This window comes from Thalassotalea nanhaiensis (genome assembly GCF_031583575.1).
GTDB lineage: Bacteria > Pseudomonadota > Gammaproteobacteria > Enterobacterales > Alteromonadaceae > Thalassotalea_A > Thalassotalea_A nanhaiensis.
Window position 1 is genome coordinate 1,672,472 of record NZ_CP134146.1, and the last position, 57,671, is coordinate 1,730,142.

General features: G+C 37.8%; 57 protein-coding genes (2 of these 57 running past the window's edge). 40 read left to right on the forward strand and 17 right to left on the reverse strand.

The window, feature by feature from the left end:
• The 3 genes from RI845_RS07365 to RI845_RS07375 all read left to right on the forward strand — a co-directional run.
• A protein-coding gene (locus RI845_RS07365) for a YfjI family protein (protein ID WP_348389088.1) crosses the window boundary here: on the forward strand, window positions 1-1,119 show its 3' portion. It extends 381 nt beyond the left edge of the window; only the last 1,119 of its 1,500 coding nucleotides appear in the window; its start codon lies off the left edge, out of view; its stop codon occupies window positions 1,117-1,119.
• Between the two features lie 2 nt (window positions 1,120-1,121).
• Window positions 1,122-1,571 (forward strand): hypothetical protein, encoded by a 450-nt coding sequence (locus RI845_RS07370; RefSeq protein ID WP_348389089.1) that lies wholly within the window; start codon window positions 1,122-1,124, stop codon window positions 1,569-1,571.
• Window positions 1,572-1,648: 77 nt separating this feature from the next.
• A complete protein-coding gene (locus RI845_RS07375) occupies window positions 1,649-2,080 on the forward strand; it encodes a terminase small subunit (RefSeq protein WP_348389090.1) in 432 nt (143 codons plus the stop codon).
• A 329-nt stretch (window positions 2,081-2,409) separates the two neighbouring features.
• Here the strand turns inward: RI845_RS07375 and RI845_RS07380 are convergent, their stop codons facing one another.
• The 3 genes from RI845_RS07380 to RI845_RS07390 all read right to left on the reverse strand — a co-directional run bounded on the left by RI845_RS07380 (window position 2,410) and on the right by RI845_RS07390 (window position 5,226).
• Window positions 2,410-3,252 (reverse strand): helix-hairpin-helix domain-containing protein, encoded by an 843-nt coding sequence (locus RI845_RS07380; RefSeq protein WP_348389091.1) that lies wholly within the window; start codon window positions 3,250-3,252, stop codon window positions 2,410-2,412.
• A gap of 116 nt (window positions 3,253-3,368) precedes the next feature.
• Window positions 3,369-3,713, reverse strand: a complete 345-nt coding sequence (locus RI845_RS07385) for a hypothetical protein (RefSeq protein ID WP_348389092.1) — start codon at window positions 3,711-3,713, stop codon at window positions 3,369-3,371.
• Window positions 3,714-4,212: 499 nt separating this feature from the next.
• Window positions 4,213-5,226: a hypothetical protein gene (locus RI845_RS07390; RefSeq protein ID WP_348389093.1), complete on the reverse strand. Its 1,014-nt coding sequence runs from the start codon at window positions 5,224-5,226 to the stop codon at window positions 4,213-4,215.
• A 272-nt stretch (window positions 5,227-5,498) separates the two neighbouring features.
• On the opposite strand from RI845_RS07390, the gene RI845_RS07395 reads away from it, so the two are divergent.
• Window positions 5,499-6,131, forward strand: a complete 633-nt coding sequence (locus RI845_RS07395) for a tyrosine-type recombinase/integrase (RefSeq protein WP_348389094.1) — start codon at window positions 5,499-5,501, stop codon at window positions 6,129-6,131.
• A 43-nt stretch (window positions 6,132-6,174) separates the two neighbouring features.
• Here the strand turns inward: RI845_RS07395 and RI845_RS07400 are convergent, their stop codons facing one another.
• Both RI845_RS07400 and RI845_RS07405 read right to left on the reverse strand, forming a co-directional pair.
• Entirely contained in the window at window positions 6,175-6,429 is a 255-nt protein-coding gene (locus RI845_RS07400) for a hypothetical protein (protein WP_348389095.1), read from the reverse strand.
• Window positions 6,430-6,530: 101 nt separating this feature from the next.
• Window positions 6,531-6,944, reverse strand: coding sequence for a hypothetical protein (locus tag RI845_RS07405; protein WP_348389096.1), 414 nt, complete (start codon window positions 6,942-6,944; stop codon window positions 6,531-6,533).
• A gap of 212 nt (window positions 6,945-7,156) precedes the next feature.
• On the opposite strand from RI845_RS07405, the gene RI845_RS07410 reads away from it, so the two are divergent.
• From RI845_RS07410 to RI845_RS07425, 4 genes are all read left to right on the forward strand, one after another.
• Window positions 7,157-7,528, forward strand: a complete 372-nt coding sequence (locus RI845_RS07410) for a hypothetical protein (protein WP_348389097.1) — start codon at window positions 7,157-7,159, stop codon at window positions 7,526-7,528.
• Window positions 7,529-7,586: 58 nt separating this feature from the next.
• Entirely contained in the window at window positions 7,587-7,967 is a 381-nt protein-coding gene (locus tag RI845_RS07415; protein WP_348389098.1) for a hypothetical protein, read from the forward strand.
• 579 nt (window positions 7,968-8,546) lie between these two features.
• The gene (locus RI845_RS07420; protein WP_348389099.1) at window positions 8,547-8,951 is read left to right on the forward strand and encodes a hypothetical protein; all 405 of its coding nucleotides are present in this window, start codon (window positions 8,547-8,549) and stop codon (window positions 8,949-8,951) included.
• A 284-nt stretch (window positions 8,952-9,235) separates the two neighbouring features.
• Window positions 9,236-9,784, forward strand: a complete 549-nt coding sequence (locus tag RI845_RS07425; RefSeq protein WP_348389100.1) for a hypothetical protein — start codon at window positions 9,236-9,238, stop codon at window positions 9,782-9,784.
• A gap of 138 nt (window positions 9,785-9,922) precedes the next feature.
• On the opposite strand, the gene RI845_RS07430 is transcribed toward RI845_RS07425, so the two are convergent.
• Window positions 9,923-10,705 (reverse strand): NYN domain-containing protein, encoded by a 783-nt coding sequence (locus tag RI845_RS07430; RefSeq protein ID WP_348389101.1) that lies wholly within the window; start codon window positions 10,703-10,705, stop codon window positions 9,923-9,925.
• A 707-nt stretch (window positions 10,706-11,412) separates the two neighbouring features.
• On the opposite strand from RI845_RS07430, the gene RI845_RS07435 reads away from it, so the two are divergent.
• Complete coding sequence (locus RI845_RS07435; RefSeq protein ID WP_348389102.1) at window positions 11,413-12,708, forward strand: PIN-like domain-containing protein; 1,296 nt, start codon at window positions 11,413-11,415, stop codon at window positions 12,706-12,708.
• A gap of 91 nt (window positions 12,709-12,799) precedes the next feature.
• Window positions 12,800-13,573, forward strand: coding sequence for an endonuclease (locus tag RI845_RS07440; protein WP_348389103.1), 774 nt, complete (start codon window positions 12,800-12,802; stop codon window positions 13,571-13,573).
• Window positions 13,574-13,771: 198 nt separating this feature from the next.
• On the opposite strand, the gene RI845_RS07445 is transcribed toward RI845_RS07440, so the two are convergent.
• Window positions 13,772-14,716, reverse strand: coding sequence for a DUF4238 domain-containing protein (locus RI845_RS07445; protein ID WP_348389104.1), 945 nt, complete (start codon window positions 14,714-14,716; stop codon window positions 13,772-13,774).
• A gap of 994 nt (window positions 14,717-15,710) precedes the next feature.
• Between RI845_RS07445 and RI845_RS07450 the strand changes: the two genes are divergently transcribed.
• The 5 genes from RI845_RS07450 (at window position 15,711) to RI845_RS07470 (ending at window position 18,820) form a co-directional block, all read left to right on the forward strand.
• The gene (locus RI845_RS07450; RefSeq protein WP_348389105.1) at window positions 15,711-16,232 is read left to right on the forward strand and encodes a DUF2589 domain-containing protein; all 522 of its coding nucleotides are present in this window, start codon (window positions 15,711-15,713) and stop codon (window positions 16,230-16,232) included.
• A 15-nt stretch (window positions 16,233-16,247) separates the two neighbouring features.
• The gene (locus RI845_RS07455) at window positions 16,248-16,814 is read left to right on the forward strand and encodes a DUF2589 domain-containing protein (RefSeq protein WP_348389106.1); all 567 of its coding nucleotides are present in this window, start codon (window positions 16,248-16,250) and stop codon (window positions 16,812-16,814) included.
• Window positions 16,815-17,231: 417 nt separating this feature from the next.
• Window positions 17,232-17,882 (forward strand): tetratricopeptide repeat protein, encoded by a 651-nt coding sequence (locus RI845_RS07460; RefSeq protein ID WP_348389107.1) that lies wholly within the window; start codon window positions 17,232-17,234, stop codon window positions 17,880-17,882.
• Window positions 17,883-18,070: 188 nt separating this feature from the next.
• Window positions 18,071-18,292, forward strand: coding sequence for a hypothetical protein (locus tag RI845_RS07465; protein ID WP_348389108.1), 222 nt, complete (start codon window positions 18,071-18,073; stop codon window positions 18,290-18,292).
• A 60-nt stretch (window positions 18,293-18,352) separates the two neighbouring features.
• Window positions 18,353-18,820: a hypothetical protein gene (locus RI845_RS07470; RefSeq protein ID WP_348389109.1), complete on the forward strand. Its 468-nt coding sequence runs from the start codon at window positions 18,353-18,355 to the stop codon at window positions 18,818-18,820.
• An 81-nt stretch (window positions 18,821-18,901) separates the two neighbouring features.
• Here the strand turns inward: RI845_RS07470 and RI845_RS07475 are convergent, their stop codons facing one another.
• On the reverse strand, window positions 18,902-19,126 hold the full coding sequence (locus tag RI845_RS07475) for a YbbN family protein (protein WP_348389110.1): 225 nt from the start codon (window positions 19,124-19,126) through the stop codon (window positions 18,902-18,904).
• Window positions 19,127-19,376: 250 nt separating this feature from the next.
• Between RI845_RS07475 and RI845_RS07480 the strand changes: the two genes are divergently transcribed.
• The 16 genes from RI845_RS07480 to RI845_RS07555 all read left to right on the forward strand — a co-directional run bounded on the left by RI845_RS07480 (window position 19,377) and on the right by RI845_RS07555 (window position 40,040).
• Window positions 19,377-19,865, forward strand: coding sequence for a DUF3015 domain-containing protein (locus RI845_RS07480; protein ID WP_348389111.1), 489 nt, complete (start codon window positions 19,377-19,379; stop codon window positions 19,863-19,865).
• Between the two features lie 120 nt (window positions 19,866-19,985).
• The gene (locus RI845_RS07485; RefSeq protein WP_348389112.1) at window positions 19,986-21,839 is read left to right on the forward strand and encodes an Lnb N-terminal periplasmic domain-containing protein; all 1,854 of its coding nucleotides are present in this window, start codon (window positions 19,986-19,988) and stop codon (window positions 21,837-21,839) included.
• Window positions 21,826-22,689: an alpha/beta hydrolase gene (locus RI845_RS07490; protein WP_348389113.1), complete on the forward strand. Its 864-nt coding sequence runs from the start codon at window positions 21,826-21,828 to the stop codon at window positions 22,687-22,689. Before RI845_RS07485 ends, RI845_RS07490 begins: the two co-directional genes overlap by 14 nt.
• A 373-nt stretch (window positions 22,690-23,062) precedes the next feature.
• Window positions 23,063-23,518 (forward strand): ribosome maturation factor RimP, encoded by a 456-nt coding sequence (gene rimP, locus RI845_RS07495; RefSeq protein ID WP_348389114.1) that lies wholly within the window; start codon window positions 23,063-23,065, stop codon window positions 23,516-23,518.
• Between the two features lie 39 nt (window positions 23,519-23,557).
• A complete protein-coding gene (gene nusA / locus RI845_RS07500; RefSeq protein ID WP_348389115.1) occupies window positions 23,558-25,051 on the forward strand; it encodes a transcription termination factor NusA in 1,494 nt (497 codons plus the stop codon).
• A gap of 23 nt (window positions 25,052-25,074) precedes the next feature.
• Complete coding sequence (infB, locus tag RI845_RS07505; protein WP_348389116.1) at window positions 25,075-27,726, forward strand: translation initiation factor IF-2; 2,652 nt, start codon at window positions 25,075-25,077, stop codon at window positions 27,724-27,726.
• Between the two features lie 95 nt (window positions 27,727-27,821).
• Window positions 27,822-28,238, forward strand: a complete 417-nt coding sequence (gene rbfA / locus RI845_RS07510; RefSeq protein WP_348389117.1) for a 30S ribosome-binding factor RbfA — start codon at window positions 27,822-27,824, stop codon at window positions 28,236-28,238.
• 3 nt (window positions 28,239-28,241) lie between these two features.
• Window positions 28,242-29,183: a tRNA pseudouridine(55) synthase TruB gene (gene truB, locus RI845_RS07515; protein WP_348389118.1), complete on the forward strand. Its 942-nt coding sequence runs from the start codon at window positions 28,242-28,244 to the stop codon at window positions 29,181-29,183.
• 219 nt (window positions 29,184-29,402) lie between these two features.
• The gene (locus RI845_RS07520; RefSeq protein ID WP_348389119.1) at window positions 29,403-30,683 is read left to right on the forward strand and encodes a diguanylate cyclase; all 1,281 of its coding nucleotides are present in this window, start codon (window positions 29,403-29,405) and stop codon (window positions 30,681-30,683) included.
• 138 nt (window positions 30,684-30,821) lie between these two features.
• Window positions 30,822-31,091, forward strand: a complete 270-nt coding sequence (gene rpsO, locus RI845_RS07525) for a 30S ribosomal protein S15 (RefSeq protein ID WP_348389120.1) — start codon at window positions 30,822-30,824, stop codon at window positions 31,089-31,091.
• Between the two features lie 305 nt (window positions 31,092-31,396).
• A complete protein-coding gene (locus RI845_RS07530) occupies window positions 31,397-33,310 on the forward strand; it encodes a DUF3604 domain-containing protein (protein ID WP_348389121.1) in 1,914 nt (637 codons plus the stop codon).
• A 59-nt stretch (window positions 33,311-33,369) separates the two neighbouring features.
• Window positions 33,370-34,206: a peptidylprolyl isomerase gene (locus tag RI845_RS07535; protein ID WP_348389122.1), complete on the forward strand. Its 837-nt coding sequence runs from the start codon at window positions 33,370-33,372 to the stop codon at window positions 34,204-34,206.
• Window positions 34,206-35,192, forward strand: coding sequence for a HupE/UreJ family protein (locus tag RI845_RS07540; protein ID WP_348389123.1), 987 nt, complete (start codon window positions 34,206-34,208; stop codon window positions 35,190-35,192). Before RI845_RS07535 ends, RI845_RS07540 begins: the two co-directional genes overlap by 1 nt.
• Window positions 35,193-35,428: 236 nt before the next feature.
• The gene (pnp, locus tag RI845_RS07545; RefSeq protein ID WP_348389124.1) at window positions 35,429-37,549 is read left to right on the forward strand and encodes a polyribonucleotide nucleotidyltransferase; all 2,121 of its coding nucleotides are present in this window, start codon (window positions 35,429-35,431) and stop codon (window positions 37,547-37,549) included.
• Window positions 37,550-37,658: 109 nt separating this feature from the next.
• Complete coding sequence (nlpI, locus tag RI845_RS07550) at window positions 37,659-38,546, forward strand: lipoprotein NlpI (RefSeq protein WP_348389125.1); 888 nt, start codon at window positions 37,659-37,661, stop codon at window positions 38,544-38,546.
• 12 nt (window positions 38,547-38,558) lie between these two features.
• Entirely contained in the window at window positions 38,559-40,040 is a 1,482-nt protein-coding gene (locus tag RI845_RS07555) for a hypothetical protein (protein WP_348389126.1), read from the forward strand.
• 7 nt (window positions 40,041-40,047) lie between these two features.
• On the opposite strand, the gene RI845_RS07560 is transcribed toward RI845_RS07555, so the two are convergent.
• On the reverse strand, window positions 40,048-40,260 hold the full coding sequence (locus RI845_RS07560) for a hypothetical protein (protein ID WP_348389127.1): 213 nt from the start codon (window positions 40,258-40,260) through the stop codon (window positions 40,048-40,050).
• A gap of 183 nt (window positions 40,261-40,443) precedes the next feature.
• Here RI845_RS07560 and RI845_RS07565 point away from each other — a divergent pair, with 183 nt between their 5' ends.
• The 4 genes from RI845_RS07565 to RI845_RS07580 are packed head-to-tail and all read left to right on the forward strand — an operon-like array spanning window position 40,444 to window position 44,978.
• Window positions 40,444-42,126: a SufS family cysteine desulfurase gene (locus RI845_RS07565; protein WP_348389128.1), complete on the forward strand. Its 1,683-nt coding sequence runs from the start codon at window positions 40,444-40,446 to the stop codon at window positions 42,124-42,126.
• A 23-nt stretch (window positions 42,127-42,149) separates the two neighbouring features.
• Entirely contained in the window at window positions 42,150-42,536 is a 387-nt protein-coding gene (locus RI845_RS07570; protein WP_348389129.1) for a VOC family protein, read from the forward strand.
• Window positions 42,537-42,566: 30 nt separating this feature from the next.
• On the forward strand, window positions 42,567-44,453 hold the full coding sequence (locus RI845_RS07575) for a CocE/NonD family hydrolase (protein WP_348389130.1): 1,887 nt from the start codon (window positions 42,567-42,569) through the stop codon (window positions 44,451-44,453).
• A gap of 42 nt (window positions 44,454-44,495) precedes the next feature.
• Window positions 44,496-44,978 carry a nuclear transport factor 2 family protein gene (locus tag RI845_RS07580; protein ID WP_348389131.1) on the forward strand — a complete coding sequence of 161 codons (483 nt, stop codon included), beginning with the start codon at window positions 44,496-44,498 and terminating at the stop codon, window positions 44,976-44,978.
• 52 nt (window positions 44,979-45,030) lie between these two features.
• On the opposite strand, the gene RI845_RS07585 is transcribed toward RI845_RS07580, so the two are convergent.
• Entirely contained in the window at window positions 45,031-45,507 is a 477-nt protein-coding gene (locus RI845_RS07585; RefSeq protein ID WP_348389132.1) for an acyl-CoA thioesterase, read from the reverse strand.
• Window positions 45,508-45,581: 74 nt separating this feature from the next.
• Entirely contained in the window at window positions 45,582-46,172 is a 591-nt protein-coding gene (locus RI845_RS07590) for a HutD/Ves family protein (protein ID WP_348389133.1), read from the reverse strand.
• A gap of 116 nt (window positions 46,173-46,288) precedes the next feature.
• Between RI845_RS07590 and RI845_RS07595 the strand changes: the two genes are divergently transcribed.
• From RI845_RS07595 to dbpA, 4 genes are all read left to right on the forward strand, one after another.
• Window positions 46,289-46,777, forward strand: a complete 489-nt coding sequence (locus RI845_RS07595) for a GNAT family N-acetyltransferase (RefSeq protein WP_348389517.1) — start codon at window positions 46,289-46,291, stop codon at window positions 46,775-46,777.
• A gap of 60 nt (window positions 46,778-46,837) precedes the next feature.
• The gene (locus RI845_RS07600) at window positions 46,838-48,802 is read left to right on the forward strand and encodes a RecQ family ATP-dependent DNA helicase (protein ID WP_348389134.1); all 1,965 of its coding nucleotides are present in this window, start codon (window positions 46,838-46,840) and stop codon (window positions 48,800-48,802) included.
• 63 nt (window positions 48,803-48,865) lie between these two features.
• On the forward strand, window positions 48,866-49,228 hold the full coding sequence (locus tag RI845_RS07605; RefSeq protein WP_348389135.1) for a hypothetical protein: 363 nt from the start codon (window positions 48,866-48,868) through the stop codon (window positions 49,226-49,228).
• A gap of 209 nt (window positions 49,229-49,437) precedes the next feature.
• Window positions 49,438-50,823 carry an ATP-dependent RNA helicase DbpA gene (gene dbpA, locus RI845_RS07610; protein ID WP_348389136.1) on the forward strand — a complete coding sequence of 462 codons (1,386 nt, stop codon included), beginning with the start codon at window positions 49,438-49,440 and terminating at the stop codon, window positions 50,821-50,823.
• A 75-nt stretch (window positions 50,824-50,898) separates the two neighbouring features.
• Here dbpA and RI845_RS07615 read toward each other — a convergent pair whose 3' ends face one another.
• From RI845_RS07615 to RI845_RS07625, 3 genes are all read right to left on the reverse strand, one after another.
• Window positions 50,899-51,435, reverse strand: a complete 537-nt coding sequence (locus RI845_RS07615; protein ID WP_348389137.1) for an Mpo1 family 2-hydroxy fatty acid dioxygenase — start codon at window positions 51,433-51,435, stop codon at window positions 50,899-50,901.
• 166 nt (window positions 51,436-51,601) lie between these two features.
• Window positions 51,602-52,855, reverse strand: coding sequence for a DUF3570 domain-containing protein (locus RI845_RS07620; protein WP_348389138.1), 1,254 nt, complete (start codon window positions 52,853-52,855; stop codon window positions 51,602-51,604).
• Window positions 52,846-53,070 carry a DUF4266 domain-containing protein gene (locus RI845_RS07625; RefSeq protein WP_348389518.1) on the reverse strand — a complete coding sequence of 75 codons (225 nt, stop codon included), beginning with the start codon at window positions 53,068-53,070 and terminating at the stop codon, window positions 52,846-52,848. Before RI845_RS07625 ends, RI845_RS07620 begins: the two co-directional genes overlap by 10 nt.
• A gap of 247 nt (window positions 53,071-53,317) precedes the next feature.
• Between RI845_RS07625 and RI845_RS07630 the strand changes: the two genes are divergently transcribed.
• Window positions 53,318-54,037, forward strand: coding sequence for a cytochrome b/b6 domain-containing protein (locus tag RI845_RS07630; protein WP_348389139.1), 720 nt, complete (start codon window positions 53,318-53,320; stop codon window positions 54,035-54,037).
• 69 nt (window positions 54,038-54,106) lie between these two features.
• On the opposite strand, the gene yfaE is transcribed toward RI845_RS07630, so the two are convergent.
• From yfaE to nrdA, 3 genes are all read right to left on the reverse strand, one after another.
• On the reverse strand, window positions 54,107-54,373 hold the full coding sequence (yfaE, locus tag RI845_RS07635) for a class I ribonucleotide reductase maintenance protein YfaE (RefSeq protein WP_348389140.1): 267 nt from the start codon (window positions 54,371-54,373) through the stop codon (window positions 54,107-54,109).
• Window positions 54,374-54,403: 30 nt separating this feature from the next.
• The gene (gene nrdB, locus RI845_RS07640) at window positions 54,404-55,534 is read right to left on the reverse strand and encodes a class Ia ribonucleoside-diphosphate reductase subunit beta (protein ID WP_348389141.1); all 1,131 of its coding nucleotides are present in this window, start codon (window positions 55,532-55,534) and stop codon (window positions 54,404-54,406) included.
• Window positions 55,535-55,663: 129 nt separating this feature from the next.
• Window positions 55,664-57,671, reverse strand: the 3' portion of a protein-coding gene (nrdA, locus tag RI845_RS07645) for a class 1a ribonucleoside-diphosphate reductase subunit alpha (RefSeq protein WP_348389142.1). The gene runs 263 nt beyond the window's last position; 2,008 of the gene's 2,271 nt are visible here — the last part of the coding sequence; the start codon falls outside the window, past its right edge; it ends in the stop codon at window positions 55,664-55,666.

Below are 57,671 nucleotides of genomic sequence, written 5' to 3' on the forward strand. Positions count from 1 at the left end.
TATGAGACAGATTCTTTAGTTAATGAACTGACTTTAAAAGAAGCTAAAAAAAAAGCTTCTGCAGCTATAAGAAAAAATGATAATAACAAAGCTAATGAGCTTATTGCGGATGCGAATGCGCAAGCAATAGAGCCACCGGAATTACAATGTATTGTAGTAGTCGATACAACCTATGAGAAACTTGGTGTCTTACTGGATCAAAATCCCAATGGATTGTTGTTGACCCGTGATGAGTTACCAGGTTTGTTAAGTAGGTTGATGAAGGAAGAATATCAAACTGAACGTGCGTTTTATCTGGAGTGTTTTGACGGAGATGGTACATATAAGTTTGAGCGAATAACGCGAAAATCAATTGTCATTGAACATTGTACCTTGAGTCTTATTGGTGGCATTCAACCTGCCAAGTTAGCGCCATTAATACGTGGCGCCGTTAGTGGGGTATCCGATGATGGCTTAATTCAACGGCTACAATTAGCTGTTTGGCCTGATGATAATAAATCTTGGAAATGGCTTGATCAACGACCCGATGAGATGGCTTATCAACAATACGATGCATTGTTTAACGCGCTGCTTAATTATAAGCCATTAAATAAAGTCCACCGTTACACGCCTGAAGCACAGCAATTTTTCATTGAATGGATGGAAGAGTTACAACACAAAGCGAGACATGAAGACACACCACCCACCATGGAAAGTTATATGTTGAAGTTGCCAAAATCAATTTCAGCCATCGCTTTGATTTTTGAACTGGTGGGCAGGGTTGATGATTCTTCAGTGACTGAAGGTGATTTACAGATAGGAACGGTGGCAACGACTATGGCACTTGATTGGGCAGATTACTTGATAAGCCATGCTAATCGAATATTTTCATCTGATGTTTATCGGACTGTTGAAGCCGCAAAGCTTATTTTAAAACAGCGTGATAAGTTAAAGGACGTATTCAAGTGCCGTGAAATCCAACAAAAAGGGTGGACGGGATTAGCCGATTCAAAAACAATCAGCGATGCGCTCGATATTTTAGTCGATTATAACCACATAGTAGAAGTTCAAACTGCCCCTGGCACAGCTGGCGGCCGACCATCGACTAGTTATTATTGGGTAACGGCTAAGGAGTTATAGCAATGGGCCGGTGGCAAGAAAAAATTAAAAACATCCATCGGCCTACCCTACAAAACCTACTAAACCCAACGGAATTAAGTTCTGTAGGTTTTGTAGGTACGTCGGGTGGGCATTTACAAATAAAAATAACTGATAATGAGCAAACGCCAAAAACAGATTTTACGGTTGAACCTGCGGTTGATAAACTGGTTTTAAGCGTTGACGACCAGGGTTTACCTTTACATCACTGCCGAGGCGAACCAAATGGAATTTGCTATGGTGACTCTGAATGGGTACGGTATCGATTGCAACGGGTTGCTAAACATAAGCGTCCAATGTTAGCCCATGAATATTCAAAACTTTACTTGGCTAATTTTGATGAAGAATCTAACGAAATTCGCAAAGAAAATAAAGCTCGAAAAGCCGCCAACTCATGGTTGCGAGAGGCAACTGCTCATCCACCCTCGGCATAGGAAAGTAAGTGTACGGGTCATAGTTATCGTAAAGAACATACGACCTTATAAAACCTAAAATAATTGAGGAAATACCTATGAAAGAATTGACGACCAAGCAGCAACGTTTTGTAGACGAATTTTTGATTGATTACTCCGCTACGAAGGCAGCAATAAGGGCTGGCTATTCAACTAACTGTGCAGGTGTAATCGGTTGTGAAAATTTGAAAAAGCCAATTATAAAAAAAGCAATTAAAGAGCAACTTAAATTACTCACTGAAAACTCTTTTCTTAATCGTGAAATGGTTCTTGCTGGTTTACTACGTGAAGCAGTCGATAGGTCGGATAAAAGCAGTGCAGCAAGTCGTGTGAGCGCATATGACAAATTAGGCAAGGCATTAGGTATATATCAAGATGCTAAGCCATCTGATGAAGTAGGGGACCTTATACGCAGCATAACGGCAAATAATGCTAAGAACCGTAAGAGCCTTTTACCAAAAGATAATATAGATATGAGTAAACTTGAATAATTTAATCAGGACTTAACCTTAAACGATTTGGGTGTTGTGAACTTGGCTGAAAGGTCAGGTTCATCTTTACCAAAATAACTTACTTAATTGGAAATGAAAGCAATGATACGAACTGACGTATATTTGGCTAAATGTTTTTCGGGTGATATTTATAATGCTTATCAAAAACTAAATCATACCAGGTTTACTTGCCTGTGGGAGGGGTAAAAAAACATTGATAATTTGTACGTGAAATCTAGGGGGCAATGTAGGCATAACAACTAAAGCATTCACACAGGAACGCGATAGTTGTTTAGTTTTTGTGCGGAAAGTTATAAAAATGGAAAATGCTAATTCCTCATAAATTCGAGAGAATTGTTTATCTTTTGCAAAGCCACCTTACCAATCCCTTTAATATTTATTAATTCTTCTGCTTCTACTGCTATCAAAAGTTCGATTGTTTCAACGTTATTTTCAATAAGTGACTTTTCAATGTTTTTTGAAACACCATTTACAAGTGATAAATAACCCGAAGTGCTTTTATAGTGCTTCATCATCTCTTGAACATCATCTGAATAAAATGGTGCTTCTGATTCCCATCTAACAACCTCACTTTGACAAAAACTTAAGTCAGCATGTTTTTCTTTTTCACTAGCCACATGCTTATTTAAGAATTCCTCGATATTGCTATCAAAGTGTTTTAATTTACCTTTTCGACAAATTCTTCTGATGCTTGCCTGTACCCCTTCATTAACGAACCCATTGCACTGAACCGAATAAAGGTAAAATGCTAACGATAAAGTATGTTTTTCTTCTGCCTGCAAAATGCTAGATAAAGACGAATAAATAGTTGCTAATAGACCAAGAGTTTCATTGGTCGTATAACCATTTTTTAATGCGTGGTTCGTATAATGCATAATACGCTCGTGTTCAATTTTCCACGCTAAGTCAAATTGCTTGTTTTCGAGTGCTTCTATGGCTTTATATTTTGCTTCAGAAGCCATACCTAGATAGTCATTGGTGTCGTCTATCATATTTGAAGGTATTCGTGCTTGAGATTCTCTAAATCTTTTTTGAAACTGAGAATTTTCATCGGTCCAATCTTCTTCAATTTCTTTATTCGTTTCTAGTTTTTTACTAACTGTTTGTTTAGAGTTTTTACGACTGAAAAAATTAAATATCTTCCTTAGCATTTTACTTCCCTTAAAAATTATTATTCTAGGACGGTTATTAGCATAAAACTGAAGTAACCTTATATTTACTATATATAAGTTACATGGCGTATCAAGAAACTTTTTTGGAGTGTTGATTAACTATCTGTTTGATTTTTTTCTTTGGGAACCATTCTTGTTTTTTTAATCATATTTGCTGAAATATTATTCGTAGAGCAACCTGCACATCTTGAAGGTGGGGTATTTCTTCTTGATTGCCATACATAACCACATTTATTGCAGCTCATTTGACCTTCCCACTCTTCATACTCTTCAGGCTCGAAGTGTTTGTTTTCATACTTTTCCAAAAAATGTATTAATAAAAATAAGGCTGCAATAGCGCCAACAATACTCATGCCAATAACTGACCAATCCCATGAATCCAACATTATTAGTTTTGAAAGAATATATAAAGATCCTATGAAAACAATTAAAAATCTCATTTTATTAACCTTTATTAGTTTTATTAAGTGGCTGATTTTAATATACATTCATTCTATATAAGTTACACCGTGTGACAAGAAAAGATTTTGAATGGGGAGGTTCTGAAATTCCATATGTGTGATGTATCGATATGCCTGTCGAGCCGTTTCTCGATGGGGGGCATTTTCAGCGATTTTGAAGTAATCCAGCATAAATAATCTGCAAACTTAATGTTCATATTGCATACTGCATTTCTTTGAACCGTAGATTCTCATTCATGGACTCGATAACAGTTATCTAGTAATTAGTGGTTATTTTGAGTATACCCAATATGATCGTTCATATTTTTAAAAATACCTGTCCATTAGCCTTTATTAAATTTAAATGACAGCTGGCGAAGAAAAGTCTTAAATATTAAATAGACACTTTATTAATGTAAAGGTAGGTGATGTTCACTTGACTTAAACCGTTATATTGTACAAAGCCTCGCATTCGCGGGGCTTTGTTTTCTATTCAAAACTAGCCTTTTAATGTTATTGAAACAGGTCGATGATCGCTGGTTATTCTTTTTGCTGAAGCACCCGAGTTTCCTCTTTCGAATGCTAAATGTTCTACTTCTCCGGCCCCTTCACCTGCTTGTAAATCAAATGACCCATTCACAAGAGCCTGACTCATTATAATGTGATCTATTAATAGTGGGTTGTCTTTTGCTTTTTTTCCGGTAATAGGGTTCGCATATTTGGCAGACCATCGAAGGTTTTCAGGGTAGTCAAATAATGCGTGATTAAAGAACCGATCCGATTGCATCACATTACCTTGAAGGTTACTTATTAAGTCAAAGAACATATATTTTTTTTCAAAGTAGTCTTGGCCAATACCATCATTGGCATCACCCAATACAACTATAGCAGGTGACTGGTTTTGATCGAATCGCGTATTTATATATGCTCTGATGTTTCTAGCTTCTGTAGCAAGTTTGATTCTGGCCTTAAGTGCTTCATTTATATATTTGGTAGTTAGAATTCCTTCTTCTTTATCTTCCCAGACAGGGTTTCTATTAATTTTGGATTTCATATGCTGACCAATAACTTCCAACTCTTGTCCGTTTTGGGTTGTGAAGATCAATACTTGTGGGTGCCTATAGTGGCTATGGCTTTTTTCTTTTTCTTGCCCCCAATAATGAACAGGCCAACTTTTATGGCCTACAAATGACTGCCAAATGCTCGGAGCCTGTAACCTGCAATTATTAAACAAGGAGTCTCGGACTAAAAACCAAATCCACTGAGTTCCTTTGATCTGATAATCATCATTATTTAGAGTTATTGGTTGCCATTTGTTATCGAGAACATCGTTACAAAAAGCTTTAATATCTTCTTCACTTGATGGCGCTTCCAACATGCAAAGAATGTCTGGGTTAATATCCTGAATAGTATCAACAACTCGCTTGCGCCTATCTTTGTTTAAGTCGCTAATGTTTGTGCCAATTAATCGTGCGCTGTGCTCTATATTCCAGCTAGTTATTTTTAGCTCCATTTTTAAGTCCTTTCTAATTTGGTGTGTTTTTAAATATTTACTGATCAATAAAAGTATTGGAGTACATCAAAACAGCAACAACTCTCCTTGTTTTACCTGTTTTTAAATGTAACAAAGTTGGTGAAATTATCAACAGTTATGGATAGTTCAGTAAAACAAAAAAACTTAAGGTAAACAAAAAGATTTAGTAAAATGTTAATGTCTAACTTTGCTAAACTCAAAACCATCAACTACACTGTCCGTAAAATAGGTAAAAAACGGATAGTGCAACAATGAACTCACCCAAAGTCGTGGCTTTGAACGACACCGAACACACCATACCAACCAGTTTTAAACGGACAGTACCTTTGCGCGGCAAGTCCACTAAGCCACGCGAGTACCTGACCAAGGATGAAATAGGGCAGTTGATCGACCAAACGAAGAAGGGTAGGTATGCACATCGTGACGCCACCATGATCACCATGGCCTTCAGGCATGGTTTACGGGTGTCAGAGCTGGTAGACATGCGATGGTCGGATGTTGACTTTAGTACCGCCAGATTGCACGTCAGACGCGCCAAAGGCTCGAATGACGGGGTTCATATCCTGCAAGGCGATGAAATGCGTGCCTTGAAGCGTTTAAAGCGTGAAAGCACTCAGAGTCCGTTTATGTTCATCAGCGAACGTGGCGCACCGGTGAGCACCGATGGTTTTCGCAAGGCGATGAACCGGTGGGGTATTAAATGTGGCTTTGATTGGTCGATAAGCCCGCATTGCTTACGCCATGCTTGTGGCTACCATCTTGCAAACAATAATATGGATACTCGGTCACTGCAAGAATGGCTAGGTCACAAGGACATTACCAATACAGTACGGTATACAAAGTTGGCGGCTAATCGATTCGATAACACCAATTTCAATTGGTAGTGACGTTTGGGGAGCATTAAATTCTTTAAGTGGCAGTAGTTAACTATTCACGAATATCGATTCCTGGGTTTGTATTGATGTCGCCTTCGTCATTGATGGTTGCTGGTTTGCCGTCCAGTAACAGGCCGACAACCTTTTCCGTTGGGCATACACGAATGAACTTCAGCTCAAAGCCATAGTTAAACAAAGAACTGGCTGCGACCTTTTGAGCAGAGCTAAGTTCGTTCCATAACGTTTGGTTGTTCAGTGAGATTTGGCGACGGTCATTTTCAGATGAAATATTATTTTGGTTGGCCATAACTATCCTTGTATATTGCATTCCTAAAATACTAACTAAGTTTAGAACAAATCCGTTAATTCACCAATCGTGTTATCTTAAAAAAAGAGTGTAGTGGGTAGTTAAATACGCTTGCACTCTAGTGTTAATTCGGAATCAACCTTTTCACCATCAGCAGCATTGCTAAAGTCATGGTAATAAGCAGTGCCATTCGCTCTTATTTGGATTTGGTGACGGCCATCTTCCCCAAAGTTCCAGTAGCGCTTTAACCCATCTTTTCTGTATGTTGCACTTTCATATTCACCATCAAAGTACACTTCACCCATATATTCGTCAGGGTAGGCATCTAGTCTTACTACTTCACTATGATCGTTTCCGAAAATTTCTTTGCATGACCATGATTTTTTCTTATCAGAAACAGGATCATTAGTTGTTACCGTAGTTGTAGGTAATGTTGTATCTGTCGCTGTAGGCTTTGTTGTGGTTTTACAACCAAAAGATAAAAACACTAAAGCCATTACTGTAATATATTTCATAATAAACACAAAAAATTTCAATGATGATTATTTTATCAACTAATTCTCATTAATATTGTTACGTTTTTGTTGGTTATTTGTAAGGTTGTTGTTTGTGGGGGGAATGTAAGGCTTGTCCATTTATACTACTCAGTGAATAACACTACTGCTTGACGTAACTAGTTGAAAAGCTTAATGTCTCTTAAGAGCGAGCAACAGACATTGGGCGATTAATGAAATATATATCTGCTTTAATACTTTTTACGTGGGCAGTATCTAGCTTTAAAGTTTCAGCAGGTACAGATTACGAAGCTCAATTTAACCACTCTATTAAACGCTGGGTTGAACTAATTGAATACTATCGCCCTGTAACAAAACCAATTGGATTAGTCTATTTGTGTGAGACAGAAAACCAACGAGACCAATTGGCAAAGGAATTTAAAGATAATAGGCAGTTAAAAAGCGAAGAAAGTAATTTAGCTTATAACTCTAGCCTTGTAGTATTTCATTTTGAAAAACCAAGCGTTGAAGAACAAATATATTGGTTAAGACGAAATTTCTTTATCGGTATCGCATATGGTTGCAGTCTTGACGGTTTTCACTAACCCATCGGCAGTTAGAGCGATAAACGAAAGTTATGGGATGTAGAATTTTTAGTTTAATATGAAAAAGTTTATAGTTTATTTACTAGTCATCATCTGCTTCACGCCAGTTACATTTTTCTTGTTGACCAGTATTGGTCTCGTCCCCTATATGCTGGCTTCAGTATGGTCATTAGAAATAGAAGGTATTCTAACCTTTTTTGCATTTGCCTTTGGTTGGATTGGACTGACTTCAGTGTTTGTTGCTATAAATATTCCTTTAGGCAAAGCTTTGAACCAATCACAAACAAAATATTGTCGTATAGGGTTGGTGTTGGGAAGCTTATCAGTTCTAAAGTGCTATCAATTGATGGGGTTTGAACCTAAGTTACTAATCTTTATATTATTACCTTTACTTGCGGCCCTATCATTGTTTTATCTTACATTTCGCAAATACGGCTAGTTTTATTTGTATTCTTATAGGTTGATTAAAGTGAATTGTTGGCACCAATACATTTGCAACACTCAGATATATAACGTAAATTAATCAAAAGCTCACCGACATATTGAGCGATTAAGAGACAATTAGGAAAGATAAAGTTGAGTAAAATATTATTAGTTTTAGGCTTGGTATTTGCTGTATATGGCATTGTAATGTATTTAGCCGATTTTCTTCCTGTCGATATGTTTAATAGCTCTAATGGAGACCTATATATTAAGTCTGTAAGCACTGATTCAATTTCGTGGTCAGCGTATAGGCTTCACGCTTTAATTATAGGGTTAATACTTTTAGCTATTAGTAAATTCACCGCAGGCTGAAATGAGCGAGCAACGGGCGCTGAATATTTCAGCGTTAGTCTTATTTTTTTACATTACACTGAATTCTCAGCAATGTTCTTCACACAGAGCAGGCTGGCTAAATTGAGACACAACAAGTTGATTTTTATAAAATTATCTAATAGTGTAATAGTAAATTGGTAGACGGATATTACTGAAACGTCTACGTAATATACTTTAGGTCTTTTGTAGATAGGGGGAAGTCATGGGTTCCATGACCTTGAAAGGTAATATTTCTGCTTATTCGGTGTCGGTTTGTGCTCTCACTGCTGTTTTTTTTGTGCTCTTGCATTCGGCCGTAGATGCACGGTCTGCTTTGCTTGTTTGGTCACTGGCGGGTGGTTTTGCGATTACCATGTATGCCAATGGCTGGCATTGGGGTCGAAAGTCAGGCCGGAGTGCTGATGCGTCGGCTTTAGGGCTGACGTACCACTTTGTGACATATTTGATCGTGAATTCAGCCCAGCACATTTGGGCTTATCAGTTCTCGGTAGAAAACGTGTTCTCGGTAGAAAACGTGTTTTGGGTAGGTGATGTGGCGCTTTGGTGGCTCCTTGGGCTGGTTGTACATGCTGTGGGTGTTTATTGGGGCAGGAAAAAATTAGCCTAACCAGGCGTTGCAGTGGACTTCCTGATATTTCCGTGTCAATCACGCCAGCAACCTTAGGTCGCTAGCTTTTCCATTCAACTTCAGTTGCCTCAGATCGGAAGCCGCTGAACTTATTAGTTATCGAATGGCAGTTCATGGCACAGTTTGCACGGTTGCGATATTTAGCGTAAGTTATTGAAAACGAACGGCTCCGATGAGCGAACAGCCGTCGTTGGTGGTTTCTCAATCTACTTTTTTATTTGGATATATGCGTCAGTTAAAAACTGTAAAAGGATTATTATTAAATGGCTTTTCGGATTTTTTATATACTATTTTTCATTTTTTCTATTTCCGCTAATTCAAGCGAACAAGATTACCCTCAATGGATTTCAGAAGTCCCCGAAAAAGGCATGTGCACACTTAAATACCATGGTAGTACAGCTTCTTATGAGGATGGGGAAATACAGCTTTATATGCGGGCTGTATACTTTGGTAAAAGTTATGTTTTTTCTGAAAGTGATATTCTTAAAGGAGCTAAAAGTAATAAAGTATTTTTAATTATCAAGGTTATAGCGGCTAATGAAGAGTATCCAATTTCGGATGAATCTTTGGAATTGAAATTAAACGGAAATAGATACAATCTAAGCAAATTAGAGAGTGAATATGTGGAACAGTACAAAGTAACCTTATTTGAAAAAGATGCTGAAAGAATACTTAGTGAATTATCGAACCACCTTCCCACTAAAATAGTCTTAAACTTACCTATGAATCCTGAATTTACTATAAATGTTACAAGTGAATTTTTTGAAGTAAATAATGCAATGTTCAACACTTGCACCAAACACATTCTTTAAACATTATTGCAACAATAGCTTGAGAGAATGTTTAAGATTTTTATGACCGCTTGTGGCACAAAACGGCCAGATTAAGGACTGCTTTTTAGTATTATAAACCACCTGTTTTAGTGGTAAATGTTGTTCACTCTACAACCGCTAATGGCAATTTATAGCCCCAGAACACAAAGTTGAACCCTGTTCTTTGGATTGGATGTTTTTCAGTCGCACAAACATCTTGCTTCTATCTGCTTCATAGCGAGTTTCAACGCCATCTAATGATTGGATCAAATAACCAAGTCTAAGGTGGCCATAGTCATTACAGTTGAACTTATACATTTTTATCAAGTAACTACCAACTTCTGATACGTTAGCCCAACCCTGAGCTTTACGAGTGGCTATTATGGCATCTTTAATCGAACGTAACGGCTCATCTACATGTTTTTCGCTGGAGCTTGTAATGATCTGTTGATTTATTATGTTGATCGGCTTGCTAGTGGCTTGTTCAAGGTAGGTATATTTTGAACAACTTCTAACGAACTCTCCACACGCTTTTCTCTCGCCATAACCATAAACAATCTTCCCCGTTGCTCTAATTCGTGTGACAAGTGGCGTAAAATCGCTGTCAGACGACACAATGGCGTATATATCAATATCATTAGTGTGAAGTGAATCTACAAGGTCAATAGTAAGAGCTATATCGCTGGCGTTCTTGCCTTTAACCACATCAAATTGCTGTACCGGTTGAATGGCATGTCTACTTAAGCAATTGGCCCAGGAAACTAACCATGTTTTTTGCCAGTTACCATAAGCGCGCCGTATTGTGATCACACCGTGTTTGGTTAAATCGCTAATGATGAAGTCAATTTTTGATGCTGGCGCGTTGTCAGCGTCGATGAATAATGCAATTTTAGGGCGGTAGTGTAGGTTAGTGTCGTTCATAACAATCCTTGTCTATGTAGTTCCTTGTAATAAGATTAGTCAACTAAGTCAAAAAGTCATTAAACGTTGTGAATTTTGGTCAAAAACTTTTGCCAATAACACTAATTACAATGTCTTTGCTTGGGAATGGTCTGTTTTTGGCGATCAAAATGTTGAAACACGAACGATCCCCCCCATGGACCAACGCTGAGACTTTGGCGGGGCAAATATATGAATACATGGAACACCGATATTTTTGACAAAAAAGTGGTAAGTGTTCATTGACTGATTGCGTTAGTAGCAGAACTAAGGGGGCACTAAGGTAAATGACTAAAAATAATTTTTAATTTTTTGCGTAAGTTATTTGATCACAAAATCCAAACGGCCATGTGTTCGCAAACTTAAAAGTGCGATGGTCCGTTACACTGTTCTAAAATGACCTTTCCAACTAAACCAAATACTTTATTTAGTATTGCCCAAATACAAAGGCGATCGGAGACAATTAATATATATAGGGTTAACGCTGGTGGAATTAAGCTAATAACCATTGCCATTAACTTGACGTAAGACTCTGATTTAGTTTAAGGTTTGCTAAGTATGAACTACTGTCAATCGGCCCATTTCCTTTAAAAGGAAGATATTCGACAAAGCGGGCATACAACACATTGTTTATGGGAATAATGTGAAGCGGAACGAATCTGCGGTTAAATTAACGGAATAGATGTAAAATGAAGAACCAATTTTTAGGTTTTTATAGCCCCTCAGATGAGGACTTAGTAACTGCTTGGAAAAGTGAAAGTACGTTATTTGTATTTGATACCAATACACTGCTTAACCTTTATAGCTATGCCGAGCATACTCGCGATGATTTTTTTAAAATATTGAAAGCACTTGAGCACAATATTTGGTTGCCAAATCAGGTTGGTCTTGAGTACCAAAAAAATAGACTATCTGTTATTAAACGTGAAAAAGACGTTTTGAGAAATCTGATTCAATGCTTAGAAAAAGTGGATAGTGTATTTATCGGCGACATTAAAGCGTTAAATTTGGATACTCGTTTTCCTCAGTTAGACGAAAAATCGAAAGACTTACACTCTAAAATAAAACAGCTGATAGGACGCTTTAAAACCTCTGTAACCCATCATGATAAAAAACAACCTCAAGTGCGCTCTCATGATGCTATTCGCGATCAAATAGATGAAGCTTTTGATGGTAAAGTGGGTACATCCCCTGCAGAACAAAAGTGGCTCGATGACTTGTATAAAGAGGGTAAATCCCGTTACGAAAATAAAGTGCCTCCTGGGTATATGGATGCAAATAAAAGTAAGCAAAATGATAATACCTACCAGTTCGCAGGGCTCACTTTTAAACGCGAATATGGTGATCTAATTTTATGGAAGCAACTTATTGAAAAGGCCAATGACGCTGATATTAAATCTGTTATTTTTGTTTCTGATGATGCTAAGGAAGACTGGCTTTATGTAATAGATGCCCAGGGTAAAAAACAAATAGGACCAAGAGCAGAGTTACGGCAAGAAATTTGCGATGAAGCCGACATCAACATTTTTACAATTATTAATACTGGTGACTTTCTTAAAAATGGTAAAGATATTTTAGAGCTAGATGTGGATGAAACATCGGTAAATGAAGCGAGCGAAGCCTTTAAAGACAATTTAAGCCGTATTAATGTTAGGTTAGACTCGGCTTTAAAAAATAAATTTAAGATCATGGATGAAAAGTGGTTAAAGAATTCCGCTTTAGGAAAAGAGTTATACGATAACTATTTACAAGAAGCAGCTACGAGAGGCGAACTTGCTAAAAACCTTAATCAGAACTCGAATTTAAAAGACCTGAATGAAATGATAAACGCGATTCAATTGCGTAGTGAAAGTGATGATCGACTGAAGTCAATTTACAATACAATTAATGCTGTAAATGACCCAAATCAAGAATTAATTCAGAGGTTTCAAAGCCTAGACTTCTCAAAGGATAGTAAAAATAATGGTGACAACACTAATGAGTAATGGCAATTCTTAAGTAGTTAAAAGTACTGTGAATACAGTGCAACTTTTGAAGATAGCCATTGAGTCGCACAATAAGTAAATAGGTTGCTCAATGATAAAAATTTTAATAGCTACAACAGTATTAACTGCTTTATTACAAGTAACTGCCGCTGAGTTAAAACCCAACCAAGTAAAACCCACCAGCTTTTCAACGGCAAAGAAGCGCGCCGAAAAATATGTTTATTATGACCAGGTTAAAACATTTTACTGCGGTTGTGATTACGTGTTTGACGATACCGAAGATTTTGATAATGACGGCAACACTAGTGAGTCGATGATTATGCCGAATGCTTGCGGCTACGTACCACGCACCCCAATCACCAGCTCTGGTAACGCTAATGCGCGCATATCACGTATTGAATGGGAACATGTTGTTCCTGCGGCACAATTTGGCCAGCATCGTGCTTGCTGGCATCCTAGCGGCAATGACAATTCAAGAAGGAACTGTGCAAGGACTGATATTAGTTTTAAATTTGCAGAAGGTGATATGCACAACTTAGTACCCGCCGTTGGCGAGTTAAACGGCGATAGAAGCGATTTCAGGTTCTCAAACGTTGCTGGTGAACCAAGGGTTTATGGTCAATGTGATTTCGAAGTCGACTTTGACTCAGATACAGCTGAACCGACTGATAATGTTAAAGGTGATATAGCCAGAATATACCTTTATATGATCCAGAAAAACGACGCACAAGTTACTGATGATGAAAAGGCAATGTTTGAAGAGTGGAATAAACTTGATCCGGTATCTGGTTGGGAATGTATGCGTGATGAACGGATTTCAAGAGTGCAGGGTAACCATAACCCGTTTGTTCATGGACAATGCTAGTGAAGGTTTTTTAAAGCCATTCAAGCGGTCTATCGTTAGTTGTTATCGCGAAACAATTGTTAACGAAAGTGGACTAACAGTCATTAACTGCCGCCCCTAACGCCCAAATAACACTACACTAAGAAATAAGTAATAGTTGGTTACAACAAGCGGCGAAGGAGGAAAAAACGGCTTTTATTCGTCCTTTTGTGTTATATTTTAGGTACTGAATTCTTTAAGCAGTAATTTACCGCTCATTAAGTCATCATCTTTACCAAAAAACGTAAAATCAATTTTTGGTGAGTACAATTGTGAATAAAAGTTATACAGCATTTTAGTATTAAATACTGCAACTAGATGTTTGGGAGCTTCAACTACACCTTCTCTACCATCAAACTCTCCAAGTAATGCTAAGTTTTGAGAAATAGGAAAATATACTTCAGTACTTTTTAAACCAAAACCCGGACTACTTCTATAGGGTGAAGGAACTTCATCAGGATTTTTCCAAGAAAGGTTAACGGGTTGATCAGTAGTTATAAATGGTCCAGTTTTTTCATTAGCAACAAGTAATAACCATTTGCGACCATGTAGGAGTGGTAATATGGCATCAATTTGTACCATTTCTATTTGTATGTGCCGTTCTCTAGCGACTTCGATTTCGTATTGCTTTTTATCAAAAAACTCTTTAGCTTGATCGTAAGTAACTTCATTTTTATATGAAGGATCAGTTTTTTTCAATTGCCCAACTTGAGATTCCCACCTTTCTTTACTGTCTAATGTCATACCCATGATTACATCAGCAAGCTGAGCATGAAATTTTCTCATGTGCTCACGCCGTTCAGGAGAGCGAATGGCAATTAATGCAATCAAATTAAGTACTAAATCTTTAGTTTCGCCAGAAAAATCTAGAGAATTTTTAAGACGATTTAAAGCTGTTGCTGCATGCCCCTCAAATTTTGACAATTCAGTTTCAATAGCGTTTTGGTCAACCCCTTCAAGATCAATTCTATTGAAATCTCTGATACCACCTACATTTCTTGGTTTTGTTTCAAAAGATTTTTTTTGTTTAAAGTCAATCACCGAAAGTTTAGATTTTTTGGTTTGCCCTTTGGTGAAACCTTTCAAATAACACTGTGAAAGGTAATGGTGATGTCTAGCGGTCATTAAAAGTACCTAAAGAAGATATATGAAACATGGAAATTAATCACTTTACTATATTATTTAATTTTACAACGGTGGATTATATTTTGCTTTTAGGAGACCTTAAACAATTTCAAGACGTTACGTCAAGATAGTCGTATCAATTAGCTTTCTTGGTTGAAGTTTATAACTGCTCGCAGCGATGGCTATACGAGCTTTTTCGCCACTATTCTACTGCTGGTATGTTCAGGTGTTTTTTAGTTGAACGTCTAACAGAATGCTTTATACGAAACCGTTAAGGTTGGTTTGCGAATGGGGTGGTTATATTTATGTTGTAGAAGTAGGTATGACGTTAAATTAAGTGAAATTCAAAGAGCATTATAGGATAAGTCGCTTTGGTGTTATGGTTTCTGATTATGGCTTGCAGGTATATGTTTCATAATTGTGCCATAAATGTAATTTTTGAATGGAAAAAAGCGATCCCTTATACAGTGGTCTTCGAGTTGAAGAAAAATCACAAGCTATTGATTTCCCTACATTCGTATATTTCCCGAAATGCTATTAATACCACTAGGATAGTGATGTTAATACGGGCTACGGCCCTTGTATATAATGGGTTTGTGTGCGTTTTATTTAGAGCCTTGAGGGGGCTGTGCTTCACGGCGTGAGAGTTCGAGTCTCTCCATACGCACCAAAATTATAAAACCTGCTTTTAAGCAGGTTTTTTTATGTCTGGAAGAAAATATTAATGGGTTGTAAACCGGTCAATCGATGAGTATCTCCCATCTCAACAAATTCTTAAGTTGAAAGTAATCGCTACCTAGAGCTTGTTTGGAACAACAAGAAAAATAATTGTGCATTTGATTAAGTCTGTATAAACGAAATGAAAACAGTCATTTATAGTCAATATGGTGGCACTTCTATTAAATTAATTATTTACTAGTCAATACTTTACTTATTTCTTTTCTTGGTCTATCCCTATTTAAAAGGATAAAAAAATAATTCAGGAAAATGAAACATGGCAACAAAATCTCTTGATGATTTAGTTGAAGCAATTACCGGAGCAGTCGTGCATGCAAGAGAGCTTTTAGAGGCTCAGCACGTTGATGTTATGCACCGCTTTTTCAAAGATAGCAATGGTGATGGTAAGCTTGAGGCCTTAACTCAGACAATTCAAATTCCTAATACCCATACTGAATCGAAAGATGATTATGTTGAAGTAGAGGTCCCCCTTTTCTCCCTTGTTCCCCTTAATTCGCTTAAACTTGATGAAGTAGAAATTGCGTTTGATGCAAATATATCTTCACTTGAAGACAGTGATAAGTCTTTGGCTCCAGGGCTTTTCGGTTTGTTAAAGTCTAGGAATGTTAAAGAAGATGAAAGCCGAGGGAGGCGCAAGCGTATGCACCTGGATATGGCTGGTAACGGTTTGTTGGGGAATAAAAAAAATAATACAAATATTAAAATTACTCTCAAAGGTACAGATCCTCCAGAAGGACTGATAAGAGTAAATAATCATGTACTTAAACAAATTCCATAAATATAGGAGAAGATAATGGCAGGAGTAGCAGAGCAATTTCGAGGACTGCCAATGGAGGCCTTAATAGGTGGTCCATTGATGGCGGCGTGTAAGGCACAGTATCATTTAGCCACTGTTATGGTGGAGTTTATCACGACGATTGGTTTTACCGGTAAACCAGAAAAACAGGTAGCACGAACGTTAAATTTTGATCTTACGCGCCCTGTGGATGACGGCACTACACCGCTTCAAACACAGACAATTACAATAAATGCACCTTTACTGGGGCTGGTGCCAATTCCTGCATTATTAATAGAATCCGTGACTGTTGATTTTACGATGGAGGTAAAGTCTTCAACGCAAGATACAGCTAAATCTTCGTCGAGTCTTGATGCATCTGCTTCAGGTGGTTTTTTTGGTGTAAGTTTCAGTGTTAAAGGCAGTGTTGCAACCAGTCGTGAAAATACACGTTCTACAGATAATTCAGCAAAATATAATGTTAATGTCATTGCACGACAACAACAGCCTCAAGAGGGGATGAGTAAAATGATGGATCTACTTGCAAGTGCTGTAGACCCTATTGCAGTCAATAGTGGTTCATAGAGCAAAATTAACCAATTCCCCACTTTTGCTAAGAGTGGGGACTGTTTTGGTATTACAGCGATGAACATTCTTAAGCAATGGTTTAAGGCTAGATGGTATTCTTTAATAACTAATAAAAAGAACTGTAACGCTGTTGAAAGTCAGGCGTTGGAAACAAATTCAGTTCTTTATGGGGATCTTTGTAATCATTACCAAACTGTTGGTTATAAAATAACAATTGTTTGTCGTCGATTGTGAAAATATATTTATCACACAAAGATTCTGTGAAGTTACATGATTTGCTCGGTGAGAAGTTTTGGCAGCAACACAAGCGCAATATTAATATACAGCGATTGAGAGTTACAATATTGGGGCTTACCTTATCGGCTACAGTTTATTTATTCAAAGGTTATATTTTACAGGTTTATTATGGTTGGGTTGGCTGAAGATTCTAATTTATCACAAAAGTTTTATGAACAAGCATTGATACTTGATCAGGAACATAAAGGCTGTGAAGAAGCTCGTGAATTGTTCATCAAAGCAGGAAAGAGCAAACACGTTGAGGCACTTTATATGCTGGGGGTATTGTCTGCAGAGTCAGATAGCGAAGATGGATATGAAGACGCCTATGATTGGTGGCTAAAAGCTGCTAGGAGGGGGCATATCGGCTCTTGTTATAATCTTGGTATATGTCATGCGAATGGTGCGGGCGCAGAGTTGGATATTACTTTAGCAGTACGGTGGTTTGAAAAAGCAGCGGAAAAAGGGCATGTAAACGCCCAATTTTCCTTAGCTAGGGAGCTTTACTCTGGTAATGGAATCCCCCGTGATTTTGTTAAAGCCTTTAATTGGATGCTGAAAGCGGCTATGGCTGGTCATGTGAATGCGATGGCTGATGTAGCGCTAATGTACACCATGGGACAGGGCATTGATAAACCGGACAAAATAAATGGTTATGTTTGGGCCCTAAACGCTCAGGAGCATAAACATGATGGAGCCACTAATATTTTAAAAGCTATAGAAAAAACGTTTAAAATGACTGAGCGTGACAAGAGGTCTGCTAGAGATTATCTGAAATCATTAAAGTGAGTTCGTTGCCTCTCATAAACTTTAAAATGATAAGGTAAAGTTTACACCGAGTCAGAGTTGATTTGTTTGTAAAATAATTAATAGAGTCCACCACAAATGATAAATATCATTATTGCAATATCAACTCATCAACATCTGAATGATACATATTTATCCAATACAAATACTGACGAATATTAGAGTAAATCATGAGTCTTAAAATTTTTTCTTTTTTACGTACCTTAACAAATAGCCCAACTGTTAACGTATTGATTGGTTTGATAATATTAGCTACTAGCTTAGCCGAAATTATTAGCTCAGTTGATCGAATTTCCATCGGGGCGCACCACGGTGCGGCAATTTTTGGTCTTTTTCATACGCTAAAATCTCTACCTGAGCTTGTTGAGGGAATCAAAAAGTTCGAAGAATAAGTAGACAGGATATAAATCAATTTATTACATATTTAAATAACAACGAGAGTGCAAACCAATATGTGTAAAATAATAAATAGGGCAAATGATAGTGCATTTACAGTGAAAGATGCTTACGCAACATATATTGCCCATAAGGATAAAATTTATTACGAAAATACGTACAAATGTGTAACGGGAAAAATAGGTCCTTGTACAGCCGTGGGACTACGGTTCACCAATAGGGTTGGAATGAAGCATTGCCACCCTGGAGCTGGAAAAACTCAAGGTATAGAAGCAAATGCTTTAGATATTGAAAAACGAGCCGGAAAAGTGCTAAAGAATATATACATTTTTGGCCCTGATGCTGAAGATTACGCCAAATCTCTAAGTAAAAAATTTACAGGTGTTGATATTTATTGGCTGTACAAAAACGGATTTGTAAATGACGGTATTTTGCAAGTAAATACACAAGATGGCGAATTTACCGCCAGAGCACATGCTAACGGAAAATGTTATACATCGGATGACTTTACAAAGTTAGTCTAATAATATAAGTCTTGTTGGTATGGAGCATCCCGATGACTTGTTTTATCTGCCTATAAAATAACTTTTGACAGTCTTAATATCTTAACTGCCAAAGTAATCTTGCAGTTCATTTATTGTTGGTTGGTGTCTAAAAACCAGCTTGCCATCTACAAATATATTTGGGGAATGTTTGATGTTGTATTGGTTTACCAGTTCGGGGTTAGATTCTACATAATCGATATGATAATTGACACCAACATTTTGCAATTCACATTCAAGATTTGGAATACAAAAATCAGTTTGGGTAACTAAAAGCTGAACGTCCATTTGCTGTCCTTTAATGTTTAACCTCTCTATATTTTATAAGTATAGTGCTCGAATTAGATTATGACCAAGCGACTGACTTTAATTGTTTTTTATGTAAAAAATGTCATTGATTTATTTCTATATTTTTCACAAAAAATTAAATTATGTACTACAGTTAATCTAACTGCTTTAAGTAAAGCAGTTTTTATGATGTGAATCATATGCTTGCAAAGCAAAATTTAACAACAACCCAAGTTAACAGGGAATAATTATGAAAAAGATTTTAATTTCAGCAGTACTTTTAACTGCTTCTTCTTCAGCTATGGCTGTTGCTCCAGGTGGTCCTAATTGTGGTTGGGGCAATATGTTATTTGAAGGTCAAACAGGTACAGCATCGCATGTTGTCGCTTCATTTACTAATGGCTCAACATTTAACAATACCTTTGGTATGACTTTCGGTACAAACGGTTGTTCTACCCAAGGTTCTTTAACGTATGGTGGTAAAGAAATGATCGACGTTAGTTTGATCATGGATGAGTTTACCGAAGATGTTGCTCGTGGTGATGGTGAAGCGATTACTGCAGTAGCCGTATCTATTGGCGTTGAAGAGCAAGACCGTGCAAACTTTAAACGTTCAATGCATGACAACTTTGACAAAATGTTTCCATCAGAAGACGTAACGACCGAGCATGTAGTGCAAACTATGTTCGAAGTTATGGAAAGTGATGAGCAATTGGCAAAATATACTGTTGCTGAATAATCAACTGTAAAAATTAAAAGGGGCTGATTGTGAAATTAGTCCCTTTTATTTTCCTCATAACAATGTATAAATAACTGATATAGTTTTTTAACAAAAATAATAAAAGTAGTAATTAGTTATATGCGCAACCCATTAATTATTTTGGCTTTTTTATCGTGCCTTATTTTTCAATCGCATGCTGAAGTAAAACAATCAAATACCCAGTTAACTGTTGAGCAACGTCAGCTTGCTTTTGATGATTATTGGTTAACCTTGCTTTACTATCAAAAAAGTGATTATACGGATTCGTACGAAAGCTTTGTTGACGATGACCGATTTTTCTTTGCCATAGGTGGAAAGTTTAATCCTGACGCTGAATTACAAGCTAATATAGATACCTTTATTGAAAAACCTGAATTTCAATGTACTTTCCCTGCTAGAAAAAAATGGCTGGATAAACATTTACCAAGTATTGCTGCGCATTTTCCACAGGTTGAATGTAAAAAATATAATGAATGGCGCAAAAAGCTTAATACTGAATCTGTCGTTCTAGTCTACGCCGCAAGTCAACTCAACAGTCCATCGTCAATGTACGGACATACGTTTATTCGCTTTGACCCGTATGATGTTGAAAAACACTCTACCTATTTATCACATGCAATAAACTTTGGTGCTACTGTACCCGAAAACGCCAGTAACTTTAGCTATGCATTAAGAGGCTTGGCTGGAGGGTATCCTGGCAGGTTTGCAACTAACCCTTATTTTGAAAAAATCAAAGAATACAATCGTGCTGAAAATCGAGACTTATGGGAGTACAAACTTAACTTAACTGCAGAAGAAGTCGATAGAATGCTCACCCATGTATGGGAATTACAAGGCATTAATTTTGATTATTATTTTTTTGATGAAAATTGTTCATTTAGGCTATTAGAGTTAATAGATGTTGCAAAGCCGGGCAGCAAGCTTGTTGATCAATTTCCCGGTGTCGCTATTCCAATTGATACAGTTAGAGTTGTAAGAGATGCTAATTTAATCAGCGAAGTGCATTATCGTCCATCGATTAGAACAGATTTAGAAAACCAATTAGATAGCTTACCTAAAGATCATAGGGCCTTAGCAATACAATTATCTAAAGATATTAATGTTAGAGAAACAACTGAATTTAAACAATTAGATAAAGCTGAGAAGCAGGCAATTGTTCACGCATCCTATCGGTTAATTCGTTTTTTACATAATAAAGATGAACGTTCAAAGGCAGTGGCGTCTCGTAGTTTTAAATTATTGAAAATGATCCGTAAAGAATCAGACATAAAGTCAGTAAAACCGGAGCGGCCTTTACGACCAGATTTAGGTCATGATACAACCATGTATTCAGTACAGTTAGGTGAAAGCAATGAACATGCCTTTGCTGACTTTACTTACCGGGCGAGTTATCACGACTTAATTGATAATATCCCAGGTTATGACAATGGTATGTCGTTGAATATGGGCGAGGTTGTATTAAGGGCAGTTGAAGATTCATTACAACTGCAAAAAGCTGAGTTTATTGATATAACATCTCTCTCGGTTAGAAATGATTTTATGACCCCCATGTCTTGGATGGCTAATGTTGGTGCTGAGCGTCAATGGACTGAAGGTGATGACAAATTAGTTGCAAGAGTTAGTGGTGGTGCAGGAGTCAGTTATGAACCGCTCAAATTCGATCGGGTATTCTTCATGCTTACTGGCCGGCTGGAATATAATCAAGGGTTGGATAATCATTTTTCTGTGGCGCCAGGCGTTACGGCAGGCTATCTAAGAACTTGGCAAAATAGTAAGTCTATAATTACCGTTTCCCACTATGAATTTATAGATGATCTAAGCAGAACTGTTTATAAGTTTGAGCATAACTGGTCATTATCTAAGAATCATTCGTTGCGACTGCATGCGAAGCGAAGCGATAATAACAATGTAGATTATGATGAATTTGGAGTGTCGTGGCGTGGTTTCTTCTAAGATTTCAAAGTTTATACTATTTGCGGCGGCCATATTTATATCCGGTTGCCAAGGCTTGTTGTTTTATCCAAGCAAAGAAATGGTACGAACACCAGCAGATGTTGACTTAACTTATGATGATATCTATCTAGAATCAGCAGACGGCACAAAGTTAAACGCTTGGTTTTTAACTGTAGACGAAGAGGTAGAAGTAAAAGGCAGTGTGTACTTTTTGCATGGCAATGCGCAAAATATATCGCAGCATTTAGCATCCGTTTATTGGTTGCCAAAGCAAGGCTACCAGGTGTTTTTACTCGACTATAGAGGCTATGGTAACTCTGAAGGGACACCAGTACTTAGCGACGTGCTAACCGATATAAATGCCGGCTTTGAATTTATCGTCAACCACCCCAAAACACAAAATAAGCCCCTGTACTTATTAGGTCAGAGTTTAGGTGCATCTATGTCGGGGTATTTAGCCGGTAGTCAACCACAAATGCGAGACAAATTTAGTGCTGTCATATTAGATGCTGCGTTTACTTCTTATGCAGATGCAAGCCAATCCGTTGCCAGCCAAAGTTGGATAACCTGGTTGTTTCAATATCCGGTAGCCTGGTCGATGCCTGACAATTACGACTTAATAGATGTTGTTGATAAAATATCACCAACGCCGTTATTAATTATCCATGGTAAGCAAGATAATATTATTCCTTACCAACACTCACAAACCTTGCTTGCTAAAGCAAAGCAACCTAAAGCACTGCTAAGTTATAACGGCGGTCATATTGCTACATTTACAGATGAAGGCAATCAACAACTTCTAGTTGAATTCATGCAACGTTATCAAAAAGCAAAAATATCTAACAAATAAATTGAACTTTTCTACACTTAACTGTCTTTTGTCGCAGCTTTATATTGCCAATTCCCTCCATCAGTTATATACTTTGCACAGCTTTGACGTGGAATGGTTTTTTCCCCTACAACTCTAAGGTTAAATTCCCTAAGTTTCACGTGCCTGTATTAGATTAATCACGGTAGACAACTACCCATTTCTATTACTTGTACACAAAGGGTTGTAATTTTAAGCCCCGCGTGAATAGGGGCTTTTTTGTATCTGCTGTTTACTCATTCGTAAATGAATCGATTAAAAGCTGCAAATACAAAACTGCTTTTAAAATGTAGTATCAACTAGGTTGGTACTGGTACTGGGCTATATGCCCATTTTTTGTTTTTGGAGAAAATGATTGAGTAATTTTGAACAAAAATTAACTGAGATGTTACGTCCAGCTGTCGATATGACAGGTTTGGAGTTATTAGGATTAGAATTTATTAGTGCTGGTAATAATTCAGTTTTACGTTTGTATATCGATCATGAAAACGGTATCGATGTTGATAACTGCGCCGAGGTTTCACGCCAGGTGAGCGCAATTCTTGATGTTGAAGACCCAATAAGTAGCGAATATAACCTTGAGGTTTCATCTCCAGGTGTTGACCGCCCATTATTTACTAAGGCTCATTATGAGCAAGTAATTGGGGAAACGGTAGAAGTTAAACTAGGCATGCCATTAAATGGTCGTCGTAAGTTTAAAGGAATATTAGAAGCCATTGAAGGTGACAATTTAATTGTTGTTGTTGATGGTCAAGATTATGAGTTACCTGTGTCAAATATTGACAAAGGCAACCTAATTGCAAAATTTTAAGAATTTAGTTGTACAGAATATTAAGAGAGGCTAAGTAGAATGAGTAAGGAAATATTGCTGGTTGTTGATGCTGTTTCAAATGAAAAGGCATTATCCCGTGAAAGCATTTTTGAGGCGATGGAAACTGCCCTAGAAACTGCAACCAAGAAAAAATATGAAGGCGAAATTTTAGTTCGCGTTGAAATTGATCGTGAAAGTGGAGAGTTTGATACTTTCCGTCGTTGGGAAGTTATTGCTGATGATGCAGAAATGGAAAATCCATATGCACAAATCGGTTTAGCAGCAGCACAGTTTGATGATGAAACTCTAGAACTTGGTGGTTTTGTTGAAGACCAAATTGAGTCAGTTAAATTTGACCGTATTACTACACAAACTGCCAAGCAAGTAATTGTACAAAAAATTAGAGAAGCTGAACGCGCTAAAGTAATTGCTGAGTATGAAGACCAAGTTGGTGAAATCATCACTGGTGTAGTAAAAAAAGCCAGTCGTGAAAGTGTAATTTTAGATTTAGGTAACAATGCTGAAGCTGTTATCTTCCGCGATGAAATGCTTCCTCGTGAAGTGTTCCGTCCAGGTGACCGTGTTCGTGGCTTGTTATTTGAAATAAAACCAGAAGCACGCGGAGCACAATTATTTGTTAGTCGTGCTAACCCTGAAATGCTAATTGAATTATTCCGCGTTGAAGTACCAGAAATTGGTGAAGAAATGTTGGAAATTAAAGGCGCAGCTCGTGACCCAGGTTCACGTGCTAAAATCGCTGTTAAATCTAACGATCGTCGTATAGACCCTGTTGGAGCTTGTGTTGGTATGCGCGGTTCACGTGTACAAGCTGTTTCAGGCGAGTTAGGTGGTGAGCGTGTTGATATCGTTTTATATGACGATAACCCGGCTCAATTTGTTATCAACGCTATGGCTCCGGCTGAAGTTGCATCAATTATTGTTGATGAAGATAACAATACTATGGATATCGCTGTAGAAGAGGGCAACCTTGCTATGGCAATTGGTAAAAGTGGTCAAAACATCCGTTTAGCTAGCCAGTTAACTGGTTGGGAACTTAATGTTATGACTGTTGAAGACATGAAAGCTAAACATGAAGCTGAAAATGACAAGGTTCTAAACTTATTCACTGAAAAGTTAGACTTGGATGAAGACTTCGCTACGATGTTAGTTGACGAAGGTTTCACTTCTTTAGAAGAGATTGCTTACGTTCCAGTGTCTGAATTATTAGAAATTGATGGCCTTGATGAAGATATCGTTGAAGAGTTACGTGAGCGCGCTAAAGCTGCGATAACGACTGCTGCACTAGCTTCTGAAGAATCATTAGAAGACGCTGAACCTGCTGCTGACTTATTAGCTCTTGAAGGTATGGAAAAACACTTAGCATTTGTTTTAGCTAGTCGCGGTGTTATTACCCTTGAAGATTTAGCTGAGCAGGGCGTTGACGAGATTGCCGACATTGAAGAGCTTGATGAAGCTAAAGCTGGCGAATTAATTATGGCTGCACGTAACATATGCTGGTTTAACGAAGAATAAGCCCTAGCAGGAGATAAAATTTAATGACAGATGTAACAATAAAACAACTTGCTAGTGAAATTGGCACAGACGAAGACCGTCTTGTAAGCCAATTAGCAGATGCCGGTATTAAAAAATCAGCTGGTGATAACGTAACGGATCAAGAAAAAGAAACGTTACTTGAACACTTGAAAAAGCAACATGGTGATAATTCAGACGCACAACCTACGCGTATGACATTAAACCGTAAAACTAAATCGACGCTTTCAATTGGCTCAGGCTCTAAAGCTAAGCAAGTACAAGTTGAAGTTCGAAAAAAGCGTACATACGTAAAAGCGAGCGATGTAGAGCTTAAAGCACAAGCAGAAGCCGAAGCAAAAGCTGCAGCAGAAGCCGCAGAACAAGCCAAAGCAGAAGCAGAAGCTGCAGCCAAGGCTGCTGCCGAAGCAAAAGCGAAGCTAGATGCAGAGAATAAAGCGAAAGCTGCTGCAAAAGCTGAAGCTGATGCAATTGCGAAAGAAAAAGCGAAAGCGGCTAAAGCTGCTGAGCCTGCACCTACGCCTAAAGTTGAAAACGAAGAAGAAAAGAAAATTCGTTTAGCACAAGAGCGTGAGTTAGCAGCCAAAGCTGAAGAAGAAGCAGCTAAATCTGCTGAAGCGGCTAAAAAACTTGCTGAAGAAAACGAAGCTCGTTGGAAAGAACAAGAAGCAGAGCGTAAAAAGAAAGAAAAAGAAGTTGTTCATGTAACATCATCTGTTTACGCTCAAGAAGCTGAAGATAAAGTTGACCAACAAGATGAATCTGGCGGCCGTCGTCGTAAGAAGAAAAAAGGTGGTCAAAAAGATGCTCGTGGAGCACGTGGTAAAGGTGGCAGAAAAGGCAAAATGTCTTTAAATGCTCCAACGTCTCTTCAGCATGGATTTACTAAACCAGCCAAAGATGTAGTTAAAGAAGTACGTTTAGGCGAAACTATCTCAGTTGCAGAACTTGCTGATAAAATGGCAATTAAAGGCGCTGAAGTAGTTAAAGTTATGTTCAAAATGGGTGCTATGGCAACCATTAACCAAGTAATTGACCAAGAAACTGCATCGTTAGTTGTAGAAGAAATGGGCCATAACGTTGTACTAGTAAATGAAAATGCATTAGAAGACGCGGTACTTGAAGATAGAGGACCAGTTGGTGATGCAATCACTCGTGCTCCTGTTGTTACAATTATGGGTCACGTAGATCACGGTAAAACATCATTACTAGATTATATCCGTAAAGCAAAAGTAGCATCTGGCGAAGCGGGTGGTATTACTCAGCATATTGGTGCTTATCACGTAGAAACTGGTCACGGTATGATCACTTTCTTAGATACTCCAGGTCACGCCGCGTTTACAGCAATGCGTTCACGTGGTGCTAAAGCTACTGATATCGTAATTATTGTTGTTGCTGCCGATGATGGTGTAATGCCACAAACAGTTGAAGCGATTCAGCATGCGAAAGCATCAGATGCGCCGATTATTATTGCAATAAACAAAATGGATAAAGAAGCGACTGATGTTGAACGTGTTCGTAGTGAACTTTCTCAACATGACGTACTTTCTGAAGAGTGGGGCGGTGACGTTCAATTCTGTCCTGTATCTGCAAAAACTGGCCTTGGTATCGATGAACTACTTGATGCTGTATTACTACAAGCTGAAGTATTAGAGCTAACAGCTGTAGTAGATAAAATGGCTGGTGGTGTTGTTGTTGAATCTAAACTTGATAAAGGTCGTGGCCCAGTTGCTACTGTTCTTGTTCAAGAAGGTACATTGAAACAAGGTGATATCGTACTTTGTGGTTTAGAGTACGGTCGTGTTCGTGCAATGCGTGATGAAAACGGTAAGACTATCACTGAAGCTGGTCCTTCAATTCCAGTGGAAATCTTAGGTTTAAGTGGCGTGCCACAATCTGGTGATGAAGCAACAGTTGTTAAAGATGAGAAAAAAGCTCGTGAAGTTGCATTGTTCCGTCAAGGTAAATTCCGCGATGTTAAACTTGCTCGTCAACAAAAAGCTAAGCTTGAAAACATGTTTGCTAACATGGAAGAAGGCGATATCTCTGAAGTTAACGTAGTTCTTAAATCAGACGTACAAGGTTCACTTGAAGCGATTTCTGATTCATTAGTTAAGTTATCTACTGATGAAGTTAAAGTTAAAATCGTTGGCTCTGGTGTTGGTGGTATTACTGAAACTGATGCATCACTTGCAGCTGCATCTAACGCAATCGTAGTTGGTTTTAACGTTCGTGCCGATGCATCTGCACGTAAAGTTATCGAGTCTGAAAACTTAGACTTACGTTACTACAGCGTTATCTACGCATTGATTGATGAAGTTAAATCGGCAATGAGCGGTATGCTTGCGCCTGAATTCAAACAAGAAATCATTGGTCTTGCAGAAGTACGTGACGTATTCAAGTCACCAAAAATTGGCGCTATCGCTGGTTGTATGGTTACTGAAGGTATCATTAAACGTAGCGCGCCAATCCGTGTATTACGTGAAAATGTAGTAATTTACGAAGGTGAGTTAGAGTCATTACGTCGCTTTAAAGATGACGTACAGGAAGTTCGTAACGGTACAGAGTGTGGTATCGGTGTTAAGAACTATAACGATGTTCGAGTTGGTGACCAAATCGAAGTATTCGAAACGGTTGAAATTCAACGTACCCTGTAATTCATACCTGTTTATAAACATTTAAAATGGGAGCTATGCTCCCATTTTTTGCCTGATAATTAAGTTAATGTCAGGCCTAGTTATTGGAGTCATTTATGGCTAGAGAATATGCTCGTACTGATCGAGTTGGACAACAAATCCAAAAAGAAATTGCTGTTATATTACAACGTGAAATCAAAGACCCACGTTTAGGTATGCTAACAGTATCTGCGGTTGAAGTTACCCGCGACTTGGCTTACGCCAAAGTATTTGTAACTTTCTTTAATGATGATCAATCTAAAGTGAAAGAGTCATTAGCTATCTTAAACGATGCAGCTGGTTTTATACGCTCGTTATTAGCAAAAACATTACGTGCTCGCATTATGCCGCACCTTAGATTTGAATATGACAAATCTTTGGTTGAAGGTGTTCGCATGACTACGATTGTTGATAAAGTTATTGCTGAAGATGAACGTAAAGCTCAATCAACTGATGAGCAAAATGAAGAATCGACTGACAAGCAGGAAGATTAATTAATGGCTAAGCGCAGAAAAGGTCGTCAAATTGACGGCGTTTTGTTACTTGATAAGCCTTATGAAATGTCTTCAAATTCAGCACTACAAGCAACAAAACGTATTTATTTTGCTAATAAAGCAGGCCATACCGGTGCACTAGATCCATTAGCCACAGGTATGTTGCCAATTTGTTTTGGCGAAGGAACTAAGTTTTCTCAGTTTTTATTGGATATTGATAAAACTTATATTGTTACTGCCAAGCTTGGTATTCGCACAACCACCAGCGATGCCGATGGAGAAATTGTTGCCGAAAAACCGGTAAATGTAACTGATGCGGAGCTATTGCCTGCGTTAGACTCATTTCGTGGTGATTCTAAACAAGTACCATCAATGTATTCAGCGTTGAAACATAAAGGTCAGCCTTTATATAAGTATGCGCGAGAAGGCATTACCATTGAGCGTGAAGCACGAGATATAACTGTATTTCGTTTAGATCTACTTCGCTTTGAAGGTGATGAAGTTGATTTAGAAATTCATGTATCAAAGGGCACCTATATTCGCACTATCATTGATGACTTGGGTGAGTTATTAGGTTGTGGTGCTCATGTGAGCATGTTACGCCGTACGGCTGTTGGTAATTACCCAATAGATAAAATGGTCACGATGGAGCATTTAGAAACGCTGCTTAACGATGCTAAAGAACAAGGCATTAGCCCATCTGAAGTGTTAGACCCGTTACTATTACCAATGGACTCTGCAGTGTACATACTTGATTCGGTAACTGTGGATGATGAATCAGCTCGCTACTTACGCTTTGGAAATCCTGTATCGATAAAATCGGCCCCGGCAACAGATACTTTATTAAAAGTCTATGTTGGTGATGAGCAAGAGTTTATTGGCGTAGGTATTATCAATGATGATGGTATGTTAGCGCCTAAACGCATTGTTGTTGACCATCAATAACGAGTGTTAAGTAATAGATTGTAATTAATTTGGTCTTTGATTACTGACTATTACTTAACCTAATTATTTGTTACATTCCTAATACATTTCTCTTCTATATTCAACTTGATACATTCGGTATATTGAACAATGCTCCAATTTTATTGATTGTTCGTTATGTTTAAATACTTAATATTTTTATCACTTTATTGTCTTTCCATCGGCTTGCATGCACAGCCTGTGGTAAATTCGTACGAAGCGATCATCAATGATAATTGGGCGCCTTTAAACACGACTGATGCACAAGGCAACCTTGTAGGTATCAAACTAGATTACCTGAAGTTGATATTTTCTAAGGCAAACCTCGAATATAATCTCGTCAAAACCGACAATTGGCGTCAAGCTTTAACTAAATTAAATAATAATCAATCTGACTTTTCATTGGGCGGAGCAAGTACCGATGATAGTGAATTTAAAAACTTAAACTATTCCAAAGAAATTACCTCATTTCCGTTAGCCTTGGCCATAAGTATTAATTCGCCTTTTGTTTCTGACTTTTCTTTTCTTGCTGGTAAAAAAATAGCTATTGGAGAGAATGAGGCCGCTCGTAAGTTTGTTGAGCGCAATTATCCGTTAATTGAGCTTGTTGCGGTAAAGGATACGTATCATGCCTTAGACTTACTCTCTTACGGTGAAATTGATGGTGTTATTGATATTTTACCGGTATTGAGCACAAAAATTGTCAGCGATGGCTATTCAAACATTAAAATTGGCGGTATATCAGCAGATAAAGTTAGCATTAGATTTGTACTGAGCGACAAAGCCAAACATTTATTACCGCAATTAAATCAAGCTATCGATGGTATCAGTAAAGTAGAGCACCAAAAACTGCTGAAAAAGTGGCTTTATAACGCCCCTATTGAAGAAGAGAATAAGCACTTGATGATCGCTGTTATCGTTTGCTTGTGCATATTAACCTTAATCACCATTTACTTAGTGATATTAAAGTTTATTCATAGAAATTTAAAAATAGCCGCATTGACAGACCCTTTAACGAATGCCTATAACCGGCAATATGCTAAAAAGTTCATCAATAAACAAAAGAAGCTGCAAAAATCTAAAGGGCAGCAATGTGCATTATTATTTATTGATATTGATGACTTTAAGAAAGTAAATGACAGCTATGGCCATGATATCGGCGATAAGCTCTTAAAAGATTTTGTTGAATACTTAAAATCCTGTTTTAGACATACTGACATTGTTGTACGTTGGGGCGGTGAAGAATTTTTAATTATTCTCCCTAATACCAGCTCCGCAGCGATAAAGAATGTTGTCGAAAAGCTACAGCAGAATATTTCAACTGAAAACTTTGCTACGGTTGGAGAGGTCAAGGTAAGTGGCTCGTACTCAATGCTAAGTGATACGCTAGGCTTAAATGAGCAATATAAATTGCTGGATAACAGCCTATACTACGTTAAAAAAACTGGGAAGGGCAGAATTATTGAAAGTAAAGCTACTTAAACAGGTGTAATGCTTGCTTTAATCCTAGAAAACACTTGCTATCTGTCATTTTATTGTTAGAATACGCGCTCTTTTGTCGCCCTGCTGAATTAGTGTTTGGCTTGGCGGGATTTTAAACTTAAACACTAAGGATACATTATGTCTTTAAATGCTACTGAAAAAGCTGCAATCGTTGCAGAATACGCACAATCTGAAGGTGACACTGGTTCTCCAGAAGTTCAAGTTGCTTTGTTAACTACACAAATCAATCACTTACAAGGTCACTTCAAAGAGCACATCCATGATCACCACTCACGTCGTGGTTTATTACGCATGGTATCTCAACGTCGTAAATTACTTGATTACTTAAAAGGCAAAAACGTTACTCGTTACACTGCTTTAATTGGTAAATTAGGTTTACGTCGCTAAGACTGAATCAAATCGATGAAAAAAGGAGCCTTATGGCTCCTTTTTTTTTGCTGTTCACTTCTTATATTTCTCCGTATTTTCTATTTATATAAAATTAACAATAAAATGGTGATTATTGTTTGCAATTATTTGCTTGTGATGATTTTATAGTCTATTTATTAATAAGTTAGTTATCTTCGAGAGTCATTTTTTTGTCTTTTCTGTTTATAAAATAATTATACAAATAGCCCGATTTGAGTAGACGATAACACCTTCAATGCGTTGCTCATCGATACATTACCAAATCACAGGTAAAGGAGTAATATATGAAGATGCAATTTTGCATTGTTAGCGCATTAATTCTTGGAACATCAAGTTTAAGTGTACAAGCCTCAAGTGAAGCTACGGGAGGAGTAGATAAAACCTTTTCACCCTATGCCACATCCACTATGCCAACAAATGTTTACTGGGGAGACTCTCACTTACATACTGGCTTATCTTTAGATGCCGGCTTATTTGGTAATACCGTTGGTCTTGATGATGCATATCGTTTAGCCCGAGGTGGAGAGATTAATTCATCTACGGGCATACCTGTGAAACTATCACGGCCATTGGATTGGTTAATTGTAACCGATCACACAGATTTGATGGGGATAGCGACAGATATTAAAAAAGGCGCGCCAAATATTCTTGCAGAGCCAAAAGGCAAAGAATGGCATGGAAAATTTAAACAAGGTGGTAAAGCCGCTGGTGAAGCCGCTTTTGATTTGATTCAAAACTTTGCGCAAATGACTTTACCTGAACAGTTTGTTAAAGACTATAGCCCAGGCTCTGAAGTCTTCGGTAGTATATGGAAAGAAATTGTTGAGTCTGCTGAACGTAATAATGAACCCGGCTTGTTTACTGCATTTATTGGATACGAATGGACCTCTGTTCCTAAGGGCTTCAACCTTCATCGTAATGTAATTTTTAGAGATAATGCAGATAAAGCCTTACAGGTTCAGCCTCCTACTACTCAACCTCCTGTTGGGAGCACAGATCCTAAAACCTTATATAAATGGTTAGCAGATTATGAACAAAAAACGGGCGGCAGTGCGTTTGCTTTTGCTCACAATGGTAACCTTTCAAATGGTTGGATGTTTCCAACTGAGAAAACTTATCACGGTGGTGTGGTTGACAAAGCATATGTAACTGACAGAGCTAAGTGGGAACCTCATTATGAAATAACCCAAATTAAGGGGGATGGTGAAGCTCACCCAACGTTATCACCAAATGACGAGTTTGCTGATTATGAAAACTGGGATGTAGGTAATTTAGATATATCTGAACTTAAAAAGCCAGAAATGCTGAAAGGTGAATATGGCCGGGAAGCGCTTAAGCAAGGTTTAATGTTAGAGAAAAAATTTGGTGTTAACCCTTACAAGTTTGGTGTAGGTGGCGCAACAGATAGTCATACTTCACTTGCCACGGCAGAAGAAGATAACTTCTTTGGTAAATCAACCAGTGTTGAACCCAGTGCAGACAGAATCAGCCATCCTTTTGTTAAGTCAGATCTTGGCGCGTTTGAAGGATATACACTGGTCGCGTCTGGTTATACAGGTATTTGGGCACATGAAAATACTCGCGCTGCATTATTTGATGCAATGAAGCGCAAGGAAACTTACGCAACCACCGGGCCTCGAATGACAGTACGATTTTTTGGTGGATGGGAGTATAAGTCTGAAGATCTTCTTGCTAATAACTCAGCAGAAATTGGCTATCAGAAAGGCGTACCTATGGGCGGAGATTTGAAGAAGTCTTCTGGGGCTAAAGCACCAAACTTCATGGTTTCAGCAATGAAAGACCCAATCAGTGGTAACCTTGACCGAGTACAAGTCATTAAAGGTTGGATGGACGAATCAGGAAAGCTTCACGAAAGAGTATATGATGTTGCCGTTTCTGATAACCGTAAGATAGGGGATGATGGACGAGCAAAAGATCCTGTTGGCAATACGGTTGACTTGGAAACCGCAACTTGGAGTAATAGCATTGGAGATGCACAATTATCAGTAGTTTGGACGGATCCTGATTTTGATAGTAACGAGTCTGCTTTTTATTATGTGCGCGTTATTGAAATTCCAACACCTCGCTGGGTACTGTACGATAAAGTAAGGCTTGGTGCTAAAATTCCTAAAGAGGCAGAGTTAGTTGGTCAAGAGCGAGCCTACACTTCGCCAATTTGGTATTCACCTAACGAATAGTACTATTTGCAGTTAGTGATAGGGGGAAACCCCTATCCAAATATCTTTCGAAGGACATTATGTTTATAAAAATTATAACTGAACCACTCATACACTTTCTTCTTTTATCCATCATTATTTTTGTCATCTATGACGCCAACAATACTCCCGTCTCAGACAGTTACCAAGTAACGGTAAGTGAAGGCAGAGTACAGCAAATCAAGAACGATATTGTAAATTCAAAGCAACGTTTACCTGTTGGTAAAGAGCTGGATATAGCGATTAAAAGCTTTGCTCTCAATGAAATTTATTTAAGAGAAGCTAGAGAGTTGGGCCTAAATAAAGGCGATAAAATAATAAATCGTCGCTTACGTCAAAAAATGGAATATCTATTAGATGAAATGGCGTCACTACAAGAGCCAAGTAGCGAAGAGTTAAACCAATTTTATGATAACAATATTGACCGATATCATTTGCCTAATTCTTATAGTTTTACTCAAGTTTATGTGTCAACTGATCGAACAAAAGATGAGTTAGTAAAGCACATCAATATGCAAAAGCTATTGATTGAACAGGGCAAAGAGCCACAAGCTGATGCCAGTATGTTACCTGCAGAAATAAATAACAAAACAAGTCTGCAGGTTGAACGTGAGCTTGGCAAAATACTTGCGTTAAAGCTTGAACAGTTGCCGTTAAACCAATGGGCAGGGCCGATATCTTCTAATATAGGTCAACATTTTATTTATCTTCACAGTAGGTCTGTTAAAAAAACTAAACCATTTGAGCTGGTGAAAGAAGAAGTGTTGAGCGATTGGCAATATGAACAAAGAGATAAATTTAAGCAAGCATATGAAAGTGAACTGATGCAACGCTACATTGTTGATGTGAAAATGCCAAACGTAAATGAGGCAGGCTAGTGAGACTATTTTTATTAATCATTGCCTTAGCAGTTAGTCAGTTCACTTGGGCGGATGATTTTCGCCCAGCGTCGCTAACCCTACAGCCTTTAGCCAACGACCGCTACGAAGTGTTATGGAACTTACCAATTAAAAACCGCCAGCTACCACAGTTTAACGTGGTTTTTGATCAAGCTACAATTGAGTATTTACCTAAAAGAAGCCGAACAGTAGGTGGTTCTTATCTGCAGTCGTGGGAAATTTCTCGCGCTAATGGCATTGGCGGAATGGAAATCACTATTGAAGGCCTTAATGGCAGTAGTTATGAAGTGATATTGAGAATTCCTGTAAATGGTAAAGGTACTACTATAACTACTGTATTAAATACCGAAGCACCATTTTATAAAGTGCCAGTCTCAGAAAGTTTTTCACCCAGTTCAGTGTTTATTAATTATTTAGAGTTAGGGTTTGAACACATTTTAGCTGGCTTTGATCATCTACTGTTTGTATTTGCACTCGTACTGTTGGTTGTTGGTTGGCGCAAGTTACTTTGGACAATTACCTTTTTTACTATTGCGCACAGCTTTACTTTGGCAGCAGTCACTCTAAATCTAATACATTTACCTGGCCCGCCAGTAGAAGCGGTTATTGCATTATCTATTGTATTTTTAGCTAAGGAGATAATTACCGTCCATCGAGGTAAGCTGAGTTTTGCTTGCCAGTATCCTTGGGTCGTGGCATTTATATTTGGGTTGTTACATGGAATGGGGTTTGCCGGAGCATTAAATGAAATTGGCGTGCCTGAAAGCGAGGTGTTTATTGCTTTATTGTCATTTAATATAGGTGTAGAACTCGGACAAATTGCTTTTGTCGCGGCAATACTATTTCTGATAATGTTAAGTAAAAGGTTGCTTTCTATGCTACCTACTTGGATGCATCAGATACCAGCTTATGCAATTGGCAGTGTTGCCAGTATCTGGTTACTTCAGCGACTTATGGTTTTTTAAAGCCAACAAACTGAAAGGCTAAAAATAATTAGAATGATAATATTTATATAAACGCCGAATTTACATGAATTTTTTGATATTTGTAGAGTCATAGAACATGGCTCTTTTTTTTGTGCCAAACTCCATTAATTTATGAGTTATTTGCTAGCAATAACTCATAACTTGCGTATAATTAGTCGCGAAATTATATATGAAATAAAATAGGGCATGGGTCCTATCAAAAAAAGGAAAAAACAGTGACTCCAATTACTAAAACATTTGAGTACGGACAGCACACAGTAACCCTAGAAACAGGTGTTATCGCTCGTCAAGCAACAGCAGCCGTAATGGCAAGCATGGATGATACATGCGTATTAGTATCTGTAGTAGGAAAAAAAGAAGCTAAAGAAGGCCAAGACTTTTTCCCATTAACAGTTAACTACCAAGAAAAAACATATGCCGCAGGTAAAATACCTGGTGGCTTCTTCAAGCGTGAAGGTCGTCCTTCAGAAGAAGAAACATTAACAGCCCGTTTAATTGACCGTCCAATCCGTCCATTATTCCCAGAAGGCTTTAATAACGAAGTTCAAGTTATTATCACTGTAGTTTCAGCAAACCCTGAAATTGCCCCAGACATTATCTCATTGTTAGGTACTTCAGCTGCATTAGCAATCACTGGTATGCCATTTAGTGGTCCAGTTGGTGCTGCTCGTGTTGGTTACCTTAACGATGCGTACGTTTTAAACCCATTACAATCAGAGCTTGAAGAGAGCAAACTAGACTTAGTTGTTGCTGGTACTGAAGCTGCTGTATTAATGGTTGAATCTGAAGCTGACGTGCTTAGCGAAGAAGTTATGCTTGGCGCCGTTGTTTACGGTCATGAGCAATCTCAAGTTGCAATCAATGCAATTAAAGAGTTTGCTGCTGAAGTAAACACTCCTTCATGGAACTGGGAAGCACCAGTTAAAAATGAAGCGTTAACAGCTAAAATCGCTGAAATTGCCGCTGGTGATGTAAACGATGCTTACCAAATTACTGAAAAAGCTGAGCGTTACGAAAAAGTTGCTGCTATCAGAAACTCAGTAGTTGAAGCATTACTTGCTGAAGATGCAGAGTTAAACGTTCAAGAAGCAAAAGATTTATTCCACGACTTAGAGAAAAAAGTTGTTCGTGAACGTATCACTTCAGGTGCTCCTCGTATTGATGGTCGTGATCCTGAAATGATCCGTGCATTAGATGTAATGACTGGCGTTTTACCTCGTACTCACGGTTCTGCTGTGTTTACTCGTGGTGAAACTCAAGCATTAGTTGCTGCTACTCTTGGTACACAACGCGATGCTCAACGTATTGAAACAATTTTAGGTGAGAAAACTGACACCTTTATGTTGCATTACAACTTCCCTCCATACAGTGTAGGCGAAACTGGTTTTGTTGGTTCACCTAAGCGTCGTGAAATTGGTCACGGTCGTCTTGCAAAACGCGGTATGTTAGCTGTTATGCCAACGATTGAAGAATTCCCGTATTCAATACGTGTTGTTTCTGAAATTACTGAATCAAATGGTTCATCTTCAATGGCATCAGTTTGTGGTACTTCATTAGCGCTTATGGATGCTGGTGTACCAATTAAAGCATCTGTTGCTGGTATAGCTATGGGTCTTGTTAAAGAAGGTGACAGCCACGTTGTTCTTTCTGATATCTTAGGTGACGAAGATCACTTAGGTGACATGGACTTTAAAGTAGCCGGTACTAAAGATGGTATCACTGCACTACAAATGGATATCAAAATTGAAGGTATCACCAAAGATATTATGCAAACCGCACTTGTACAAGCAAAAGGCGCGCGTATTCATATCTTAGGTACAATGGACGAAGCAATTAATTCAGCTCGTGAAGATATCTCGCAATTCGCTCCTCGTATTCATACGATGAAAGTTAACCAAGATAAAATCCGTGACATCATTGGTAAAGGCGGCGCAACTATTCGTCAACTTACTGAAGAAACTGGCACTACGATTGAAATCGAAGATGACGGTACTGTTAAAATTGCAGCTACATCAGGCGAGCAAGCTGAAGATGCTATCAACCGCATTAAAGCATTAACTGCTGAAATCGAAGTTGGTACTATCTACACCGGTAAAGTTGTACGTATCGTTGACTTTGGTGCGTTCGTTAACGTATTACCTGGTAAAGATGGTTTAGTTCATATTTCACAAATTGCTGAAGAGCGTGTGAATAACGTGACTGATTTCTTATCAGAAGGTCAAGAAGTAACTGTTAAAGTTCTTGAAGTTGACCGTCAAGGCCGTGTTCGTTTAAGCATGAAAGAAGCGGTTGAAAAACCAGCTGAATCAGCTGAAGAAGCACCAGCTGCTGAGTAATTAAAGCTAAACTTTTAATTTACTTAAAAATAAGGAGCCGAAAGGCTCCTTTTTTATATATACTCTATTATAGTTATATCTATATTCTTGAAGTGTTTTAGGACTGTCTGTGAAAATAAAGTTTTCCCTTGTTACCATTTTACTGCTCTCAATACTTTCCGGTTGTGCATCGTCTTCTAATACGCAGTCGTCCAGTGTGGCCAAAGTTGTTATTGCAGAGCCATTACCCGTTAATCAACAAAGTGAAGTTGCGATTGCTCGTCTTACTGAAATTTTGAACCGGGTTGAAGTATCGCAAGATCAAAAAGCTAAATTGTTTTATGACCGAGGCGTCATTTATGACAGTGTTGGTCTGAGAGGATTAGCGAGTTATGATTTTCAGCGAGCATTAAGGTTAAAACCTGATTTAGTTGATGCCTATAACTTTATTGGTATTCATCACACTCAAAGGCAAGAATTTTTACAAGCTTATGAAGCATTTGATTCTGCCATCGAGCTTGATGAGAAACATGAATATGCCTATTTAAACCGCGGTATTGCCCTTTATTATGGAGGGCGACCACAGCTAGCGTTAGAAGATATGCGTCGTTTTCAGTTAGAACAACAAAATGACCCGTACCGAATTTCTTGGTTGTATATTATTGAAAATGAAATAGACCCTGTAAGCGCAAAAGATAACTTAAGAGTTAACCTAAGTAGCATTGGTCATAACAGTTGGGCTAATAATATTTTGCGCTTGTTTTTAGGTGATATAAGTGAACAAGATTTTGTTGCTACGTTAACGGTAGGTGTTAAAAGCCATAAAGAGTTGGTTGACCGACTTTGTGAAGGGTACTTTTATTTAGGAAAATATAAGCTGTTAAATAAATCAGTAAATACCTCCTCTGATTATTTTAAATTAGCATTAAGTACTAACGTTTATGAATTCATCGAACATAGGTATGCGAAACTAGAGCTGGATTTGATCAAAGCTAACGTAGCGCCTATGCCGAACTAAACGGCACTCACATTGCATCGTTTAATTCACATTATAATATTGAGCTTGTGTTTAACCACAAGCTCTTTTTCGTTAAACAGCTATTTAACAGAGCGTTTATCTACAGGTAAATACAATCAAAGCCAATTACAACTGGCTTTAGCAATTGGAAATACATCAGCCAAATATATCGCGTTTAGCGAACGTACACCGGGAAGTTTACCTTGGCTTAATTTAGCAAAAAGTTTAGGCCGACAAGACCCCGAGATTGCTTGGCAACTTGCTTTGTACTATCAACAAAAAAGCTATTCAAGAGAAACGTTTTATTGGCAAAATCATGCGTTTCAGCTAGGCGCTGAGTCAGCAATTATTGAGAGAGCTAAGCAATTATCAACAACAAATGAACAATATCAACAAGCCAAAGAGTTACTGCAAGCCATTGATAACGAAGAAAGTTATATTCTACAAACAAGGCTTGCTGTTAAATTTTCCGACTTTATTCACCTGCAATCGTTATTACCTAAGTTAACCTCATTTAACGAGACAAAACTATTGAACGAGTTGCTTGCTTATCAAGTACTACCTTCCTTTTCCTCTGAAAAAGCGCCTTTTGTAAAAACTGTATCAGCAAGCTGTCGTAATAATATACAATTTTTTGCCAGTAATTTAACTGATTTAAACAGGCTTGATGCCTTAATTGATAAAGTGAAAAGTAATGATTTTTTCAACCAGCAATTTTGTTTTAACACACCAAAATATATCGCGCTAGAAACACTTCAATGCAGTCATCGTCATGGCGACCGAATTAATTGTGATGTTGAGCTGCTCATTCAACAGGGGCTCAGTAACGATGTTAAGTATATTGGATTGATGGCGCCTGAAGGCGTCGCTAATGTTAATAATGGTGTTCTCTATATTGATCAGTTAGATACACATTCTGTGCTTGAGCATGAACTGTTACATTTAATTGGTTTTATTGATGAATATCCGTTGCATAAATTAAATTCGGCATGTGAACAACAAGGCGCATTAGCTAAAAATGTTGTTAACTTTAAAAGGTCTATTTACTCATCTGATCAAGCTGCCAGAGCGAAAGTATTGCCACTACTGCCATGGAAAGATTTAATCAAACCAACTACCCCTATTAGCTATAAAACCGCAGAAGGGTATCGTTTAGGCACGCCAAACGAGTTTTCTAATGATGTTGGTTTATTTAATAGCAATACGTGCAAAAATTATCTAGCTGCTGGGGGAGATAATCAATCTTTTAAACCGATAAATAAGGTTTCACAACTACAGTATTTTGAAGAGCCTTTACCAATCGTTTATCAACAATTAGCAAGGCTAGCAGGTGAGCAATTTAATATGCCATCTTATCATTATAATATTGGAAAAAAGTACAATCAGAAGGATGATGTTGTGCAGGCTAATTATTGGTTTGAAAAAGCAGACCGGGTTGAAGCTGCTGTTAAAATGAATACATTACCTTTTACTAAGCCCAAGCGGGTTAACTAACGAGTATTTAATCAGTATCTTTGATTAAATCATCAGGGCTAAGGCTAGACTCAATGCTCTTATTACGATTAATTAAGTTTTCAGGCATTTGTCGAACTTTAGCAACTGGCCACATGGATTTAGCTCTAAGACTAAGACGGTTTTTCTTTTTACGATTTGTTAAACGCAAAGTTTTTTCAGGTCCTTTATCATTGTGACTAAACCAGGAAAATAACGTCATTGTGTTTCCTCAAGTTAATTTATGCTGACCAAATCCGATCAGCTTGGATCTATAGTTATAGTAAATATTCACCATTTTGCGAAAATAAAATGTAACAAAACCTAGGGTTTATCTGCCTCAATATGGTATTTGTAGGTTATAATTATGCTAATTTAGTTTCTGTAGCCTTAAAAAAACAACTTAATGAAAACATTTTCTGCAACCGAATTTCGGAAACAATTCCCTTTATTACAAACAGTTAGTGACAGTGATAATGTTATTTACTTCGATAATGCGGCTACCTCGCAAAAAACTTTGGCAGTTACCAATGCGTCACGCGACTTTTATTTAAAAAATAATGCCAATGTTCATCGAGCGTCCCATTTTTTAAGTGCAAAAGCGACAAAGTTATTTGAAGTTGTTAGAACTAAAGTTCAACGTTTAATCAATGCAAAGTATGAAAATGAAATCATTTGGACTAAAGGTACTACTGAAGCAATAAACTTGATTGCACAATCATATGGTTTGAGTTTTATTAAACCGGGTGATGAAATTGTTATATCTGCAGGGGAGCACCATGCCAATATTGTGCCGTGGCAGCATGTTGCTCAGCAAGTCGGCGCTAAACTAATTATTTTACCTTTAGATGAAAAGGGCATTATAGATTTACATGAAGCCAAGCAACTTATCAGCGCTAAATGTAAGTTAGTTGCTATCAATCATATATCCAACGTTTTAGGAAAAATTAACCCTATTAAAGAGCTTATTGCTTTAGCCAAAAAGCATAGTGCGAAAACATTGATCGATGGCGCTCAGGCAATTGCTCATCTACCAGTTGATGTACAAGAGCTTGATTGTGATTTTTATGTATTTTCTGCCCACAAAATGTATGGCCCAACTGGCGTCGGTGTCCTTTACGGCAAGCAAGCAATACTAGAGAGCATGCCGCCGTATCAGTTTGGTGGTGAAATGATCAAAAAGGTAAGCTTTACGGGTACCAGCTACAATGAGCTGCCTCATAAGTTCGAAGCTGGCACACCTAATATTGCAGGGGTGGTTGGCTTAGGAGCATGTCTTGATATTTTTATCGATAAACAGTTTCTACCTATGGCCGAATACGAACAACAGCTTTGTCAGTACCTTTACCAGAAATTAAGTAAAATAGAGCAGGTACAGTTTTTAGTTAATGGTTGCCCAGACATTCCTGTATTTTCATTTACCTGTTCAGGGTTTCATCATCAAGATGTAGCTACCTACCTCGATAGTAAGGGTATTGCCGTAAGAGCTGGGCATCATTGCGCCATGCCATTACTGGAGGGATTAGGTCTTGATGGTTCTATTAGGGTCTCACTTGCGCCATACAATACCTTTAATGAAGTTGATTTCTTTATCGAGCGGCTTAGTGAATTTTGCCTTGGTGAGCTAAATGAGAAGGTGCAAGAGAGTTTGGCTATAGAAAGTGATGATGGGTTAGAGTTTATTTCACAAGATCAAATCCTTAAGTTATTTAATAAAGCTAATTCATGGGATTTAAAACATCGAGAAATAATGTTGATCTCAAAGCAGTTAACTCGCTTAGATAAAAGCAGTAGACGAGCACAAGATTTAATTAGTGGCTGCGAGAGTGACGCTTGGCTTGTCGCCAGCATTAATCCCAATACCGCTAAATTTACCTTTCAAGCAGACAGTAATGCGAAAGTCATTCGCGGTTTAATGGTGATAATTTTAAGCGTATATCAACATAAAACAGCAAAGCAAATACTTGAATTTGATATAGAAGAATATTTTCAAGTGTTGGGATTGATGCAGCATTTAAGTCCCTCGCGAGGCAATGGTGTAAAAGCTATTGTTGAACGAATTAAAGAAGTAGCCTATAACTATCAATAACATAACTTACCTGAATAATAATTATGAGCATTGAAATAAAGTCTATTGGGCAAATAGCCATTGCAGTAACAAAGATAGATGAAGCACGAGAGTTTTATAAAAATACTTTAGGTTTAACGTTATTATTTGATGCTGGTCCAGAGCTCTCTTTCTTCGATTGTGGCGGTACTCGGTTAATGCTTACCACAGAGCAAGGCAATCCAAAAGACCATAACACCTCAGTAATATACTATAAAGTTGACAATATTGACGCTGCAACACAAAAGTTACACGCGAAAGGGGTTACGTTTGAACGTGAGCCGCAACTTGTAGCAAAAATGCCTGATCACGAATTATGGATCGGCTTTGTAAGAGACCCTGATCAAAACTTGGTTGGTTTAATGGCAGAACGACCACTTTCGGATAACTAAAAGTAAAAAATTAAAATAAAGGAATTATTAATGACGTTTAAGCAATTTAAAAGATTGAGCTGGCTTTTTACCATACTCAGTATTACTGCAATACTGAACGTAGCCAGCGCAGAAGAAGCTAAAGTCGATGAGCGAGCAGAATATATTCGCGCCAATTATACAAAGTTTGAATACAAGATTGAAATGCGAGATGGCATTAAATTGTTTACCGCGGTTTATGTACCTATCAATACTACTAAAGAATATCCAATGCTAATGGTACGAACACCGTATCGAGTAGCTCCTTATGGCAGTGACAAATATAAAACCAAGTTAGGGCCTGATCAACAATTTGAGAAAGAAGGATATATTTTTGTATTCCAAGATGTACGAGGCAAATTTATGTCTGAGGGTGATTACGTTAATATGCGCCCTCAAGATGCTTATAAAAATGGAAAAACAGCAGTAGATGATGCCACAGATACCTACGATACTATTGACTGGTTAGTGAATAATGTAAAACATAATAATGGCAAGGTAGGAATGTGGGGCACCTCTTATCCTGGATATTATACGTCAGTAGCTGGCATTAATAGCCATAAAGCGCTTAAAGCCATTTCGCCACAAGCACCTATTGCTGACTGGTTCTTTGATGATTTTCATCGAAATGGTGCTTTTGTTGTACCAATGGCATTCATATTTTTTGATATATTTGATAAACGTCCTGAACAACCACATGCTGCATGGCCTGAGGAAATGAAACCGGTAACGCCAGATGGATATGAGTTTTTTAGAAACTTAGGGCCATTATCGAATGTTAATAAACATTACTTTAAAGGTTCTCGACCATTTTGGAATGAACTGACTGAACACCCTAATTATGACGATTACTGGCAACAGAGAAATATTTTACCGCACCTAAAAAAGGTAAAACCGGCCACCTTAGTCGTTGGGGGCTGGTACGATACAGAAGATTTGTATGGTCCTTTAGCAACTTATCAAACCATGAGCCATAACAATGACAAAGACCACATCAGTTTAGTTATGGGACCGTGGTCACACGGACAATGGAGCACGGGTAAAGGCAATAGTCTGGGCGAGGGTGATTTCGGGTTTAATACCAGTAGTTGGTTTCAAAAAGAAGTATTATTACCATTTTTCAATCATCATTTAAAAGATGGAGAAGAGCCTAATTTAGCAAAAGCTACTATGTTTGAAACTGGTAGTAATCGTTGGCGCCAGTTTGACCAGTGGCCTCCTAAAAAGGCTGCTGAGAAAACCCTATTTTTAGCAGCTGATGAAGTCTTATCGACTGAGCCACAAAAAACGGGTGATTTTAGTGACTTTATCAGCGACCCAAATAAACCTGTTCCTCATTCAGCAAAAATCAGCAAAGGCTGGGACAAGCCTTATATGATAGAAGATCAGCGCTTTAGCGCTCGTCGACCAGATGTACTGGTGTTTGAAACCGAAGTAATGAGCGATGATCTTACTATTGCCGGAGCAATTGACCTAGAACTTTGGTTTGCAACGACACAAAGTGCTGCAGATATTGTGGTAAAACTGGTTGATGTATTTCCAGGGCAAAACGTGAACACAAATAAAGTCGATGGTGACAAAGGCAATCGTCATGAACTCGTACGTTGGGGCGTGTTACGCGGACGTTTTCGCGACAGTATGAGTGAGCCAAAGCCGTTTAAAGCTAATGAACCAACCGCAGTAAACTTTGAGCTTTATGATGTATTACATACCATCAAACGAGGTCATAAATTACAAATCCAAATTCAAAGTAGCATGTTTCCATTTATTGATATTAATCCGCAGAAATATGTCGATAATATTTTTAATGCTACCGAGTCGGATTTTGTAAAAGCAACGCATAAAATATTTCACAACGAGCAACATCAAAGTGCAATTAAATTCAAAACCATTAATTAAGCAACTGATTAATGGATTTGATATTAAAAATAATGGTGAAAAATGAAGATAGCTATACTCTTGGTAGTTAAATTTCTTGTTATTGCAGCGTATGCGTTTAGTTTGCCTGTCAATGCAAACGAAAGTAAAAATACAGAAGTAACTAAACCTATTAACCAGTTATTTGACGCAATGCGAACTCATGACCGAGATTTATTACTGGCTCAATTTACTGCCAACGCAATGCTACAACGAATACAGCCCAACGGAGAGGTAAAGCAGTCAAATCTTATCAGCTTTGCTGATTCGATTGCAAAATCAACAAAGTATCTTGATGAAAAGCTGTTGGCTGTTCAGATCCAACAACAAGGCAATATGGCTTCCGTATGGACGCCATTTGCATTTTACCTAGACAAAAAACTGAGTCATTGTGGCGTTAATAGTTTCCAATTGGTAAAAACCGAGCAAGGCTGGAAAATACAGTATCTAATTGATAATACTTATCAGGGAGACTGTAACGCTTTTATTGCGAGCTTTAAAAAATAATATGAAAGTGTAATAAGCGATTATTGCTTAACATAATCGCGTTAACTAAAATTTATTGAGTATAAATTTGCATCTCACCTTTGATTTGTTTACGCATTTCCATCAGTTTTATCGCCGTTTCATTTTGCTTAATATCGGCTTCTGTTTCAGGTACCCATTGTGGAATATTAACTGGGTGTCCTGATTCATCCACTGCTACCATGATCACGATACAATGAGTGGTAAGTCGACGATTTAACGATTTAGGATCACAAGCATTCACCTCAAGAGCTATATGCATTGAAGAATTCCCGGTGTAAATTACTTTAGCGCTAACTTCGACTAAGTTACCAACATGAATAGGGGCAACAAACTGAATACCGCCGGCATACGCGGTAACACAATAGCAGCTACTCCAACCGGCAGAGCAAGCATAGGCTGCTAAATCTATCCATTTCATTACTGCACCGCCATGAACTTTACCACCAAAATTTACATCTTGCGGCTCAGCTAAAAATCTTAAGGTAACGTCTCTTTGAGGTTTGTTCATAATGCTCGCTTAGTCTGGTCATAATTATCTTTTCCATCATACTGAAAACATTCAACAATACCAATGCTATTCGTTTATAGCTTATTCAGATAAATAACAATTAACTGCTCGCCCGTAAGAACGTAGTTAGATGTTTGTGGTGAAATTAACTTCATTAAGTGCCCTTGTGGCAGGGTAATTTCTTCTTGAGTGTTATTGTTTACAAGTACAGCCTCATTATTTAGAGGAAAAACGAAACAAATATCTGCCTCGTCAATTTCAATGGTTTGTTGTGAATTCAATGGTTTAACCAAGGCTGAGTAGTGTTTTGGGTTATGCATTAAGTTAAAATCTTTTATTGCCCCACTAGTGAGTACGCCATAGGTTTCACAGCCACCATCAAAGGTAGAAAAACTAAGAGCCTGTGATAAATTATCTATTTTAGTTTCTTGGGTAACAGTATTGGTATGAGTTAATGTTATGCCGTTACCAGACAATAGAATAAGGTTACGGCAATAACCTCTAAAGTCTGAAAAAACACCATCTTCACTAACACTGGCGATACTCAGTCGCCACTGAAACTCATCAATTGTACTGTTTGGACTGATCGCTAACTCGGTTGTTTCACCTTTACCATTTTTCCATAATGTTGTGCTGAATGTATTGGGCGATATTATGTTTATCAATTTGAATCACTTAAATAACGTTAATAAAACTGGATTGATTATAGCAGTTTCATGGTATGCCTTTTATAATGTTTTTATAAATATTCCTATTAAAGAGAATTGTTATTAATATCCAAATAAGAACAGAGCAAATTGAAGACATAAATGCAATTTCCGCCGTTACAATTGCAGCATTTAAAGATCATCCTCACTCTAATCAAACCGAACAACATATTGTTGCGGGGTTACGCGATAATCAGGCATTAAGCATATCTTTAGTCGCAGTGTATGAAAATAACATTGTTGGTCATATTGCTTTTTCAAAAGTAAATATTAATAACCAATTTTGTCATTGGTATGGCTTAGCACCTGTTTCAGTGTTACCTGAATTTCAGCATAAAGGCGTCGGCTCCAAACTTATTAATCAAGGTTTAAGCCAACTAAAACAGCAAGGTGCACAAGGGTGTGTTTTACTTGGTGAGCCAGAGTATTATGGTCGTTTTGGTTTTAAGGCATATGCAGAGCTTGAATACCCTGGGGTACCTAGTGAGTATTTTTTGACTTTACCTTTTACTGAACAAGTCCCTTGCGGGCTAGTTCAGTACCACAAGGTATTTTCTAGTTAATTATGCGAGCTAATATTAATAGTGCTAAGCTTTATTACACGCTAACTACAAGGATGTAATATGCAATCTTCAAACTCAAACCTACAATCAACATCGACTCAGATTTTACAGCAACATTTTGGCTTTTCACATTTCAGAGATGGTCAACAGCAGGTTGTTGATACTATCTTGAATGGCCAAAGCGCGGCGGCTATATTTCCGACAGGCTCCGGTAAGTCGTTGTGTTACCAATTACCCGCTCTGGTTTTGCCTAATTTAACCTTAGTTATTTCGCCGTTATTAGCATTGATGCAAGACCAATTAGAGTTTTTAGCAAGTAAAGGTATCGCAGCTGCCAGTATCGATTCTATGCAATCTAAAGAACAATCTTTGCAAGTTATGGCAGGTGTTAAGTCAGGTCATATAAGAATATTGATGATCTCGGTTGAACGTTTAAACAACGAACGTTTCAGGCAGTTCTTGGCACAAATCCCTATTTCTTTACTGGTTGTTGATGAAGCGCATTGTATTTCTGAGTGGGGCCATAATTTTCGCCCTGACTATTTAAAACTGCCAAAATATAAAGAGCAATTTAATATTGCCCAAACCTTGTTACTTACTGCTACCGCGACAGAAAAAGTGGTTAGTGATATGGGAGAAAAGTTTGCGATTGAACACAATAACATTGTGCTTACCGGTTTTTATCGACCTAATTTAAATTTGCACGTGCAAGGCATCAAGCAAACAGATAAAGACCATTATTTAGCCGAGTGGTTAACCGATAAAACTCAATCATCTGGCATAGTTTACGTTACCTTGCAGCAAACCGCGGAGCAAGTTGCCAGAAGTTTATCAGCTAAAGGTGTTTCAGCGACAGCATATCATGCAGGTATGGACAGCGAGCAAAGGCAAAATATTCAACAGAGCTTTATGAATGGCACGATTAAACTTATTGTTGCCACCATTGCCTTTGGCATGGGCATAGATAAAAGCGATATTAGGTTTGTTGTACATTATGATTTGCCTAAATCAATAGAGAACTACGCACAAGAGATTGGTCGTGCAGGGCGCGATGGTCATCCTTCAGAGTGCTTAGTCTTAGCCAATTATGACAACTTGAATATTCTAGAGAACTTTGTTTACGCTGATACACCTGAAGCAAGTGCGATAAGCTTTGTGATAAATGAGATATTAGAACAAGCGAAAATACACAACTTTCAATGGGAAGTCGTACTTAACAGTTTATCCAGTCAATCTAATATTCGTTTACTGAGCTTAAAAACCTTATTAGTGTATTTGGAGTTGGCTGGCTTGATAAAGCCTGCCTATAGCTATTTTGCAGAATACAAATTTAAGCTTAAATGCAGCGACAATGAATTGATTAATAAATTTGATGGCGAAAGACAAGTATTTATACAGGCGATACTCGATTCTTCAGATAAAGCTAAAATATGGTATACCCTTAATTTTGACCGAATGGCCACTCACTATCCGAGTGATCGCAGCAGGGTGATCACCGCCATTGAATATTTTGACGAGAAAGGTCTGATAGAATTACAAAGCAAACAAATGACAGAAGTTTATCAAGTTAATTCCAACACTATGAATTTAGTTGAATTAAACGATGATATGTACTCTCGTTTTGCACAAAAAGAGCTGAGCGAAATACAGCGTATTGAACATCTATTAGCGTTTTTTGCCTCTAACAGTTGCTTGAGCGAACAACTCGCTCACTACTTTTCTGATCATCGTTTACAACAACCCTGTGGTCATTGTTCTGTTTGTTTAGGGAATGTTGCTTTAATGCCGCCAGTGCCACAGCTTAAATCGTTAAATGAGTTTGATTTTAATTCCCTCACTGAAGAGATAATCAACAAACTTGGTAATCACGCATCGGCAACGCTCATTAGCCGATTTTTATGTGGTTTAACCACACCGATCTTTGCCAAACTTAGAGTGAGAAAACTTACTGGATTTGCCATGTTTGAGCATTATCGTTTTAATGACATACGCCTTTGGGTCGAAAAAAATACTACTGTAAATTAGTAAGATAGCCATTTACTGCTATTATTTAAGAGCGCTTAGTTTTTACTTTTTTAGGAAAATAATATGAGAGTTTTATTAATAGTACTGTCCATTTTAAGTTTTAATTCATTTGCTGACGAATCGTTGTCAAAGTCCGAAATTAAACAAGTAGAAGAGTTGCTTACTGAGGCCGTTAGCAAACTCATTTATTTAGAACGTGATTGTGATAAACCAATCGATGGTGAAAAAGTCAAAGAAATGGCAAAACTGAAGGCTTTCAGTGAGGGGTTTCATACGATTGAAGGCGTAAGCTGGGAAACCATTAAAGTAGAAGCTCACCGACAATACGGTGTGTTAAAAACCAAAGCGCCAGTAGGGGAGTTATGTGATGAATACAAAGCCGATATTAAAGGTAATTACAAATTCTTAAAAGATATTGACGGTTAAGCAGGTATTTAACAAACAAATGTTGACTAAAGGAGCTGCGAAGCTCCTTTTTTACTTCAAGGATGAAGGAATGCAAACTGCCATGGATGGCTTTAAGTTTGTAACTCCACTCTGAAATTCTACACTTTGAAAGGTAACGGGTATATAATCAACACCATAAAAACTGATCACAATTGATCATTGAGTAGCTATTCCAGTGGGACACAACTTTGAGCCAATCTAAATTTTCTACCCTAGCATTAAAACCAGAATTATTAACCAATATAGAATCATTGGGTTATGAATCTATGACGCCTATTCAAGAGCAGAGTTTACCAGATATCATTGCCGGTAAAGATGTTATTGGCCAAGGTAAAACCGGTTCAGGAAAAACGGCGGCATTTGGCTTAGGTTTATTACAAAAACTTGATGTTAAACGATTCCGTATCCAATCTTTAGTGTTGTGTCCAACTCGAGAGTTGGCTGATCAGGTTGCCAAAGAGTTACGTAAATTGGCACGTTCTATTCATAATATTAAGATATTAACCCTATGTGGTGGTACACCATTTGGGCCACAAATAGGCTCACTTGAACATGGCGCTCATATTATTGTTGGTACGCCAGGGCGCGTTGAAGAACATGTAATTAAAGGTACATTAAACTTAGAGAACTTAAACCTATTAATTCTTGATGAAGCTGATCGTATGCTTGATATGGGGTTCCAACCAGCGTTAGACAATATTGTTCGTCATTCGCCTAAATACCGACAAACATTATTATTCAGTGCTACATTTCCAAATAAAATAAAGCAAATCTCAGAGCGGATCATGACCTTACCAACAATGGTTAAGGTTGAATCTACTCATGATGACAGCAGTATTTCTCAACATTTTTATCATGTACAAGACAATGAAGAGCGCCTGCAAGCATTACAGCTGTTATTGCTGGAGAATAAACCAGAATCTTGTGTCGTGTTTTGTAATACCAAAAAGGATGCACAGTTAGTCGCTGATGAATTAGTGTCTTTCGGTTTTAGTACACTGGCATTACACGGTGATTTAGATCAGCGTGATAGAGATCAAACCTTGGTTCGCTTTGCCAACAAAAGCGCCAATGTTCTTGTCGCGACAGATGTTGCTGCGCGAGGTTTAGATATTGATAATCTGGATATGGTAGTAAATTATCATATTGCTTTAGATACAGAAGTACACGTACATCGAATAGGCCGTACTGGTCGTGCAGGCAGTAAAGGTTTAGCTTGTTCATTATATAGCGATAAAGAAAGCTATAAGGTTGCCTTATTAGAAGATTACCTAGATCAAAAAATCACAGGTGAGCAATTGCCGCATATCAATGCGCTGAATGCGTTGCCTTTACGTCCTGATATGATCACAATTCAAATCAGTGGTGGTAAGCGTGACAAAGTTCGCCCAGGTGATATTTTAGGGGCGTTAACGGGTGATAAAGGCATAAAAGGTGACCAAGTCGGGAAAATTAATGTCGCACAAAATTTTGCTTATGTAGCGGTTAAACGCAATGCGCATAAAGTTGCATTGAAAAAATTAGAAGATGGAAAAATTAAAGGTCGTAACTTTAGAATTCGAGTAATACGATAGCTTTGCAGGGTTACTTTGGAGAAACAGACTGATTGGTCAGTTTCTCCAAGCGATGTTTTACAAGTTAGTGATGTTCTATTCAGCTCTGTTTTTCGCTTCTAACGCTCTACGTTTATCTCGAGCTAGGGGCGTTATGTCAGCAAGCAATTTCTTCTCCCAACCTAAGACAAAATAAACCTCTGCCATAAGAAAAAATGGGCCAATCAACAATTGTTTAAAGTCATCGACAAAAGCGGGTTTTGCCTTTTCATAGTAATGGCCAATAAACTGGAAAATCCAACCAATTACAAACACAGCAATTGCAATCCATAACGCACCTTCAACCGGTGCAATTAAGCTGGCAACATATAAATTTGGGATTATATAAGCGACCATGCCTAATGCTAATCGCCAGTGCAATATAAAGTAGTAAATGATGGCAAAACTGTAAAATATCATTGCGAGAGTAACGTTTGTTGGATCAGTTAAATCACCCAATTGAAAAGTGATTAAACTTAATAAAATAGTCAGTGATAAGATTATCAGCGGTATACCAACAAAGTGAGTTTTAATATTCATCTTATTAAAGTGCACACTTTTATATTGGGATAATTGTTCTACAACGTTCTTCATTTTAAGCCCTATAGATTTTTATTTTAGTTTGGCAATATGCTCATGATGGCAATTTATTCAGCAACTGTAAAGTAGTCTGACCAGATGGGCAAAATAATGCAAAACTAAATGATTTATCTCGCAACTACCTTAGCAGGTGCAAGTAGACGTATCGTCAAAGCATTGACTAAAATGAATAACTGACCTGTACTATTACTGCTTCGACACGTTCAAATAATTCTACGTCTTGTAATACTCCAACTTCTTTAAAACCAGGGTTGGTTGGTGATTGTTGGAAGAACTCCAGTCTAAATGAAAATTCATTACCACTTTTAAGTGGAAGACCATATTTAATACCCAAGGTTAATCCATCCATTTCACCTATCCGATAATCGGCACTGGCAAATTCAGGCACAGACTCTGTTTCAAGTAAAAATGGTCGATAAAATTCTGAGGCTTCTTGCATGTAATAACGTACATGTGGCTCAAGATAGCCATCATAAAAAGGAATGTAATAGCGAACATCAAAGGTGTGTGACTTTATTTCCCAATCATCCCACATATAACGATAAGAGAAATCTAATACTGTTGTATCAAAATGATATTTTGTTTGCCCAAATACACTTTGTTTAGTTCGTTCATCAGGACGATGTTCGTATAACTGCTTAATGCTATAGCCGTCTGAATTCACTACAGACAATACTTTAAACGGATCCGTCATATAACCGTTAACTTGTGATATCGAATAGTTTAATTGCATGATCATGCGACGGTTTATTACTTGAGTTAAGCCAAATAACAGGTCAAATGTATCTTTTGAGTCGTCGCTGGCGATAGTATCTTTATCCCCTGTTGGTGGTATAAGCATTTCTGCAAAAGGTTTATTTATACCTCCCTCTGGTTCAATAACATCATGAGAGTAGGATATACCTACTGAAACAGTGGTGTTTTTTTTATTGAAATATCGGCCTAAACTGCCGTTTAATCCCAATGATAGGTAGTCATACTCTTTTGATAAATGCAGCCCTGTACTCGCTGTATACTCGGGTGATAACGGCTGAGTCCATTGGGCATTTAATTGGACTCGGGTATCTTTAAACGTGTCATCTAATGGCGTTTCATAAGCATCCACGTCAAAGCTGCCATGACCAGATGGGCGCGAGAATGTTTGTGCATGTGGTTGTGCAACAGCACCGTTTGCTGATGCTCCGGTAAGGGAGTCGATGGTAAATTTTAAATTTAAAAAATGTTCATCATTAAACTCTTTTGTGCCAGCGATAATTCCCTCTACCGCCGTTACTCGTTCGCTTTCACCGTAATACATTAGCGCAGTATCAAACTTCCAGCTGCCATCCTCTTCTGCATTTGCCTGGCTACCGAGTAAAGAGCAGGTTGCTGCGGTAAGGGCTGATTTTAGACTAACGTTATCCTTTAGTTGCACCCGCAACCTCCACCAGCAAAACTGCGGCCTCCACTAGACGCTTCTTTAGAGAAATATATATGATCATCAAGCGATGCATCAATAGGGGATGAGGTTAAGGCCATTTGACGCTTTGCTAACAGATCTCTTTCCCAAGGCTCTACACCTAAACTTGAACAGCCGGTTGCCAATGTAATACTGATGGTAAGTATTGATAGTTTGAAGTTTCTGTTCATCATGTTCGTTCCATGTTTTTCGGTTCGTAATTTTGCTATTTAAGCGAACGTATTTTTATTGTTTAAACATCGAAGAGTTCAGTACGAGCTTAGCTTGTTTATTGAGCCGCAAAGGCTAAATTGCCTATTGTTGATCCTAATCATAAGAGTATCAGAGATCTTTGTTATGTTAATGATAAGTTAAAATGTTTAGCTTGTATAAGGTTTTTAAAAATACATTTTATGTCACGTTCAGATGGAGGTTATTATGCAAAATAAAAACTCATCAAAATCGTTAGCTTTGGTTTATGTTTGGAGCAAAAAGATACGTTTTTTTCACTGGTTAAATGTGTTGTGCGTGTTTTTACTGATTGCTATCGGCTTAATCATTTTAAATAGTAAAGCACTTGGTGTTACTAGTGATGGTAAAATATTATTAAAAACCTGTCATGTACTGGTTGGCTATGCATTTTGTATAAATTTGCTGTGTAGAGTGCTTGTAGGCTTTTTTGGAACGGGTTTTGAGAAGTGGGGGGCAACCTTGGCATTTAACAAGGGTTTCGCTTCAGAATTTAAGAAATATCGTTTAGGTAAAACTAAACATTACAAAGGCCATAACCCTGCAGGCAAGTTAATGATTACTGCCATGTTCTTAGCGCTCAGTGTGCAAATGGTGTCAGGTTTGGTCATTGCTGGTACCGATATCTACTATCCGCCGTTAGGAGGTTATTTTAAAGAACAAGTTGCCATTGATAGCACTCAAATTAAACTGATTAAGCCTTACTCTAAAGTTAATATTGATGCTGAAAAGTATCAGGCAATGCGTGATCTACGCGCACCATTTATTACCGCACATGTTTATTCATTTTATCTTTTATTATTATTGATCCCGTTGCATGTGGCAGGGGTGATTTTTACGGAACGAAAAGAAAAGTCGGCAATTACGTCAGCAATGATTAACGGCTATAAAACATTACCAAAAGATTAAAGGTGGCATTTAAGCTAAAAGGGGCTGGTTATTATTGAGTCTTGTAAGTATTGTCGAAATGAGTATTAATTATTCAGTACTAATAACTATATCTGTTTTAGGGATACAGCAGCAAGGTAATACTTCCCCGTCACGCACAAACGCTAACGGCTCACCATTAATGTATTCAATTTCACCTTGCTCAAGGGTAACTCTGCAGGCTCCACAAAATCCATCACGGCAATGAAAATGAATGTCGATATTATTAGATTCGAGAAATTCGAGGGTAGTTTTGAAAATAAGGTTGTCGAATTTTTCTTCAACAACCTTACCATCGATAATGACTTGTTTACTCATTGATAGGCATCAATATAAGTTAGTAAACGCTTATAAGTCAAAATCATCAAAATCACTGGCATCAACGGCACTGTCTGTTTGGCCTACCAGGTATGATGAGATTTCTGTTTCTTGAGGAGCAACTTGCACGTTATCACTTGATAAGTAAGAGTTGATCCAAGGTAGTGGATTACTCTTAATAGCAAATTGTGGCTCATAGCCAATTGCTGCTAAACGTTGGTTTGAAAGATACTCAATGTATTGTTTTAAAATTTCAGCATTAAGTCCGATCATTGAACCGTCTTTAAATAGGTAATCGGCCCATTCTTTTTCTTGTTCAATAACGTCTAAAAACAGCTCTAAACCTTCTTGATGCAACTCTTGTGAGATCTCTTGCATCTCAGGGTCGTCTTTGCCAGTCGCCCAAATATTTAGAATATGTTGAGTAGCGGTTAAGTGCACGGCTTCGTCACGCGCAATCAATTTGATGATTTTTGCATTACCCTCGAGCAATTCTCGCTCAGCAAAGGCAAATGAACATGCAAACGATACATAGAAACGGATAGCTTCCAACGCGTTAGTTGAACATACAGAGCGATACAGTGCTTTTTTAATTTCACGTACTGTTACGACAACTTCTTCGCCTTCAACAGTGTAAGTACCTTCTCCTTGTGATTGGAATAATTGCGTAAGCAAAATAACCCTATCAAAGTATTTACTGATTGCACTGGCACGATTAAGGATATTTTCATTGATTACGATATCGTCAAAAATTTCACTTGGATCAGTAAATAAATTACGCAAAATATGTGTGTATGAACGTGAGTGAATTGTCTCGTAAAAACCCCATGTCTCAATCCATGTTTCAAGTTCAGGAATAGACACAAGTGGCAACATACAAACGTTTACGCTACGTGCAGCAATCGAGTCCAGTAGGGTTTGATACTTCAAATTAGAAATAAAAATATGTCTTTCACTATTGGTAAGTGATTGCCAGTCAGCTCTATCTTTAGAAATATCTACTTCTTCTGGGCGCCAGAAAAATGATAATTGTTTTTCAATTAATTTTTCAAAAATAGGGTGCTTTTGTTGATCAAAACGAGAAACATTTACAGTTTGACCCATAAACATTGGCTCTAAGAGCGGGTTATTTTTAGTCTGATTAAACGTTGAATACGACATTGTTACTCCCTGAAAACACCTCATTTATGTCGTGAGTTATTAGTGTTTCCATTAAATTTATTTCTAATAGTTGGACTAAAACCGCAGAGGACTTTATCCGTCTGCGGTTTATCAGAGTTGGTTAAACTCTTAAATTTTACATGCGCCGCCGGCACAATCATCGTCACCATCAACCATGCTGTCATCAGCACCATCACGGGTGTTATGGTAATACATGGTTTTAACGCCAAGCTTATAACCAAGTAAAATGTCTTTTAAAATTTGTTTAATTGGCACTTTACCGTTTTCAAACTTGTTAGGATCATAATTAGTGTTTGCTGAAATGGTTTGGTCAACAAACTTTTGCATAATCCCTACTAATTCTAAATAACCAGTGTTATCAGGAATGTTCCAAAGTAACTCATAGTTGTGTTTAAGTTTTTCATACTCAGGCACAACCTGCTTCAATATGCCATCTTTACTTGCTTTAACACTGATTAAACCTCGTGGTGGTTCAATGCCGTTGGTCGCATTTGAAATTTGTGAAGACGTCTCAGACGGCATTAACGCAGATACTGTTGAGTTTCGTACACCGTGCTCCTTAATGCTGGCGCGTAATCCTTCCCAGTCCAGGTGTAAGCTTTCTGAACAAATCTTATCAATGTCTTTTTTGTAGGTATCAATTGGTAAAATACCTTGCGATAAACGTGTTTCATTAAACTTAGGACAGGCACCTTGCTCTTTTGCTAAGTTGTTAGACGCTTTCAACAAATAGAACTGAATAGCTTCAAACGTTCTGTGAGTAAGGTTATTGGCACTGCCGTTTGAATAAAATACACCGTTTTTAGCTAAATAATATGCATAGTTAATTACGCCTATACCTAGTGTACGACGGCCCATAGTTGCGCTTAACGCAGCAGCGACAGGGTAGTCTTGGTAATCTAATAAATTATCAAGGGCACGAACAGCTAAATCGGCTAAGCCTTCCAATTCGTCCAAGCTGTCAATTTTACCAAGGTTAAATGCAGATAATGTACAAAGGGCTATTTCGCCGTTTTCGTCATTAATGTCATTCATTGGTTTAGTCGGTAAGGCAATCTCTAAACAAAGATTAGATTGACGAACCGGCGCTACGCTTGGATCAAATGGGCTGTGCGTATTACAGTGATCAACGTTTTGTAAATAAATACGGCCGGTACTTGCACGCTCTTGAGCGAACAAAGTGAATAACTCTATTGCTTTAATACGTTTTTTACGAATCGAATCATCGTTTTCGTATTGAACATATAAGGCTTCAAATTTATCTTGATCTTCAAAGAAAGCATCATACAACCCCGGAACATCTGAAGGGCTGAATAACGTAATGTAATCGCCTTTAATTAAACGCTGATACATGGTTTTGTTAAATTGAATGCCGTAATCTAAATGACGAACACGGTTTTCTTCAACACCACGGTTATTTTTAAGCACTAATAAGCTTTCTACTTCTAAATGCCATAGTGGGTAGAATAACGTTGCAGCACCACCACGCACACCACCTTGAGAACAACTTTTTACGGCGGTCTGGAAATGCTTATAAAATGGGATACAACCGGTATGGAATGCTTCGCCGTTACGAATAGAGCTACCTAATGCACGGATACGTCCGGCATTAATACCAATACCTGCACGCTGTGATACATACTTCACAATTGCACTGGTTGTTGCATTAATTGAATCCAAGCTATCGCCGGCTTCTATTAATACACATGATGAAAACTGACGAGTAGGGGTACGAACACCAGCCATAATTGGTGTAGGCAATGAAATTTTAAAGCTTGAAATCGCGTCGTAAAAGCCTTTGATATACTCTAAACGAGTCTCACTTGGGTATTTTGCAAATAAACAGGCCGACACTAGCATGTATAAAAACTGCGCACTTTCGTAAATCTCACCAGTTACACGGTTTTGTACCAGGTATTTACCTTCTAATTGCTTAACAGCAGCGTAACTGAAATTCTTATCGCGATCATGATCGATATAGCTGTCTAAAGTGGCAAATTCTTCAGCAGTGTAGTCTTCAGTTAAATGCTTGTCATATTTACCAGCATTAACCATTTTAGTTACGTGCTCAAATAACGCCGGCGGTTCATATTTACCGTACGCCTTTTTACGTAAA

Bases quoted from the DNA above. Each gene is read 5' to 3' on its own strand.
- RI845_RS07370 (WP_348389089.1), top strand. From the start codon at position 1,122: ATGGGCCGGTGGCAAGAAAAAATTAAAAACATCCATCGGCCTACCCTA.
- RI845_RS07375 (WP_348389090.1), top strand. From the start codon at position 1,649: ATGAAAGAATTGACGACCAAGCAGCAACGTTTTGTAGACGAATTTTTG.
- RI845_RS07380 (WP_348389091.1), bottom strand. From the start codon at position 3,252: ATGCTAAGGAAGATATTTAATTTTTTCAGTCGTAAAAACTCTAAACAA.
- RI845_RS07385 (WP_348389092.1), bottom strand. From the start codon at position 3,713: ATGAGATTTTTAATTGTTTTCATAGGATCTTTATATATTCTTTCAAAA.
- RI845_RS07390 (WP_348389093.1), bottom strand. From the start codon at position 5,226: ATGGAGCTAAAAATAACTAGCTGGAATATAGAGCACAGCGCACGATTA.
- RI845_RS07395 (WP_348389094.1), top strand. From the start codon at position 5,499: ATGAACTCACCCAAAGTCGTGGCTTTGAACGACACCGAACACACCATA.
- RI845_RS07400 (WP_348389095.1), bottom strand. From the start codon at position 6,429: ATGGCCAACCAAAATAATATTTCATCTGAAAATGACCGTCGCCAAATC.
- RI845_RS07405 (WP_348389096.1), bottom strand. From the start codon at position 6,944: ATGAAATATATTACAGTAATGGCTTTAGTGTTTTTATCTTTTGGTTGT.
- RI845_RS07410 (WP_348389097.1), top strand. From the start codon at position 7,157: ATGAAATATATATCTGCTTTAATACTTTTTACGTGGGCAGTATCTAGC.
- RI845_RS07415 (WP_348389098.1), top strand. From the start codon at position 7,587: ATGAAAAAGTTTATAGTTTATTTACTAGTCATCATCTGCTTCACGCCA.
- RI845_RS07420 (WP_348389099.1), top strand. From the start codon at position 8,547: ATGGGTTCCATGACCTTGAAAGGTAATATTTCTGCTTATTCGGTGTCG.
- RI845_RS07425 (WP_348389100.1), top strand. From the start codon at position 9,236: ATGGCTTTTCGGATTTTTTATATACTATTTTTCATTTTTTCTATTTCC.
- RI845_RS07430 (WP_348389101.1), bottom strand. From the start codon at position 10,705: ATGAACGACACTAACCTACACTACCGCCCTAAAATTGCATTATTCATC.
- RI845_RS07435 (WP_348389102.1), top strand. From the start codon at position 11,413: ATGAAGAACCAATTTTTAGGTTTTTATAGCCCCTCAGATGAGGACTTA.
- RI845_RS07440 (WP_348389103.1), top strand. From the start codon at position 12,800: ATGATAAAAATTTTAATAGCTACAACAGTATTAACTGCTTTATTACAA.
- RI845_RS07445 (WP_348389104.1), bottom strand. From the start codon at position 14,716: ATGACCGCTAGACATCACCATTACCTTTCACAGTGTTATTTGAAAGGT.
- RI845_RS07450 (WP_348389105.1), top strand. From the start codon at position 15,711: ATGGCAACAAAATCTCTTGATGATTTAGTTGAAGCAATTACCGGAGCA.
- RI845_RS07455 (WP_348389106.1), top strand. From the start codon at position 16,248: ATGGCAGGAGTAGCAGAGCAATTTCGAGGACTGCCAATGGAGGCCTTA.
- RI845_RS07465 (WP_348389108.1), top strand. From the start codon at position 18,071: ATGAGTCTTAAAATTTTTTCTTTTTTACGTACCTTAACAAATAGCCCA.
- RI845_RS07470 (WP_348389109.1), top strand. From the start codon at position 18,353: ATGTGTAAAATAATAAATAGGGCAAATGATAGTGCATTTACAGTGAAA.
- RI845_RS07475 (WP_348389110.1), bottom strand. From the start codon at position 19,126: ATGGACGTTCAGCTTTTAGTTACCCAAACTGATTTTTGTATTCCAAAT.
- RI845_RS07480 (WP_348389111.1), top strand. From the start codon at position 19,377: ATGAAAAAGATTTTAATTTCAGCAGTACTTTTAACTGCTTCTTCTTCA.
- RI845_RS07485 (WP_348389112.1), top strand. From the start codon at position 19,986: ATGCGCAACCCATTAATTATTTTGGCTTTTTTATCGTGCCTTATTTTT.
- nusA (WP_348389115.1), top strand. From the start codon at position 23,558: ATGAGTAAGGAAATATTGCTGGTTGTTGATGCTGTTTCAAATGAAAAG.
- infB (WP_348389116.1), top strand. From the start codon at position 25,075: ATGACAGATGTAACAATAAAACAACTTGCTAGTGAAATTGGCACAGAC.
- rbfA (WP_348389117.1), top strand. From the start codon at position 27,822: ATGGCTAGAGAATATGCTCGTACTGATCGAGTTGGACAACAAATCCAA.
- truB (WP_348389118.1), top strand. From the start codon at position 28,242: ATGGCTAAGCGCAGAAAAGGTCGTCAAATTGACGGCGTTTTGTTACTT.
- rpsO (WP_348389120.1), top strand. From the start codon at position 30,822: ATGTCTTTAAATGCTACTGAAAAAGCTGCAATCGTTGCAGAATACGCA.
- RI845_RS07530 (WP_348389121.1), top strand. From the start codon at position 31,397: ATGAAGATGCAATTTTGCATTGTTAGCGCATTAATTCTTGGAACATCA.
- RI845_RS07535 (WP_348389122.1), top strand. From the start codon at position 33,370: ATGTTTATAAAAATTATAACTGAACCACTCATACACTTTCTTCTTTTA.
- RI845_RS07560 (WP_348389127.1), bottom strand. From the start codon at position 40,260: ATGACGTTATTTTCCTGGTTTAGTCACAATGATAAAGGACCTGAAAAA.
- RI845_RS07565 (WP_348389128.1), top strand. From the start codon at position 40,444: ATGAAAACATTTTCTGCAACCGAATTTCGGAAACAATTCCCTTTATTA.
- RI845_RS07570 (WP_348389129.1), top strand. From the start codon at position 42,150: ATGAGCATTGAAATAAAGTCTATTGGGCAAATAGCCATTGCAGTAACA.
- RI845_RS07575 (WP_348389130.1), top strand. From the start codon at position 42,567: ATGACGTTTAAGCAATTTAAAAGATTGAGCTGGCTTTTTACCATACTC.
- RI845_RS07580 (WP_348389131.1), top strand. From the start codon at position 44,496: ATGAAGATAGCTATACTCTTGGTAGTTAAATTTCTTGTTATTGCAGCG.
- RI845_RS07585 (WP_348389132.1), bottom strand. From the start codon at position 45,507: ATGAACAAACCTCAAAGAGACGTTACCTTAAGATTTTTAGCTGAGCCG.
- RI845_RS07600 (WP_348389134.1), top strand. From the start codon at position 46,838: ATGCAATCTTCAAACTCAAACCTACAATCAACATCGACTCAGATTTTA.
- RI845_RS07605 (WP_348389135.1), top strand. From the start codon at position 48,866: ATGAGAGTTTTATTAATAGTACTGTCCATTTTAAGTTTTAATTCATTT.
- RI845_RS07615 (WP_348389137.1), bottom strand. From the start codon at position 51,435: ATGAAGAACGTTGTAGAACAATTATCCCAATATAAAAGTGTGCACTTT.
- RI845_RS07625 (WP_348389518.1), bottom strand. From the start codon at position 53,070: ATGAACAGAAACTTCAAACTATCAATACTTACCATCAGTATTACATTG.
- RI845_RS07630 (WP_348389139.1), top strand. From the start codon at position 53,318: ATGCAAAATAAAAACTCATCAAAATCGTTAGCTTTGGTTTATGTTTGG.
- yfaE (WP_348389140.1), bottom strand. From the start codon at position 54,373: ATGAGTAAACAAGTCATTATCGATGGTAAGGTTGTTGAAGAAAAATTC.
- nrdB (WP_348389141.1), bottom strand. From the start codon at position 55,534: ATGTCGTATTCAACGTTTAATCAGACTAAAAATAACCCGCTCTTAGAG.